The following is a 45,279-nucleotide window of genomic DNA, read 5'->3' as shown; positions in this document are numbered from 1 at the left end:
AGGCGAAGACATAAATGAAAAGGTAAACGCCTGTGTCAGGGTGGGGGTCGGTTGGAGGGTAAAACGCGCCCCGAAAAAACGAGGTGCATACGAAAGCTGAAACCCCTGATTTTACCGCCAAACAGCCCCTGACCGCAGCAGTTATCCACAGGCCGGGAGAGTTTCAGAGCGTTGAGTTTTCAGGCTTTCTTGCTGACCAGAGTGATCCAGGCGCCAGCCATTGAAATGAGGATTCCAGCCCAAGTGAGTGCTTGCGGACGCAGCCCTTCCCACAGTACGGAAACAATCACCGCACCGACCGGCGACAGCACGGATATGTACATCGCGCGGGCCGTGCCCTCATGCTTGAGTAAAGTGAGGTAACAGAGAAAGGCAATGATGGTTCCGGCGACCGAAAGGTAGAGGAAGGCAAGCCAGAAACTCAAGCGCCCATCCAGCTGCAATGATTGCCCCGATAAGGCTCCGTAGAGGGCCGTTGCTATCGCGCCATACATCATTGCCCACGCGGTGTAGGTCACCACCGGCACTTGCATCCGGTTCAACTTGATGGAGCAGACAGCGCCAACGCTCGACGTCAACGCAGCTACCACCATTGCAACCATGCCCCAGACGAATGCGCTGGGCGGTTTCGCTGCACCCAGCAAATCCGGCAGGAAGCAGAGCGCCACCCCGGCCACACCCAGGCTACCGCCAAGCCAGGTACGACGCGTAACAGCCGTGCGATAAGCGAAAAATGCGATGGCGGGTGTCAAAAAAACCATCAGGGTGTAGGCGATAGCAACCAGCCCCGACGGAATCGATTCCTCGGCCACATAGGTGAGCACGTAGCTGATGCCGTACGACGTCAATCCCGAAGCGAGAACCCAGGGATGAATGCCTGATGCCAGTTGCATGGGTTCGCGCTGGAGTGCGAGCCAGCCGAACAGCAATATCGCCGCGAAGCCGAAGCGCAACGCGACGGCATAGGTTGGCGTGGTTACGCTGCCGAGCTGCAGGGTAATGGCATAGAAGGTGGTGGACCAGATAAGAACCGGGACCAGAAACAGAAGCCAGCTTCGCGATGACATGACACGGCCTGGCACTTGTCAAAAGCGCCAACTCCTTGATTGATATTTGAGGGAGAGACGCGCTATTCGGCCGGAACGCGGCGCGGGAAGCGGATATTGAGCTGCTTGAGCTTGCGGTAAAGATGGGTGCGTTCGAGGCCGGCTTTGTCGGCCACGCGGCTCATGTTGCTTGACTCGCGGCCGAGCAGATTTTCAAAGTAGATGCGTTCGAAGGCTTCGCGCGCTTCCCGCAGCGGTAACTCGAAAAACTCCGGCGGCAGGGCTGGCCGATCGGGCGCTGAGGTATCACGCAGATCACCCAGAATCGCCTGCAGGTGATCAACGGTGATGTCATCGTTGTTCGACAGCAGCAGGCTCGACAGCACGCTTTGCAACTGGATCAGATTGCCGGGCCACGGCGCTGATTCCAGCAACTGCCGCACTTCTGGCGACAACCTCGCCGGGGCATCGGGAGAAAAGGCCAGCGCGCAGCGTTCAATCAACCCGGCAAGATCGCTGCGGCGCGACCGCAACGGCGGAATGACGACGGTGCACGATGACAGCAGGGCGAATAGTGTCGGATCAAAGCGGCCCTCACCGGAAAGCTGCCCCAGTGGCTCGCTGCTGGCGCAGACAATGCGTACGCCATAGGTGCCAGTCTTGCCGAGCATGAAGGCCAGTGACCGCTGCTCGCTGCGCGACAGATGAGCGACTTCCGGACAGTACAGCGTGCCGCCGCGGGCGCTTTCGAGAATTTCCAGCGGGCTGCTGATCAGGCGCTGACCACTTTCCAGCACCAGCCAGGGTGTATTGGGTTCGTGCAATGCCCGCGCACACTCAATAAAGCCGACGCCCACTTCGCCGGTCAGCAACGCCGTGCGCCGCTCGTTGACCAGTGTTTCGAGGCGAGCGCGCAATTCGTTGATGACCTGGCTTTCGCCAAGGTCAGCAAGATTGATGGCGCTGGCGCGTTTGGCCTGGCCCACCTTGAGCGCGCGCTGTACGGTGGACAGCAGCTTTTGCAGGCCGATCGGTTTTTCCAGAAAATCGAAGGCACCGATGCGGGTTGCCTCCACCGCCGTTTCGATCGTGGCATGACCGGACAGCATGACCACCGGCATCGTCAGCAGCCCGGCTGCTTTCCATTCCTTCAGCAGGGTTACGCCGTCGGCGTCGGGCATCCAGATGTCGAGCAACACCAGCGAAGGATTGTGTTTGCGACGCAGCTCCCGCGCAGTGCCAGCGTTTTCGGCAAGGCGAACGACGAAACCCTCGTCTTCGAGGATTTCATGCAGCAGTTCGCGAATGCCAACCTCGTCATCAACGACGAGAATCTCAGTGGGAGCGATCAAGTGTCTGTTTTCTCTTCAGCCAGTAGGGGGAAGACCACCGTCACTACAGCGCCACCCTGCCCAAGATTGTCGAGGGTGATTCGGCCTTTGTGTTCATCGATGATTTTCTTCACGATGGCAAGACCGAGACCCGTACCCTTGGGTTTGGTGGTGACGTAAGGCTCAAAGGCCCGCTGCTTCACGGTATCGGAGAATCCCCCGCCATTGTCGCAGAATCTAAGCACCAGCTCATGCTCACCGGGGTGACCGGCGGTTTCGCGCTCGGCAACATCGACCGTGACCTGTCCATCAGCACGGTCAACGCAGGCGTCCACCGCGTTTTGCATCAGGTTGTGCACCACTTGCCGCAGGCGCGTCGCCTCGCCGCGAATCATCCGCGCGCTGGCATGCCAGTTCAGGGAGAGTTTCACCGGATAGGATGCGTACAGTTCCAGTGTTTCCTTGAGCAGCGCCTCGACGTCGATTGCCTGCAGGCTGCCCGGACGCGGCTTGCGAGCGTAGATGGCGAAATCGTTCACCATGTTCTTCATCGCGGTGACCTGATTGACAATCGTCTGCGTGCTGCGCCGCAGCGCTTCGGCATCGCCATCGGCAAGTCGAGGTACCAGTTTCATCTCCAGCCGCTCGGCCGACAACTGGATCGGCGTCAGTGGATTTTTAATCTCGTGTGCAAGCCGTCGCGCCACCTCGGCCCACGCGGTGTCACGCTGCGCTTGCAGCACCTCGGTGATATCGTCGAAAACGACGATGCGGGCCGCGACGTCGGCCACTACCCGGCGGGCACCACGCAGGATGAAGGTGCGCGCATTGCCGCCAATCATCAGTTCCTGCTCGCGTTGCCAGTCGTCTGCCCCGGCCTGCGCAAAGTTGCGCGACACGATATCGGCAAAATTGGCCAAACTCGGTTCAGCCTGTGACCAGTGCGTCAGAGGCTCACCGACGCGCTCATCAATGCGCGCCTGCAGGATCACCGCAGCGGCGGCGTTGGCAACCCGCAGCACAAAATCGTCGGTCAGCACCAGTACGCCAGTGTTGAGATTCTTGAGAATGTTCTCGAGATAAAGATTGCTGGTTTCGATCTCACGGCGATTGGCGAGGTCGCGCTCGCGAGCGTCGGCAAGCTGTTCGGTCATGGTGTTGAACGACTGCGTCAACACCGAGAGCTCGTCACGACCTTCCACTGGTTGCCGCCGCGAAAAGTCGCCGTCGGCGACCGCCCGGGTACCGTCCGCCAGACGCGCCAGCGGTTGTGCCAGACGCTCGGAAAACACTGCTGCCAGCGCCAGTGCGGTAAGCAAGGCCAGCATCAGGGCCAGCGTCAGCGTGAATGCAAACAGCCGCTTCAGCGCAGTGCGCTGGTACGACAGCTCCTGATAGTCGCGGAAACCGGCCTCCACCCGCTCGGTCTGCTCGCGCAACGCAGCAGGTACCGGCTGCGTGATGACCAGCACCCGGAGTGGTGCAGCGTCGCCGGAGGTGACCGGCGCAATGACCTTGAGTTGCAGACCGGTATCGCCCGATGGTTCCACCGCAGTGACCGTCTGCATGGCGCGGAGCTGACGCAGCTCCGGCGCCGTGGGCGCGACTGGTGGCAAAGCCAGCACACTTTCGGTGGCCTGCGCGATCGTTGCGCCACTGGTCGTCAACAACGCTGCGTTGGCCACGCCGGTCTGCTCGCGCAACAGGAGCAAGGCCGCGCGAGCGTCGGCCGGCCCGCGCGCGGACAAGCCGTCGGCGATGGTCTCCGCCTTGCGCACCAGATCCTTTAACGGCTGATTGAGTGCGGTGCGCCCCAGTTGCAGGCCAGTTTCCAGTGCCTTGTCGATGCGGGTATCGAAATAGCTCTCGATCGACGACGCGAGAAACTGCACCGAAATGCCGTAGACCAGCGCGCCCGGCAGCACGGCCACCACCGCGAAAAACATCATCATCCGGGTGGTCAGCTTGGCGCCAAACACCGCATCACGGCGGGCGCGGAGCAGCAACACGACCTGATAGATCACCAGCGCTGCGAGCCCGGCCACGATCAGCGCGTTGGCGACCAGCAGCTCGGTGTAATAGCGGGTGAACAGCGCCGAGTTGGCGGATGCGGTGGCCAGCACGGTGATGAACACGCCGCCGGCGATACCCAGGATGAGCCACGCCAGTCGCATCCAGCGTGGCGGCGACAGCGCCATCACGGTGCCGGGCGCTTCTGCCGCGCGCAGTGTCAGGCCAGCGTCGTCGCTCACGGCGTCAGCACCACGCGGTACCAGTCCGAAGCCAGCGACCATTCGCGAGACACCAGCGTGTTGACCTGCAGTGGCTTCGGCAGTTGCGTCGTATCAAGGCGCAGGCGCAGTGACACCTCGTAGCGCTCACCGCTGCGCAATTCGCGCTTGTCGAGCAGACTGCGGCCACGTACCAGCCGGATCTGGCGCAGGGCTTCATCGAGCGTGGCGTAGCTGTTGGTGCCGGCCACCGAACGGCCGGTATCGACGCGGTAGGAATTGGTCAGCGCGGCAAACGTGAGTCGCCGAACCGACTGTGGTGAATTGACGCGCTCGTCGAACCAGTACGGGCGGGTGCGCGTGACCTCGGTCTCGAGCACAAAGTAAAGCGGTGTGCCGCGCAACAGAGCCTCTTCCAGTGGCGCGGTCAATGCGAAATCGAATTCGGCGTCGATCACGTAAAAATCGTCCTGCGCGCGCACCACGGCGCTGCGCACGGCAATCGTTTCGGCGGCGACCTGTAACGCAAACGCGAGCGTGGTCAGGCCGAGCAACAAGCTTTTCCAAAAGCGGGACCCGGAGCGTCGAGTTACGTACAAGGCGTGAATCACGAAGCGGCTTTTTCCAGCAGGGCGTAAAAGTACCCATCGTGATTGTGGGTCTTGCGGTTGCCGCCTGGCAACAACTGGCCGCCGCTACTCGCCGGATCGCCGGGCAATGTGATGCGGATACGACGCATGTCGGCGTGGCGGGACAGCGCCGCTTCGATCTGTTCGCTGTTTTCTGCCTTGAATACCGAGCAGGTGACGTAAAGCATGCGTCCACCCGGTTTGACCAGCGGCCACAGGGCATCAATCAGTCGCGCCTGCTGTGCCGCCAGTTGCGCGATGTCGCTTTCGCGCTTAAGCCATTTGCCGTCCGGATGCCGACGCACCACGCCGGAACCCGTGCAGGGCGCATCGAGCAGGATGCGGTCAAAGGGCTTGCCGTCCCACCATTGTCCGCGCGCCGCCGGCTCGCCGGCATCGGCCGCACGCACGTCCGCCGCGAGGCCCAGCCGCGCAAGGTTTTCGGCAATCCGGTGGCAGCGCTGGGCGTCGATATCGAGCGCGGTGAGCTGGCAATCGGCCAGCTCCATGACATGCGCCGTCTTGCCACCGGGGGCAGCGCAGGCGTCCAGCACCCGCATGCCATCCTTTACACCAAGCAGCGGCGCGGCCAGTTGCGCGCCGGCATCTTGCACCGAGAACCAGCCATCGCGAAAGCCCGGTAGACGCTCCACCGGCCGTGGCCGCTTGAGCACCAGCATGCTTTCCGACAGCGCTTCGGCGTCAATCTTGCGTGCGGCAAACGCTTCCAGCAGTTGTGCGACCGTCGCGCGCCGGCGGTTGACGCGCAGAGTAAGCGGACCGTGGCCGTTGCCGCCGCGGAGAATCGCTTCCCACCACTCGGGCTGCTCACTGCGGATGCGCTCGACCCACCAGGTCGGGTGATTCCATTGCGCTTCGTCACGCTCGATGGCTTTGGCCAACGCCGCTTCGGGCGCGCGAAGGTAGTTGCGCAGCACGGCGTTGGCAAAACCCTTGGCGCCACGATTGACGGCTTCGACTGCGGCGACCGCCTGCGACACGATCACGTGTGAAGCGGTCTTGCCGTGCGACAGCTGATAAACGGCTACCCACAGGATGGCCTCAATCAGCGGCGCCGGCTTCTGGTGCACAAACTGGCGCACGATGCCGCGCAGTTCACCGAGGAAGCGCAACGTGCCATAGGTGAGATCGGTCAGTGCGGCGCGGGTTGCGCCGTCAAATCCGCTGGTATCGACGCTGGCGATCGCCGCATCGGCATTGCGTCCGTCGAGCACGGCCAGTACCGCTTCTGCGGCACGACGTTGCACCACGGCGAGACCAACCGCTGCGCCGCGGGCGGCGCCAGTGGCGCGGCCAGGATCAGCGGTGACGGGGGCGACAGCAGCGGTCATCGCGAAAAGGTATTGGCAACAGGGTGCCGAATCGGGATGCGCGGAGTGTAGCCGACGGCATCAGCTTTTGGCTGAAAACCAATCCTGATAAGGGCTTGATTTGAAAAAAAGCGAAATATCGACTTTTGCCAAAATAATAGCCAAGCCCTCGTCGAAAGGTCGTTCCAGACGAAAGGTGTTGCCCTACCCTGCGTGCCGCGGGTCTTGCCCCTGCACGATGTGGATCACGTACTCGCTGATGTTCTTGGCGTGGTCGGCGACGCGTTCGATCGCCTTGGCGAGGAAGGCGACCTCAAGTCCGGCGCTGATAGTGCGAGGGTCTTCCATCATGTAGGAGACCAGCAGACGCATGATGCGCTCAAATTCCTCGTCGACGGCAGCATCGCGCCCAATCACCTCTCCCGCCGCGATCACGTCGAGCCTTGCAAAGGCGTTGAGTGCTTCTTTCAGCATCTCCTGCGCCAGGGCGCCGATGTGCCGTGCTTCGTTGAGGCGCAGATGCTGAAAGCGTTCCGAGGCCTGGAACTGCTGCGCACGAAGCGCAATCTTCTTCACCTCGTCGCCGATCCGCTCAAGATCGTTCACCGCCTGCATGGTGCAGACGATCTGGCGCAGATCGACCGCCGCCGGTTGCCGTTTGGCGATCACTTCCATGCTCTTGCGGTCGAGCTCGATCTGGGCATCGTTGACGCGCTTCTCCTCGCGCACGACCGCCTCGACCAGCTCGTGCTCGCCGGAGGCGATCGCCGCCAGCGCCCGCTCGAGTTGCGCCTCGACCAGGCCACCCATCGCCAGCAGGCCGCTGCGCAGGTCTTCCAGTTCCAGTTCAAATTGTTTGGAGGTATGTTCCATGAAATTTCCTAGCCGAAACGACCGGTGATGTAGTCCTCGGTGCGCTTGTCTTTCGGTTTCACGAAGATTTGCGCCGTCGGCGTGAACTCGACCAGCTCGCCCAGATACATATAGGCTGTGTGCTGCGACACGCGCGCCGCCTGCTGCATGTTGTGGGTCACGATCACGATGGTGTAGTCGCTGCGCAGCTCGCTGACCAGCTCCTCGATGCGCGCGGTGGAGATCGGGTCCAGCGCAGAGGTCGGCTCATCCAGCAAGAGCACCTCCGGTTTCACCGCGATGCCGCGCGCGATGCACAGACGTTGCTGCTGGCCACCGGAGAGCGACAGCCCGCTCTGGCTCAACTTGTCCTTTGCCTCATTCCACAGTGCCGCCTTCTTCAGCGCCCACTCGACGCGGTCGTCCATGTCGCTCTTGCTGAGCTTTTCGTAGAGCTTCACTCCGAAGGCGATGTTGTCGTAGATCGACATCGGGAACGGCGTCGGCTTCTGGAACACCATGCCCACCTGGCCACGCAGCGCGTTCAGGTCCTGCTTTGGCCCCAGCACATTGACGCCGTTGATATTGATCTCGCCCTCGGCCCGCTGGCCGGGGTAGAGCGAATACATGCGGTTCAGCGTGCGCAGCAGCGTTGATTTGCCACAGCCAGACGGGCCGATGAAGGCGGTCACCTGCTTTTCCGGGATGTTGAGCGAGATGTCGCGCAGCCCCTGAAAATTGCCGTAGAAAAAATTCAGATTGCGGATACCGATTTTTGTGGGCGCCATCGCGGCCACCTGGGTATCGCCAAGACTTACCTGAAACGACATGCGTTCCGTCCTCGTTGCTAAGTTGCTTAGTGTTTGGTCTGGCGGAACAGTGTGCGCGCCACGATATTGAGCAGCAGCACGGCCAGCGTGATCAGCAGCGCGCCGGCCCAGGCCAGACGCTGCCACTCTTCATAAGGGCTCATCGCAAACTGGAAGATCACCACCGGCAGATTGGCCATCGGCGCGTTGAGATCGGTGCTCCAGAACTGGTTGTTCAGCGCGGTGAACAGAAGCGGCGCCGTCTCACCCGAGATGCGCGCCAGCGCCAGCAACACGCCGGTCACCACACCGCCCTTCACCGCGCGCAGCGTCACGATCAGCACCACCCGCCACTGCGGTGCGCCCAGCGCCACCGCCGCCTCACGCAGGCTGTTCGGCACCAGTTGCAGCATGTTCTCGGTCTGCCGCACGATCACCGGCACTGCGATGATGGCGAGCGCCACCGCACCGGCCCAGGCCGAGTAGTGCTTGGCATTGGCGACGATCAGCGTGTAGACGAACAGCCCAATCACGATCGACGGTGCCGACAACAGGATGTCGTTGATGAAACGGGTGACTTTGGCGACGGTACTGTTGCGCCCGATCTCCGCCAGATAAATGCCGGCCAGAATGCCGACCGGCGTAGCGATGAAGATGGCTGCCGAGACAATGATCAGGCTGCCGACGATCGCGTTGGCGAGCCCGCCGTCCGATCCCGGTGGTGGCGTCATCTGGGTAAACAGCGCCGGCCCCAGCGCCGCCATCCCTTTGCTGAACAGGATAGCCAGAATCCACAGCAGAAAGACCATGCCGAACGCCATCGTCGCCAGCGACATCGTCAGGTTGAAGCGATTGACCCAGCGTCGCCGACGATAGACCGGATTGTCGGGCGATGCACCGGCTACGCGCTCCGTTTGTAGTGACCCTTCGGCAGGCTCAGGCGCAGTTGAGTGCTTCGACGCTGCACTCACCACTCTCTCCGTTCGTGGTGAGCTTGTCGAACCATGAGCGTTGCTGGCGTTGTTGCGTGAAGTGATATTGCTCATGTGCGCTTGCCCTCCCGCGCAGCCAGCTTGGCGAGCATCAGGCGCGACAGCGCGAGCACGATGAACGACAGCACGAACAGCGTGAGGCCCAGCGTGATCAGGGCCGACAGATGTGTCGGGTCGGACGCTTCGTTGAACTCATTGGCCAGCGCGGATGCAATCGAATTGCCCGGTTCGAAGAGCTGCGCCGAGATGTTGTAGGCGTTGCCGATCACGAAGGTCACGGCCATCGTCTCGCCCAGCGCGCGACCCAGGCCGAGCATGATGCCGCCGATCACGCCCGCCTTGGTGTAAGGCAGCACCACGTTCCAGACCACCTCCCAGGTCGTGGCGCCGAGACCGTAGGCCGATTCCTTCAGGATCGGCGGCGTCGTCTCGAATACGTCACGCATTACCGAGGCGATGAACGGAATCACCATCACCGCAAGAATCAGCCCGGCAGTGAACACGCCAAAGCCCATGGGCGTGCCCTGAAACAGCACACCCACCAAGGGCAGTTTGCCGAGCGTGTTGATCATCAGCGGCTGCAGTGTTTCGGCAAACAGCGGTGCGAAAACGAACAGACCCCACATGCCGTAGATGATCGACGGGATCGCGGCCAGCAGCTCCACCGCCGTGCCCAGCGGCCGCTTCAGCACCGGCGGGCACATTTCAGTGAGGAAGATGGCAATGCCAAAGCTCACCGGTACACCGACCAGCAGCGCAATGGTGGCCGTCGCGATGGTTCCCCAGAGCGGCGCCACGCCACCGAACAGTTTGCGCACCGGGTCCCACGTACTCGAGACAAAGAACGACGGACCGGTTTGTGACAGTGTCTGCCAGGCGCCGGCAAGCAGCGAGGCGAGAATGGCCAGCAGGGTAATCAGCACGAGCAACGCGAAGCACTGCGTGATCCCCGCGAACAGCCGGTCTTGCAGCGCGAACGAATTGGTTCGTGTGCTGGGGGTGTCGTCGGTCGACATCTTTTCGAATCCTTTGTCTTTTCACGGCGCGCTGTTGTCAGTGCGCTGTGAAAAGACTGCGGCACATGGGTGATACCGCAGTCGGACGGGGCTCCACGGTCGGAGCCCGTTTCAGCGGGTGGCTAGAACACAGCCTTGCCGCCGGCGTCGGTGATCTTCTTCCATTCAGCGCCGATCAGCGTGACGGTGGCGGCTGGCAGCGGCACGTAGTCAAGCTCGATGGCCGATTTCTGGCCGTTCTTGAACGCCCAGTCGAAGAACTTGAGCACTTCTTTCGAGGCCTCCGGCTTGGCCGCCTTGGCGTGCATCAGGATGAACGAGGCACTGGTCATCGGCCAGCTCCTGGCACCCGGCTGATCGGTCAGGATCACACCCATGCCCGGTGTGCCCTTCCAGTCGGCACCTGCCGATGCTGCGGCGAAGCTCGCCTCTTCCGGCTGCACAAACTGGCCGTCGCGGTTTTTCAGTTGAATGTGGTCGAGCTTGTTCTTCTTGGCGTAGGCGTATTCCACGTAGCCGATGGCGCCCTTGATGCGCTGCACGTACTGCGCCACGCCCTCGTTGCCCTTGCCGCCCACGCCTTCCGGCCACGCGACGGCGGTACCGACGCCCACCTTGCTCTTCCACTCCGGCGACACCTTCGAGAGGTAGTCAACAAACACAAACGTCGTGCCCGAGCCGTCGGAGCGGCGCACCACAGTGATCGGTCCATCCAGCTTGATGCCGGGGTTCAGGTCGGCGATCGCCTTGTCGTTCCAGGTCTTGATCTTGCCGAGGAAGATGTCGGCCAGCACCGGGCCGGTCAGCTTCAGTTCACCCGGCTTCACGGCGTCCAGATTGGTCACCGGGACCACACCGCCAATGATCGCCGGGAACTGCACCAGACCGTCCTTGGCCAGATCTTCTGCCTTGAGCGGCATGTCGGACGCACCGAAATCCACCGTCTTCGACTGGATCTGCTTGATGCCACCGCCAGAGCCGATGGACTGATAGTTCATCGCCACATTGGTGGACTTTTTGTATTCATCGGCCCACTTGGCGTAGATCGGGAACGGGAACGTCGCGCCGGCTCCCGTAATGGTCGTCTGGGCAGAGGCCGCGAACGGCAGCGAGGCAGCCACCACAGCGGCAGCAGCAACAATCTTTTGCGAGAAACGCATGTTCGAAATCCTTGTTTGGTCTTCTCGGAGGAGAGGAAGGTGAACCCTTCCCTTTTCTAGTCCGGGGAGTTTGACTTCGATTTGTGACAGCAATATTGCAGGACTGCTGGCCGTCGCAAATTGCATGAAGATGTCATATAGTCGCCATGCCGGGGGGCAACCGACTGCGCAACGCAAGCGCAATCTGACAAGGATTTGGCAGTGAAAAATCTGCGCGGATGGCTGTGCCTGTTGTTGGGCGCGGTTTGTATGACCTCGGGCTGGACGCAGCGGCTGCTCACCCAGCCTGATTTTTCCGGCTTCAGCGAACGTAATGGCGGCGGGCAGCCCCTGTTCCGGCAGCAGTTACCTACGCCAGCCGGTGGCCTGCTCGTGGTGGGCCGATTTGAGGTTTACTACGAGGGCAAGACGTTCCGTGACGCGATGCTGTTTGATGGCGCGGGATTTCCGGACCTCAGCTGGGCGCCTGAGCTCACCTCGACGCGGTTTCCCGATCAGGTGGGTGTGACAACCGCAGCGGTGACGCCGACGGGCGTGTTTCTGGCGGGCAGTTTCGATGGTGTAAATGGCCAGCCGGTTTCGGGCGTCGCCTACTTGTCGTGGTCGCACGCGTCCCTGCTGGGCTCGCCCGTCGATGTGCCGAATCAGTCCTCGCCGACGAGCTTCGAGCGTACCGGCGGAATCCTCAGCAACCACGAAGCAACGGCGAATGTCGTGTTCTTCTATTCAAACAAGACGCTCTATCGACTGTCGGCACGCACCGCCGAGGTGGAGGCCGTCTGGCGCTACTCGCCCTTTCGTGAACCTGGCACCGCGACGAAGATGCTTGCCGAGCCCACCGGAGGAATCTGGCTTGAGTACTTGCCCTCTGACCCCATGCCCCTGTTCGGTAGCCATCCGAAGATGGCGCAGTACCGGAACCGTGGCAACAGTGTTTGGGAGATTGCGGCGGAAAGCGGAACCTCGCCCACGAGTCAGGGGATGCGGCTTGCTGGCGAGTGGCTTTATTTCGGCGCCAGACGCTTTGCGTTCGCGACAGGCTTGCGCGACTCGACATGGCGACTCGACTTCGACTCGAGTGATCCGCAAACGGTAAACGACAAGTATGTGTATATGTGGAGCATGCCACTCGGCGTCAGCACACCGGGTTGGCAGCCACGAGGCGTCGCGCGTGCGCCCATCGCTGACGGAGTGATGACAAGCTACCGCTTGCCCCTGCCGGTGGGTTATTCACGAACGACAACGTTCTACGAGAAGTCGGACGGGATGCTTACCTGGCCCATCAACAATGCAGACGCAGACATAGCGATCGTCATGCAAAGTACGGACACAGTGCGGCCAATCTCCGAGCAGCGCCCCGTCTTCATCGTCAAAGACGACGGCAAGGTGGAGCCTGAGGTGCAGGTGGTGGAGTACTACGCCCCGGCACTGAAGCGCTACTTTATCACGGGCAGGGCAGGCGAGCAGACGGCACTGGATGGATTGCCGCAGAGCTTCCAGAGAACGGGGATGAAGTTCACGGCGAAGTCGAGCAAATACCGTGATATTGCCGAGCAGCCGGTATGCCGGATGTACGCCTCGCCGGAGAAAGGGATGAGCAACTCACACTTCTACGGAATAGGCAGCGACTGCGCCACCCTGAACAAGCTGAGCGGGCTGAAATACGAAGGCTACGACTTCTCGATACTCAAGCCCACAGCGGAGCAAGCGTGTCCGGCAGAGGCCTCAAAGCCCGTCACCCGGCTATTCAACAACAAGGTAGCCAGCAACGAGAGCAACCACCGCTACGTGGTGAGCGCGGCGACGAAGGCGAAGATGCTGTCGCAGGGTTGGGTGGATGAGGGCGTGGTGTTTTGCTCCTCCGCTGTGACCGATGCGGTGAACTGAGGCACCAAACGATGAACATGTCCACCCTGGCTAACGCCAAAGGCTTTGCAGCAAGTTTGCTCTTGCTGGCTGCGGTACTCTGCTCTTCTGTCGCGAGCGCGCAGCGGGTGCTCACGACTCCCGACTTCTCTGCGTTTTCTGAAAGGCGGGGCACGGGGCAACCGGCGTTCTACGGCACGACACCCACGCCGGATGGCGGCTTGCTTGTCACCGGGCGCTTCGAGGTCTGGTACGAGGGGCAGGCGTATCGCGACATTCTGTTGCTGCGACCAGATGGTTTACCCGACACGACATTTCGACCCCAACTTGGCTATGTTGATCCGTGGGTTGGCGGGTCGTTGGCGGTGCTGCTTGCCACCCCGCATGGCGTATTCATTGGCGGTGGGGGGCAGGCCGGCCCCGCGTATGGTGCATTCATGTGCAGCGCGAGTCTGACGTCGGTAAATGGTGCCGCAACGAGTGGCGCGTTCTACATCCGCTGGGGACAGGGAGGCACGGCAGACGTCTTGATTCCGCCGCAATGGTCGCGGGTCATGGCGTATGAGGCAGCGACCGACATGGTCTACACGTTTGACCACAGTACGTGTACCGGCAGCGCGGGTAGCAACTACGCGCGGTACGGGCGCTTTGCCGCGCGCACGCTGGTACGTGACGGGAGCTGGAGCGCCAATATTTACGAACCGGGAGGCCCCGATAACGTCGTTACCATGCTGGCGGATTCCAGCAATCGTTTGTGGCTGTCGGGGCCAGGAGTGCAGCGGTGCGATGTCGGTACTACCGGCTTGGGTAGCTGTACGCCGCTTAATGTCAGTTCTGCCAACCTCGAACAGCCGTTGCTGTTTGCTCGGGAGGGCGGCTATGTCTACGTCTGGAACCGCAGATACCGGGTGCAGGACGGTGCCGAAGACGCCACTTGGCGCCCTGCCTTTATACCGAGCGGGCTCGATTCCGGATACGTCTACGGCCTCGCGTACATTTCAGTTCGAGGCCCATTCGGGGTGCGTCGATCCAGCACCGCAAGTTTGGGCGAGGCTGACCCGACTTGGGGTTTCGACTACCAGTCGAGCACGGCTGCGTCGGTTGCTGGATCGATATGGACTCAATTTACCCCATTGCCAACGACAAGCGGTGAACGCGATGTTGCCGCACTCCTTTTTGCCAGGCAAGGCTCCGCTGATCCGATCGTCCGGCAGCTGGCTTTGGTGGTGCCCGGATCGGCGGCCGTGCCATCACCCGCGCTGGAGGTGGTGGAGTACTACGCCCCGGCGCTGAAGCGCTACTTCATCACCGGAAGGGCGGGCGAGCAGACGGCACTGGATGGATTGCCGCAGAGCTTCCAGAGAACGGGGATGAAGTTCACGGCGAAGTCGAGCAAATACCGCGATATTGCAGAGCAACCGGTATGCCGGATGTACGCCTCGCCGGAGAAAGGGATGAGCAACTCACACTTCTACGGAATAGGCAGCGACTGCGCCACCCTGAACAAGCTGAGCGGGCTGAAATACGAAGGCTACGACTTCTCGATACTCAAGCCCACAGCGGAGCAAGCGTGTCCGGCAGAGGCCTCAAAGCCCGTCACCCGGCTATTCAACAACAAGGTAGCCAGCAACGAGAGCAACCACCGCTACGTGGTGAGTGCGGCGACGAAGGCGAAGATGCTGTCGCAGGGATGGGTGGATGAAGGGGTGGTGTTCTGCGCTTCCGCCGTTACCGATGCGGGGAGTTAGCCGATGCCGCCAAGCGCCGTTGCCAGCAAGGGGCATATGTTGTTCAAACATTTGCTGCTTTTGCCGCTGCTGTTGTTGCCCTTCGCACGTTCATTGGCGCAGACACTGATTAGCAATCCCAACTTGTCTGCGTTCACCCGAGCCGCGACCTACTCCTATACCGTGGACCCGACAAACGGCTGGGTGTACGTGTCCGGGTTCGGTACGCGTGCGATGGGTTTGCCTCGTACGGGAATGGTGCGAGTTGCGCCGGATGGAGCAGTGGATGCCAACTGGCAGCTTGCTCCGCTGCACAGTGTGTTTCGACATGTTGCCGCCGCCAACGGTGATCTGTACGTACATGGGCGGGAGACTGCTTCCGGGCCCCGGATTGTCGCGCGCTTCTCGCCGGCCGGCAGCCGCAGTCCGGCTGCAATCTACAAGCTGGGGGCGAGCGATAACGATCCGAACACTGGCATCGGTACGATTTTCGCGGGCCGCGGTCGCCACATCTATGTCACCGACAACATCTCGCCCGGAGTTACGTTGCGCCGGATCGACACTGTGACAGGTCTGCTGGATGCGAACTGGTCGTACTTCACGTCGAACGCCTTGTTTGGCATAGCTCAGGGCGCGGGGGCTGACGGTGCGCTGTTTGTTCTGGAGCAACAGTATCCAGGGTTGTTGCGGGACATGTATGTCCGCCGATTGGACACCGGTTCAACGGCCAGCGTGCTCTGGACCAAGGCGTTCTCCGCAGCGGAAAGTGCGCAAATTGTGGCCGCTGACCAGCTCAATCAGGTTTACGTCATTACTTACAAGTCTTATCCCTCCAGCGAAGCGACGGTGTTGCGCCTCGATGCGCAAGGAAACGTTGACCCGGGCTGGAACGGCGCCAGTGCTTCAGCCGCAGTTTCGCAAAGTCGCTGGAACCGCTCTTTCGCCCTGATTGACGGCCGCCTTGTGGTCGCCGCCAGTGCCGGTGTATCGGAAGTCGAGCTTGGGCAACCGGGCTTGCGCGTGTATGACCAGCAGGGAACGGAGGTGGCAAGCTGGTCACCAAACGTCGCGGGCAGTGTTTCCTCGCTGGTCGCCGGTCGCAACGGTCGCCTGTATGTCTCCGTCAACGGCTCGCTGCATGTCCTGAGCGCCGAAAGATTGCAAAGCGAGCGGACGTTGCCGCTGAGTTTCGGTTCTCTCGGGTCGATTCGGTCAATCACCAAATTGCCCGACGGCGGTAGGCTGCTGTTGGGCAGTTTTGATGTCTGGTATGGTGGTTTGCGATATCGCGATGTGCTGCGCCTGCGACCGGACGGAACACCGAACGCTGACTGGCGTGTCGAGCTGGACTACGGCTACGACGTCACAGCTACTGTTACAAGGCAGGGACTGTTGCTTGTCGGGCGGTTCCGGCAGGTAAACGGTGTCCGGCGATCGGGCGCGGCGCTGGTGTCGCTAAACGGTGGTGCGATACCGCTGGACTGGACGCCGGGCGTTGAACTTTCCGGTCGTTCGTACGTGTATGACGGTCGCGACACCCTGTACGTTGCGGCCGACGACGCCAATGGGTATCGTATCCGGCGCCTATCAATGCTGAACGGTCAGGTTGATGCCGACTGGCACATTTCCGCTGGTTCGTGGCTCGAACAGCAAAGCAGCATGCTCGGGCTGGATGCAGCCGACGGCATCTGGCTGCAGCGTGACGCTCAAACCTATTTCATGGAACCCTCGACGACCTCTCTTCTGCAACGCTTTGCGCTTGCCAGCGGTCGCGAAACGATGCGAACGACCATCGGCACGCAGCTGATTTTCCCCAATCAGTTCATGGCCACTTCGACGCACGTCTACATCGGTGGCCGCCGTTATCGAATCGCTGCTGGTGGCGAACGAGACGTCGACTGGACCTCCGAAATCGACGGTTCCGTCGCCGCGCTGCGAACTCTGGCGGGTGGCTATCTCTACTACACGCAATTTGCGGTCGGGTCCAGCGATGTTGTGATGCGTCGGGCGTCGTTGGCTGGAAACGGGCAGGCAGACCCTGGCTGGACACTCTCTGCCAGCGCGCTGCTCGCGTGTGCTCCGGCAGAGATTCCACTTTTTGTCAGCGCGCCCGATGCCACTACCGACGATGCCGAGTTTGTGATCCGCTGTCGTGATGATCTGAGCCTGCCGCTGATGGCGCCGACAACAATGGGCGACATGGCTCTCGCTACGACGCGAGCTAACCCGGTCAACCAGAAGACTGTGGTCGAGTATTTCAGCCGCGACGCGTCGCGATATTTCGTCACAGGTCGCGCCGATGAGCAAGCTGCTCTTGATGCCAGATCATCATCATTTATGCGGACGGGCATGAGCTTCAGAAGTCTCGAAGGAACCCTTTACGCGAAGCCAGCTAATCCGGTCTGCCGTTTCTACAGTTCACCGGAACGGAGCGGCAGCAATACGCATTTTTACGGCCACAACGATGACTGCCTGGCGCTCAACACCGTTAGCCAGTTGCGGTTTGAGGGTTACGACTTTGCGGCAATGGTTCCAGGGGTGACAGGTTGTCCCGTCAGCGCGCCACGAGCAGTGACACGCCTCTACAACAACAAGGCACCGAGCAACGAGAGCAACCACCGCTACGTGGTGAGTGCGGCGACGAAGGCGAAGATGCTGTCGCAGGGTTGGGTGGATGAGGGGGTGGTGTTCTGCTCCTCCGCCGTTACCGATGTGGTGAACTGAGGATTGGAATGAGCTGGCCCGGTATCGTGAGTAGCTTCGGCGCCCGTTGTGTGGTCCTGACAGCACTTTCGTGTGCGAGTGTCGCCTACGGGCAGCGTATCCTGACGGTACCGGACATGTCGGCCCTACAGCCACGCGGCAACACCTTGCAGGTGACACAGGTGGTGCAAACCCCTGATGGTGGCCACATCATTGCCGGCCGCTTCAGCTATTGGTACGAGGGCAGGCAGCGCTCGGACCTGCTTAAACTGAAGGCAGATGGCAGTCCGGATCTGGCGTGGGCTCCGAGTCTCGCTCACGTCAACCTGTACGCCAATGCGGCTATTGCTGGCGTGACCGCGGCACCCCTGGGCGCGTTTGTACTTGGTGACTTCGAGTCGGTCAACGGACTGCCCATCGCGAAGGCAACCATCCTTGACTGGGCAACTGGAGCGCCCTCGCCGTGGCCGGTCAGCACCAACTTGTCGCAACCCTATGCGATCAGCAACTATGACCGCACCGGAGATTGGGTTTACGTCAGTCATGGGCCGAATGGCTACTACCGAATCGCTGGTAACACCGGGCGCGTCGATACCAGCTGGAACAGTCCGCACCGAGGCGGCTGTACCTATGTTGCCCAGGACCCGACGCAACCGGATGCCCGCCTGCTGCTCGCGGACGGGCAGAGTCATCTGTGGTCATGGGCACCCGGTGGCCTGAGCCCGACCGATGCGCCGGCCAGGGCGTATTTGTGGCGTTGCGATGTTCAGGCAACCACCGCTGTCCAGGCAACGACTGGCGTCAGCGAGCTTGCGAATTCAGTGCAGCTATTTGCAATTTCCGGTGAGTATCTCTATTTCCAGCAGCGTCGCTTTCGCCTCAACGACCAGCAGGAGGACTTGACGTGGTCGCGACCGAACGCGATCCGGGTGACTGGTCAATACGTGTACAGTGCGGCCCTGCCTTTGGGGACCAGTCTGCCGACAACTGTGTCCCGATATGGCGTAGTCAATGGTGGCGAAGATCCCGGGTGGAGGTTCTCTTTGCCGGACGATTTGACGATCTATTTTTGGCGAGGGCAACCGCACTGGTGGTTCGCGGGAAGCCAAAGCGAGGATTCCGCTGGTGTGCTGCTCACCGATCGCTTTCCCGCTAGCGGAGCGGGCACGGTGCTCCGCGGCTTCATGGTGAAAGACGATGGCAAGGTGGAGCCTGAAGTGCAGGTGGTGGAGTACTACGCCCCGGCGCTGAAGCGCTACTTCATCACTGGCAGGGCTGGGGAGCAGACGGCACTGGATGGATTGCCCCAGAGCTTCCAGAGAACGGGGATGAAGTTCACGGCGAAGTCGAGCAAATACCGGGATATCGCCGAGCAGCCGGTATGCCGGATGTACGCCTCGCCGGAGAAAGGGATGAGCAACTCACACTTCTACGGAATCGGCAGCGACTGCGCCACCCTGAACAAGCTGAGCGGGCTGAAATACGAAGGCTACGACTTCTCGATACTCAAGCCCACAGCGGAGCAAGCGTGTCCGGCAGAGGCCTCAAAGCCGGTCACCCGGCTATTCAACAACAAGGTAGCCGGCAACGAGAGCAACCACCGCTACGTGGTGAGTGCGGCGACGAAGGCGAAGATGCTGTCGCAGGGCTGGGTGGATGAGGGCGTGGTGTTTTGCTCGACGACCGTTGCCGATGCGGCGAATTGATCAGTCAGTGGCACAGCTATTTGCTGGAAGCCCCATTGTATAAGGGCTCAGGTGGCAAAAACGGTAAAAGCCGACTTTTCGATGTTTTGCCGGCCAAGCCCTTATACGGTGGGCTTCACACGTAAAAGTTGATGCACCAGAGACGGTGCTACGGTGCGGCTTTTGGATGCCGCAGCGCGTGCTCCATTGCCAGCCGCATGTTGGCCGCCTGCAGATCACTCTGCGGCAACAGGGTGTCGCCACGCTGGAAGGCGAAGGCTAGCTCCTGGATCGCAGCCGGGTGATCCAGTGCGGCAGCGCGCAGATACCAGCGCATGGCTTCGCGAGGGTCCTGATCGATACCTTCGCCCGCCGCGCTGGCGTTGCCGAGCAGATACATTGCCTCGGCGACGCCCTGCTCCGCCGCTTCGCGGAAGTACGCGGCCGCCTGCGGTGGATCGTTCGTGCGGGCAAGCAAGCCCAGGTAGTACGCAGCTTGCGCCCGCGTGACGTCCTGTGCATAGGCCTTGAGCAGCCACTCGCGCGCCCGCGCTTCGCTGCGCGGCGCCGCTGGCGAATCGCGCAGGCAGGCGCGGCCAAGATGCAAGGCTGCCGGTGCGTCGCCCTGCGCGGCCGCGAGCGTCAGCCAGCGGCGGCCCTCAGCGTCTGATCGTGCGTCGCCACGGGCGAGCAGCGTGGTTCCAACTGCCCGCTGCGCCGCCACGTTGCCAGCGCCCGCAAACGCTGTCAATGTTTGCAATGCCGCATCGTCGCGCCCTGCGTCGGCGGCCATGCGCAGCCGATCAATGTGCGCCGGATCATCCGCTTTGTAGCCTCGATGGAGCGCAGCGGAATCGAGGGGCCTTACCCGTGGAGCAGTCACAGAGTCCTCGACGGCGCTGCGTTCCATCGAGGCTACGGGCGAGCAGGCGCAGAGCGCGAGCAGCGCGATCACGACCGGACGGCATTGGTTAGCGTTCATGGTTCGACAAGCTCACCACGAACGGAGAGAGTGGTGAGCGCGGCGTTTACTCCTGAGCGGAGTCGAAGGGTCACCACGAACGGAGAGAGTGGCGAGCGCGGCGTTTACTCCTGAGCGGAGTCGAAGGGTCACCACAAACGGAGAGAGCGGTGAGGGCATGAAACCGTTGCCGCAATCACTTCGACAAATCAATCGCATACACCGCGAGGCCCTTGCCGGAACCATCATCGGCGCGAAGCTCGCGGATGTTGTTGATGCCGGCGGCCTGTGCGACCGCGACTTTGCCTGGTGCCGACTTGAACACCACCGGGCCTGCCGTGGCGAACTTGACGAAACGCCAGCTGCGCGCGCTGCCGTGGGCGGCTCGGCTGAGAGTCTTCACGGCTTTCACGTAATTGATCAGCACTTCGCGATTGGTGTCGGGCGAGGCGAAGATGGTCTTGCTGCCGTCGAGTCCCGGGAAGTTGCCGCCGCCGCTGGCGCGGTAGTTGTTGGTGGCAACGATGAACTCGGCCGACGGCGATACCGCGGTGCCTTTGTAGGACAGGTTCACGATGCGGGAACCGAAGGGTTTGCTGACGTCAATCTCGTAGCTCATGTCGGGATGGGTCAGCATGTCGAAGGTGTAGCCGGGGGCCGTGCCGGTCAGCGATTGCTCGGTGGTGCGCGCGGGATCAATCTGGTTGAAGCGGCGGGCAGCAGCTTCGAGCCAGGCCTTGAGGCCGGCGCCATCAACCTTCACCGCATACAGCGTGTTCGGGAACAGGTACAGATCGGCGGCGTTGTTGATCGCGATCGGACCGGCGGCGACATCGGTGAAGTCGGCACCCCCGGCAAAACCGGTCTTGAACGGCGAGGCGGTGGAGAGCACCGGCAGGCTGGCGAATTGCGGCATGGTCTGCTTCACGTAGTTCGCCACGTAATCGGTTTGCGCCATGTTCACGATCTGCATCGCGGATACATCGCCAACGTCGGCGAAGTAGGAGGTCATCGCGAAGTCACTGCTGCCGATCGGCGTTTTCACGTAGTCGATGGTGGCCTGATGTTCGGCTCGCACTGTCTCGGCGACCGCGGGCAGCGGTGTGACGAAGCTGCGGTCCGCGTTCTGGATGTTGCGCGCCTCAACTACGGTCTTCGTCCTGTCGACCGACCAGCGGCCATTCTTAGCCACCAGTTGCAACTGGATCACCCCCAGCGTCTTGCCCCAGAAGTTCGCCATCACGGTTGGCACTCCATGCACGAAGCCTTTCGCCTTGTCGACGTTGGGCAGGTTGAACTGGTTCATGGTGCTCGCTGCATTCGGGAAGGTCTGGTGCGAGTGCCCGATCAGCATGGCATCCACGTCCTTCACCTGGGCCAGATGCCAGTTGGCGTTCTCCATCGACGGCGTGTAGGGGTTGGCGTCGAGCCCGCCGTGCGAGATGGCAACGATGAGGTCGGCGCCCTGCGCCTTCATTTCGGGAATGTATTGCTCAGCCAGTTCCTTGATGCCATCGGTGTAGACGACGCCATTGAGCCAGCGCTTGTCCCAGTCGAGGATCTTCGGCGGCGTGAACGCGATAACGCCCACCTTGATCGGTGCGTCGGCCGTCTTGCCATCAACAGTGGTTACTTTGAGTGAACGATCCAGCACGACGTAGGGTTTGAACAGCGGCTTGCGATCTTTCACCGAAAGCACGTTCGCCAGCACCAGCGGAAAGTTCGGCCCGGCGCAAGGTTGCGCCGGGATTGCCTGCTCGCCGGGGCGCAGGTCTACGTTGAAGCGGTTGCCGGTGACTTGCGACAGGAATGACAGGCCGTAGTTGAACTCGTGATTGCCGATGCCACCGGCGTCGTAGCCAAGCGCGTTCATCACCTTGTACATCGCCAGCACTTCATCGCAGCCCAGGCGCTTCACCTGCGCCTGATAGTCCGAAAGCGCGGTGCCCTGAATGGTGTCGCCGTTGTCGAACAGCAGCGTGTTGGTGAACTCCTTGCGCGCCGCCGCGATCAGTGCCGCGGTGCGCTCGAAGCCGATGCTGCGGTCCTCGCCGAGCTTGTAGTAGTCGTAGGACAGGACATTGGTGTGCAGGTCGGTGGTTTCCAGCAGCGCCAGTTGCGCCTTCGTGCCATCGGCGATGCGGGCGACCGGCGTCGTCGTGCCGGTTCCTGCGGGTGTCGCACAACCTGCGAGCAGCGCAAGAGTGGTTGCAGCGGCGAGTGCCGTCAGCGCGGCGGCGCGGGCGGTGCGTGACAGTGACGGGCGGGAGCGAAAGAGCAGTTGCATGATGATCGACCTGTGTACAGACCTGCAAAAAACAAAGCCGCGCTTGTGGCGCGGCTTGAGGGAGTTTCAGTGGTGCCGCAAGGTGGTGCGGCACCCGTCAACCGGGCGTGACTAGAAGTCGGCGCTCAGGCTGACCGAGAAGAACCGCGGTGCGCCCAGATAGTAGAACACGGTGCCCGCGGCCTGAGTGCCAACTGCCGTGGCATTGAGCACCGTGCCCGAGCTCGGGTTGCGGTACTTGGTGTTGCCCAGGTTGCTGACGTTGAGACGGATCATCGGGTTCTTCATGAACGCCATGTCGCTGAACTTGTAGCCAGCGTCGAAGTCAGCTGTCATGTAGCTCGGCACTTCCTCGTCGTTCATCAGCGTGGCGTACTGGTTGCCCGTGTGCTTCGCCTTCAGGCGAGCGTAAAGCGGGCCATCCGAGTACTGCAGCGCCAGGCCGGCCATGGTGCGCGGCGTCAGGGCGAAGTGCTTGCCGGTAGTCGGCAGCACTGCCGTCGCGCTGGTGCGGATGTCGTTCAGCACCTTGCTTTGCTGCACTGTCAGCGAGCCATAGAGCGACCAGCCGTTAATCGGCGTGGTGCCTGCCTCAAGCTCGATGCCGCGGGTCCGCGCCTTGCCCGCGTTGGTGTAGATCGATTTCAACGTATTCGGGTCAAACGCCGTGGCCTGACGGTCCTTGAAGTCGACCTGGAAGGCCGTCGCCGAGAACGTGATGGCCTTGGTCTGCAGGCGATAGCCGATATCGGTGTTGATTGACGTTTCCGCCTTGATGTCACCGGTCAGCACGGCAACGCCGTTGGTGATGGTCACGTTGCCGTTGGTCGGTGCAAAGGCGAAGTTCGGCGGTGCGCGGAAGTTTTTGCCAACGTTGGCAAACACCTGCTGCTCGCGGTCGATGTTGAAGCGGGCGCCGATCTGTGGCAGCACGTCGTGGAACTTCTTCTCGATGGTGTAGGTCGAGTTGAAGTTGACGGTGGTACCGCCCTCGTTTGCGAAGTTGGTGAACTTGCGGGTGATTTCTGGTGCGCGCAGGCCAAAGGTCAGGATGCCACGGTCGTTCATGAAGCTCCATGAATCAGACGCATAGACCTGCCATGCCGGGCTGATGGTCAGCCAGTTGCGCGAGTTGAAGTCGCTGCCATCCGGACGGGTAATGTGACCATCGCGCAGCCAGAGGTCGGCCGGATTACCGTTGGCGTCCACCGCAACGGCCGGTCCGGTTTGCTTGTGCTGGGCACGTTCGTACCAGACACCGAGCTTGATCGAATGACTGCCGATCAGGTGGCTGACTTCGGCGGTTACGCCGGGGCGGTTGGTTTTGGTGACGCTGCTGTTGGCAACGATGATGCTGTCCAGCGTATCGCCGTCGCCGTTGAGGTCGCGACCTGCGCCGGTGCGGCCGGTGGCGGTGTTGAGGAACGCGGTCTCCGACAGGGCGCGCTGCTGCACGCCGCCAGTGCCGTAGCCGTACCAAAGGTAGGGTTGCACCTTGAGGTAGGTGTTCTCGGCGAGACGGAACGACCCGGACAGCGACGCCACCGCGTTCTCGAACGGGTTCAGTGCCAGCTTGTAGAACTGTTGCGGCGACAGCGGCCCGGTTTCGGCCTGGCGCACACCACCCACCGGTGTCAGATGGCCTGGCGTGAAGGTTGGCGAGTAGTCGGCGTAGTAGCCCAGATTGTTCAGCTGCGTGAGACTGAGCGTCTGATAGTTGTTATTGACGGCCTTGTTGTAGTTGACCACGCCAACAATCTTGTTGTCCGCGTTGATGTCGAGCGCAAACGCGGCGTCAACGTGATCACGCTTGGCGCCGCCCGGGCCCTTCCACTTGTCGGCCTGAGAGTGCGAATAGCTGATGAAGGTCTTCGCCATGTTGTTGGCGAAGCGGCCAGTGTCGAAACGCACGAAGGTGCGGGAGAGATTGAGCTGGCCGACGGTCTGCGTAACGCGAACGCGGCGGGTGTCAATCGGGTCGCAGGTGTTGACGCTGATGCTGCCGCCAGTGGCGCCGATATGCGGCGATTCCACATCCGGGGTGCCCTGGGCGACCGATTGCAGGCAGGTGTTCTCCATGTCGGAGTACTCTTGCGGAAACACCGAGTAGCTGCCGGAGTCGTTGACCGGCACACCGTTGATGGTGAAGCCGATCTGGTCTGCACCAAAGCCACGAATGGTCAGGCCGCCGCCGAACAAGCCGGTGGCGTCATGGTTGTAGGTGTTGATGCCGGGCAGGATTGACAGCGCCTGATAGGTGTTGCCGGTGGTGCGGTCCTTCTCGGAGGCTTCCTTGGTCACCGTGCTGCGGCCCTTGACCGCGTCTTCGTTCAGGATCTGGCCGGCGCCGAGTTTGTCGCCCTGACCGACGATGGTGATGGTGCCGAGACGGACGGTGTCCTCTTTGGCGCGCGGCGCCTGGTCATCTTTTTTGTCGGTGGCGGTTTGCGCGACCGCGGTGCCGATGGCGGCGGTGGCGAGCGTGAGGGCAACTGCGCGCGCGATGGCGGACAGTTTGGGCTGGGACGTGTTGGTGAGAGACATGGATGCACCCGGTTTTTTGGACTGACAGCGTTCAAATATTCCACAGCTTTTGTGCAATGCAATGACAGCCGGGTTACAAACCGGAAAAGCAGACTCCGGGTGTCGCAAACTTGCCGCATCAGGGCGTTTGAAGCGCCTGCTGGCGGCGCATGAGGACGGTTGTTGGTGCATATCGCCCTGACTGAGGGCGTTAGCAGCTTTCTTCCAAAACGCCCATTTATCAATGGCTCAAATGGCATTTTGATCAATAGTCGACTTGCACCGATTTCTCACATGAGCCCATATTGAATGGGCGTTTCCGTAAAAAGCCATCGATCCTGACCATCCATCATCACTCGTTGGGAACTTTTCCGTGACCACAACGGAATATGCAGCGTGAGATCCCCTGAACTAGTCGACACCACGACCGACGAAGCATTGCTCGCGCGCATCCGCGCGGGCGACGCCGTGGCGCTGGCAACGGTTTATCGGCGGCACGGCGCGGCAGTACATCGCTTTGCCTGCCTGCATGCGCCATCGCGGGAAGCGGCAGCGGACGCGACCCAGGAGACGTTTCTGTGGCTGGCAACGCAGGGCGCCACTGGTTTTGATACGACACGAAGCACGCTGGCGGCATTCCTGTGCGGTGTGGCGCGCAATCACGCCCTGCGCATCCGTGCCGCAGCCGCCCGCTTCGACGAACTCCCCGACGATTCCGCTGCGACCGGAGCGGCGCAGGACACCGATGTTGACGCGGTGAGTGACGCTCTCGCCCATCTGCTCGCGCGCGAGCGCAGCGAGGCGCTGCTGGCCGCGCTGGCCACATTGGCTGCAGAGCACCGCGAAGTGGTGGCGCTGATCGAATTTGAAGAGTTCTCCTACGCCGACGCGGCCGCCATCATCGGCTGCCCGGTCGGCACCGTCCGTTCCCGGCTGAATCGCGCCAAGGAGGCGCTGCGGCAGCGCATCGTGGAACTTTTCCCCGCCGACACCCGAATATCTGCATGAACCGCCCGATTGACCCTGTTGCTGACCGCGCAGCCGCTGCCACCCCGGATGTAGTGTGGGCCGAAGCTGCGCAGCGTTACCGCAATGTCGAACCGCCTGAAGGACTGGAAGCCACCCTGCTGGCACGCTTCGGCGAATTGCGGGCGAGCGGTGCGCTGGCCAGCAAGCCGGTCCTGTCGGTGACACCGACGCCGCTGCCGGCGCGGCGTGGCTGGCGCCATCTGGCCGGTCACGTGGGTGGCTGGCTGGGCACCCGGGTGCTGCGTCCGCATCCGGTGACGGCTGGCGCCTTCTCGCTGTGCGTCGTGCTCGCGTTTGCCGCACCGTGGTGGCTACCGCTGTTCGGCGCTGCTACCGAGCAGACCACGCCTTTCATGCTGGTTGCCGAGCCTGCCGGTGGCCGCCTCGACGTGGCGCAGATGGTGCGGGTCAGTGTGTCGCGCGAAGCGATGCTTGATTTCGGCATTCCGGTGCCGCCGCAAAAGCTGCAGGAGCCGGTGGGCGCCGAAATGCTGCTCGGCCAGCGCGGCGAACTGCTCGCCGTGCGCTTCATCGAGAAGCCCGAGCGTAAACGCCTGTTTTTCTATTGATACCGAATACCGACCAGACCTGGAGACAACGTCATGAAAACGACTGCCCTGTTCACGCTGGGTGCGCTGTGCACACTGGCTGCTGCGATGGCTGTGCCTGCGCACGCCGAGGAAAGGAAGGAAGAGCGACGCATCGTCATCAAAGTCGATGGCAAGGACATGAGCATTCCGGAAGCCGCCAGTCACGCTATCGACAAAGCGATGGCCGCGCTCGATTCGGCGCTGGCATCGAAAGAGCTGGCCACGGTCAATGCCGAAGAAATCCGCGAGTCGATCCGCAAGGCTATCGACGAGGCCAATGCGCACGGCGTAGTCATCAACCGGCGCTCGGCGTCCGACGCTGTTGAAAAGAACAATCCTTACTCCGCGCGCGAAGTGCGCGAATTCAAGCAGACGCTCGCCGACGGCACGCTGATCCAGCGCCAGAGCACCCGCCTGCTGGCACGCGACCGTGAAGGCCGTCTGCGCCAGGAGCTCAGGCAGGCGGATGGCAGCGCCCGGGTGTTCATCAATGATCCGGTCGACAAGGCCGCCTACATCATTGATCCGCAGAAAAAGACCGCCTGCCGCGCCGACTTCAACGAGCGCGCGATCAACGACTGCTACTCGCAGATCAAGGGCGACTGGAAGCCGCTCGGCTTCATGCTCAATGCCAACAGCCGCAATGGACTCGGCATGATGAGTGCCCGCGATGACATCGCCGTCGAGGTCAGCCCGCGGGCCCAGATCATCGATCTCACCCGCAAGGCCTACGTCCATCGCGATGGCAAGACCGTGGAAGCGCCGGTGCCGCCGACACCCCCGTTGCCACCGCTGCCGCCACTGGCCGGCATGCGCAGCGACAGCGGCGGCAATGCACAGGTCAGCCGTGAAAAGAAAACCGGCCAATCGTACGAAGGCTTGCAGGTTGACGCCGACCGCACAGTGGAAACCATCGCTGCCGGTGCCATCGGCAACAGCAGGCCGATCGAGAGCGTGGTCGAGCGCTACTACTCGCCGGAGCTGAAAATGACCGTGTTCTCGCGGCGCAGTGACCCGCGCAACGGCGAGTCGATCTACCGCATGGTGGACATCAAGCGCAGCGAACCGGATGCGGCGTTGTTTCGGGTGCCGGCCGGCTACAACCTCAGCGAAGGCAAGAAGTAGTGCCGTCGGGGCGGCGATTCTGGCCGTCACCCGTCATGTCATCAGGCTGTCACGAATGGCAACGACACTCGGAGACTCGTTGACGGCCTGGTATCAGCTTCCATGATCGGCATGCAGGACGTCACGAGAACGGGCGCCCTGCATGATTCCACTGATCAATCGCGAGCTGTCGATGCTCGCCTTCAACGAACGCGTGCTCGCACAATGCGAGCTGCCGTCGGTTCCGGCCCTCGAGCGCCTGCGTTACCTGACCATCGTCAGCAGCAACCTTGACGAATTTTTTGAAGTCCGAATCGCCGAGCAGAAGGAACGCCTGAAGGCGCTCACCGCACAGCGCTCGGCCGAGGCGCGCAGCCTGCGGCAAACGCTGCTCGACGTGGCCGAGCGGGTTCGCCTGCTGGTGGCGCGGCAATATCGTCTGCTCGACCAGCAGATCCTGCCCACGCTGCGCGATGCCGGGATCGATCTGGTCGGTGGACGTGAGCTGACTCCCGCGCAGCGGCGCTGGGTCAAGGCTACCTTCGCCCGCGAGATTGCACCGGTGTTGACACCGATTGGTCTCGACCCGGCGCATCCCTTCCCGGCGGTGGCCAACAAGGGGCTGCATTTCATTGTCGAGTTACGCACCCGTCGCGGCGCTGGCAAGACCAGCGTGGCGATTGTCAAGGTGCCGCGCACGCTGCCGCGGCTGTTCGAGATCGGCGGCGCCAGTGACCGTGGCGGCAAACCCGGTCGACGCAGCTTCATCCTGCTGTCCACGCTGATTGAGACCGAGCTGGCCAGCCTGTTCCCCGGTCGCGACGTGGTCAGTGATTCGCAGTTCCGGGTGACCCGCGACAGCGACCTCTGGGTCGATGAGCAGGAAATGACCAATCTGCGTCACGCGCTTGCCGGCGAATTGCGGCGCCGCCCGTACGGCCGCGCGGTACGGCTGGAGATCAACGCTGACTGCAGTCCCTCAATATCCGCCTTGCTCACCCAGCACTTCCGGCTTGAAGCGCACGAGGTGTATCCGGTTGATGGTCCGGTCAATCTGGTGCGCCTGCAGGCGCTCGCCGAGGCGGTGGAGAATCCGGAGCTGCGCTTCCCGCCCTTCACGCCGGGGCCCCCACAGCCGGAGCTGGCCGACGAGCGGGTGTTCGCCGAGCTGCGCCAGCGCGATGTGCTGCTGCATCATCCCTACCAATCGTTCGCGCCGGTGGTGCAATTCATCCGTTGTGCCGTCGAAGACCCGAACGTCATCGCCATCCGGCAGACGATTTACCGCACCGGCTCGAAGTCGGTGCTGATGGACCTGTTGCTCGAAGCTGTGCGGCGAGGCAAGGAGGTCACGGTGGTCCTCGAACTCAAAGCCCGCTTCGACGAAGAAACCAACATCAACTGGGCCGACAAGCTGGAACAGGCTGGCGCCCATGTTGTGTATGGATTGGTCGGCCTCAAGACGCACGCCAAAATGGCACTGGTGCTTCGCCGCGAAGGCAACGCCATTCGCCACTATGCGCACATCGGCACCGGCAACTACAACCCGAACACGGCCCGCTTCTATACCGATTTCGGGCTACTCACGGCGCATCGGGAGATGGTAGGCGACGTGGCCGCGATTTTTCATCACCTCACCAGCCTGTCGCAACCGCCGCGCCTGAAGCACCTGTGGTGGGCGCCGCACACGATGAAGAACAACCTGCTCGCCGCAATCGCCGCCGAAGCGCGCGCGGCCAAAGCAGGCAAACCTGCACGCATCATGGCCCGCGTCAACGCGCTGACCGATGAAGCAGTCATGACCGCATTGTGTGCAGCGTCCGAAGCGGGCGTGGCTATCGACCTCGTCGTACGCGGCGCCTGTTGCCTGCGACCGAATGTTGAGGGGCAGACAACGCGCCTGCGCGTACGCTCGATCATCGGCCGCTTCCTGGAGCACAGCCGTGTTTACTACTTCGAGAACGGTGGTGACCCAAAGGTCTACATTTCCAGCGCCGACTGGATGAGCCGCAATCTTGATCGTCGTGTCGAGGTGGCAGCGCCGGTGCTTGATCCGGCGCTGAAGGCGCGGGTCATCGACGAAGGTCTGGCCATCGGACTCAGCGACAATTGTCAGGCGTGGCAACTGGAGCAATCCGGCGCCTACCGTCTGCTGCGCCCTGCGCGCCAGAAGCCAGCCAGCGCGCAGCAAACGCTCGCCAGCCGACTCGGCCACCCGACACTACCGGTCGAACCACAAAAGGCCGATCAGCAATGAGTGAAATCATCTTCTGGCGTCACGCTGAAGCCCACGACGCCGAGCCCGGGCAGGATGATCTTGATCGCAAACTGACGGTCAAGGGTCAGCGCCAGGCGGAACGGGTCGCGTTCTGGCTTGACCGCAATCTGCCGCAGCAGTGCAAGGTCTTCGTCAGCCCGGCGAAGCGTGCACAGCAAACGGCCCGCTGCCTTGCCCGCAAGCACAAGACACTGAAAGAGTTGAACCCGGACGCAACTCCCGAGGCCGTGCTGGCGGCCGTGGGATGGGGCATACAGAACGAGCCCATCGTCATCATCGGGCACCAGCCATGGATCGGCAATTGCGTGCACTGGCTCATGTTCGATGCGGTGGCAACCATGAACATCAAGAAGGGGGCCGTCTGGTGGCTGCAATCGCGCGACCGTGACGGCAAACCGGAGATGGCGCTTCGTGCAGTGACAACGCCGGAGCTGCTGTAGGGGTGGTCTTGCAGCGCGGCAACGCGGTGGACCTTCCCTCTGCGCTCGAAGACTGGCGCTCGGCCGGGCTGGGCGTAATTGCGTGCTTTGCTTTCGATGCCGATGACGGTACGCAAGGCGCCGGTCTAACCATCGCACCAGAAGCGCTCGACGCATCGCTTCAGGCACTTGGTCACGGCGGAGGCTTTGTCTGGGTCCATCTCAACTCCCGCAAAGATCACGGGCGTTCGTGGCTCGCGGCCTGTCCCCACCTTCCCCAGGCAGGGCGCGACTTTTTACTTGATGTGCATGCCGTTCCGGGTCGGACTGAAGCGCTTCCCGGTGGTGTGCTGGGATGTCTTTCGGATCTCGCGTATGACTTCAATGGCGATCCGGGCGAAGTGCGCAGCTTTCGTTTCTATCTGAGCCAGACCCTCTGCTGACGGTGCGCGAAGATCCGATTTCGGCCGCCGACAGTCTGCGTCTGGCCATTCGCGACGGTCGCCGGTTTGCCGGGACGCTTGCTCTGCTCAACGCACTGCTCCAATATCAGGGCGATGCGCTAAGCAAAATTGCAGATGCCGCCGAAGACCGGCTGGAGCGCATTGAGGACCGTGTGTTTGGGGGGGCGCAAGAAGTGGAAGAAGGCGCCATTTCGCGCATACGCTGGCTGTGCGGTCGATTGCAGCGACGGTTTGCACCGGAGCAAAAGATACTCGCGCTATTGCATCGTTCAATGCCAGCGGCTGGTACGCGTGACGAACATGAGCATCTCGGTGACCGCATCCAGCAGTTTGATGAAACACTTGCTACTCTGGGGGATATCCAGAGTCGTGCCCGCCTGCTGCAGGAAGAGGTGAACAGCCGCCAGGCGTCCGCCACCAGCCGCAACCTCTACTTCCTGTCGATCTTCACCGCCATCATGCTGCCGGTCACGCTGGTGACGGGTGTCTTCGGCATGAACGTCGCGGGCCTGCCCGGCACCAAATCAGATGACGCCTTCCTGTGGGTGATCGGTGGCATGGCACTGCTCGCCATACTCACGTTGCTGGGCATGCGCCTGAAACGCCTGATCTAGCGCTACTAAGCGGCGCTGGCGGTACGCTCTTTACAGCTTCTTTACGCACCATCCGCCGACATTGACGGACTTTTTGCGCGTCACTGCCTATGCTTCGATGCGTGTTCATTGCACGGAGAGAGGCGGTGCAGACTCACGGTGTCGATTCAAGCAGCCCAGTGACTCACAGTCACTGGCGCCGTGGTGTGCTGCGCGCTTTACTGCTGCCGTCGGCCATCGCTCTTGCAATCTGGCCGTTGTCGGCGTGGCTGGCGCCAGCCAACATCGTGATGCTTTTCCTGCTGGGCGTACTGGTCATTGCCTACTATTGCAACCGTAGCGCAGGCGTCATTGCAGCAGTACTTAGTGTCGCGCTGTTCGACTTTCTCTATGTGCCGCCGCTGTTTTCGTTCGCGGTCAACGATATCCAGTATCTGCTCACCTTTGCCGTGATGCTCACGGTGGCACTCACCATTGGACACCTCACCAGCGCTTTGCGGCGGCGGGCCGACGATGCTGAACAGCGCGTCGCCGAGCGGGCCGCGCTGTTCGAACTGGCTGCCCGTCTCACCGGATCCATGACGCGCGACATGTGCGCTGACGCCGTCGGGAATTTCCTGCGCGATCAATTACAGGGCCGTTGCACGGTGCTCACCCCGGACGACAATGGCCACCTTCACCCACTGCGCGGTACGACCGGATATCTGTTGACTCAGGCTGAGCAGGCCGTCGCCCAGGCGACCTATGATCAGGCCACAGGATTCGATGCGCGTGAACTCGGCCATGATGATGGCGAGCGCGTGCTGCTGGCGTTGCGTGGAGCAACGCGTCGCCGCGGCGTGCTGGTCGTTGCGGCCGAGGAATCGGCGGCTCCGCTCGCCGGCCGCATCGAATTGCTGCGCGCCGTCGCGGATTTGCTGGCCACGGCGCTGGAACGGATTCACTATGTTGAAGTGGCAGCGCAGAGCGATTTGACGGTGCGCGACGAGCGTCTGCGCGGTCGTATTCTGGCTGCGCTCTCGCATGACGTACGAACCCCGTTGACCAGCATCTTCGGCCTTGCCGAGGCGATTGCCCGTAGCCCGCAACTCACCGATCCCGGCTTGCGGCAGACGGCGCAGGCGCTGCAGGATCAGGCGATGCGCCTCAACACCATGGTCAGCAACGTGCTCGATATGGCACGTCTGCAATCCGGTACGGTACGTTTGCGCCGCGAGTGGCAGCCGCTGGAAGAGGTGGTTGGGGCCAGCCTGCGTCACAGCGAGGCAGCCATTGGTGGCCATCAGGTGGAGTTGCAATTGCCAGCCGACTTGCCGCTGCTTCACATCGACGCGGTATTGATGGAACGGGTACTAAGCAATTTGCTGGAGAACGCTGCCAAGTATTCACCGACCGGGAGCCGCATTCAGCTCGTCGCGCGCGATGATGGCGACGTCATTGAGATCACGGTGGATGACGACGGTCCGGGCTTCGCTGACGGTCGCGAGAGCGAGCTGTTTGAATTGTTCGAGCGCGGTGTGTCGGAAGGCTCCGTGTCAGGCATGGGCATTGGGCTCGCCATCTGCAAAACGATCGTCGAGGCACACGGCGGCAGCATCAGCGCTGAGCGAGTACCACCGGCTGCGCGCGACGACGTCGCGTTGCATGGTGCAAGGCTGACGATCCGTCTGCCGCGCGGCACTCCACCCCAGGTGGACGCAGAGCCCGGGGAGCAGCCATGAAGAGCACAAGCCTTACTTTTACCCAGACGCTGCTGCTGGTCGAGGATGACACCCAGATTCGCCGCTTTCTGCGGCAATCGATGGAAAGCGAGGGCTTCAACGTCCGCGAAGTGGCGACGCTGGCCGACGGGCTGGTCGATGCCGGGACCGCGCGGCCGGATCTGGTCGTCCTTGATCTCTCGCTGCCGGACGGTGATGGCAAACAGTTTGTGCAGGAGCTGCGTTCATGGTCGCAGGTGCCGGTGCTGGTGCTCTCCGCCCGCAGCGCCGAGGCCGAAAAGATTGCGGCGCTGGAAGCCGGCGCCGATGACTATTTGACCAAGCCGTTTTCTACCGGCGAACTGCTTGCCCGCGTGCGTGCCCTGCTGCGCCGCGCCGCGACCATGCGCGATGGCGAACCGGCGACTGTCCATTTTGGCGATGTCGAGGTCGACCGTTCCCGCCGCCTGGTGACGCGCGCGGGCCAACCGGTACACCTGACCGATATCGAGTACCGCATCCTGCTCTGCCTGCTTGCCAACGCGGATCGTGTTGTCACGCAACGGCATCTGTTGACCGAGGTGTGGGGGCAGGCCTACCTCGAGCGCGGCCACTATCTGCGCATCCACATCTCGCATTTGCGCCAGAAGCTTGAGCAGGATTCGGCGCGCCCCCGTTTCATCCTCACCGAAACCGGTGTCGGTTACCGCTTCATGCCACCCGCCAACGCACCTGACTGAGCGTCAGCGCAGCCACTGCCGTCGCATCCAGTATGCGTCGCGGCTTCAATCCCAGGAGATCATTCATGAATCAGCAATCGCCTGTTCGTTCAGGCACGGCCGCGCTCACGCTCGCGGCACTCGGGGTCGTCTACGGCGACATCGGTACCAGCCCGCTGTATGCCTTCAAGGAAGCGTTCAGCGGGCCGCATGCGATGGCGCTCAATCAGCAAAACGTCCTGGCGGCGCTCTCCGCCGTGTTCTGGGCAGTCACCTGCATCATTTCGGTCAAGTACGTCTGGCTGGTGCTGCGTTTTGACAATGATGGCGAGGGCGGTGTGCTGGCGTTGACGGCACTCACCCACCGACTGGCAGAACGGCAGCGCGCCAGTACGCGCATGCTGGCAATCATCGCTACGCTGGGTGTGTTCGCTGCTGCGCTTTTTTACGGTGACGCGCTGATCACGCCCGCAATATCGGTGCTGTCGGCAGTCGAAGGGCTGGGCGTCGCCACCCCGCACGTCGAGAAGTTTGTCGTGCCTATCACTATCGGCGTGCTGATTGCGCTGTTCAGTATCCAGCGCTTTGGTACCGGTCGCGTTGGCGCCCTGTTCGGTCCGATCACCTGCCTCTGGTTCCTTGTCATCGGCGTGCTGGGTTTGCAGAGCATCATCGAAACACCTGTGGTGTTGCAAGCGCTGAACCCGCTGTATGCAATTGACTTCGCGATTGGGCAGCCGGGCAAGATGTTCGTGTTGCTGGCAGCGGTGTTCCTGGCGTTGACCGGCGGTGAGGCTTTGTACGCCGACATGGGCCACTTCGGCGCCCGAGCTGTACGCATCGCCTGGTTCGGGCTGGTGTGTCCGGCGCTGATGCTCAACTACTTTGGGCAAGGTGCTCTGGTGTTGCGCGATCCGGCCGCCATCAAGAACCCGTTTTACCTGCTCGCTCCGGATTCACTATTGCTTGCTCTGGTGGTGCTGGCAACTGCGGCGACTGTCATCGCATCGCAGGCAACCATCTCGGGGGCGTTTTCCATCACCCAGCAGGCCTCGCGTCTCGGCTATCTGCCGCGTATTGGTGTGCGGCATACATCAGACCGGGAGCGCGGGCAGATCTACGTCGGCAGCGTCAACTGGATCATGCTGCTCGGCGTGTTGCTGCTGGTGCTTGAATTCCGTTCGTCGAGCGCTCTCGCTGCCGCCTACGGCATTGCCGTCTCCGGCACCATGATCATCACCTCGATACTGGTGGCGATCGTGTTGCTTCTAACGGCTGGTCGTTCCCGCCTGCCCCTGCTGGCGCTGCTTGCATTGTTCGTCGTGCTGGAAAGCGGCTTCCTCGCTTCCAACCTGTCCAAAGTGGCCGATGGCGGCTGGTTTCCGCTGCTGTTCGGCAGTGCGGTTTTCCTGCTGCTGATGACCTGGAAGAAAGGCTCATCACTGGTGGCGCGACAACGCAGTGCGATAGACCTGCCGGTTCAGGGTATTGCCGCGAGCGTACTGCAGGGCATTCCACGGGTCCCCGGCACAGCGATTTACCTGGCGTCTGATCGCAATCTCGTGCCCAGCGCCCTGTTCCACAACCTCAAGCACTATCACGTGTTGCACGAGCACTTGATCCTGGTCCACGTGCGCACTGAGGAAGTGCCCTACGTGGAAGCTGGCGGCCGGTTGCAGCTTGACCGAAGCGAGCCGGGCCTGTTGCGGATTGATGTGCGCTTTGGCTTTCGCGAGGAACCGGACCTGCTGGCTGCACTCGCATCGGCGGCCAGTCAGGGTGTCGGGATCGACCCGATGACCACCACCTACTTCATTGCCCGTTCCGTAGTACAGGACGGCCCCGGTGAACTGTCGGCGTGGCGCTGCGCGCTATATGCCTGGATGACGCGTCAGGCCGAGGGTGCAGCAGCGTACTTCCGGCTGCCGCCTAACCGCGTTGTCGAACTGGGTACGCAAGTATTGCTCTAAACGCGTACTCGAGCCGCGTCATCAGCTTGTAGCCAATCGCTGTGAATATCGCCGCAACCGTATCGCCTCCCGATGCGGGCGTTTACAGCGACAAGGAACAACAAGCATGGCCAAAGACTTTTCGACGATGGATGACTGCAACCCATCGCACAATCAGAGCATCCACGACCTCTCCAACCCCCTGCGGCGAACCATCCTGCGGGGTGGTCTTGCGACAACCATCAGTAGTCTGCTGGCACCATTAGGCGCGGTGTCACTCAGCGGTTGCAGCACCACGCCCACGGGCATCGGCCCGATGCTTGGCTTCAAATCAGTCACCATGAACGATCTCGACACCGTCACCGTGCCCGATGGCTATCGCGTGCAGGTGCTGTACCGCTGGGGTGACGCGGTGGGCATTGCCGGCAACATGCCGGCATACAAGTCCGACGCCAGCAACACTGCGACTGAGCAAGAGGCACAGGCGGGCATGCATCACGACGGCATTCACTACTTTCCGCTCGATGGCAGCCAGCGCGGCCTGCTGGTGATGAATCATGAGTACACCGATGACGGCCTGCTGCACGTCGGCGGAATGCGGGACTGGAGTGCCGAAAAGGTTGCCAAGGCGCAGGCCGCGATGGGCGTTTCGGTGATCGAAATCGTCAACCGAGGCAATAGCTGGGAGGTGGTACGCCCGTCCCGCTTTGCCCGTCGAGTTACCGCGACCACGCCAATGCTGATCACCGGTCCGGCTCGCGGTCACGCCAGGCTGCGCACCCGCGATGACGCCTCGGGCGCGGTGGTGCTCGGCACCGTCAACAACTGCGCACATGGCTTCACCCCGTGGGGCACTTACCTGACCTGCGAAGAAAATTTCAATGGCTATTTCAACGGCCCCGACAAGCCCGACGCCGATCAGGCGCGCTGGGGGCTGAAGAAGGGCGGCGCTGGCTACCGTTGGCACGAGTTCGATGAGCGCTTTGACGTGGCCAGACACCCGAACGAATACAACCGTTTTGGCTGGGTGGTTGAAATCGACCCGATGGACCCGACCTCGACGCCCGTCAAGCGCACTGCGCTGGGCCGCGCCGCGCACGAAGGTGCGCACGTGACGCAGACTCGCGACGGTCGTGTGGTGGTCTACATGGGCGAGGATTCACGCTTCGAATACATCTACAAGTTCGTCAGCCGCGATGCCGTGCGCCCGGGCGGTGCCAAAGCCAACGCCGATCTGCTTGACCACGGCACGCTGTACGTCGCGCGCTTCAACGCGGGTGGCCGTGGGGAGTGGATTGAACTGACGCAAGGCAAGAACGGTTTGACCGCCGAGCGCGGCTTCGCGTCACAGGGCGACGTGGTGATCAGCACGCGGCAGGCGTCCGACTTGGTCGGTGCTACCAAGATGGATCGGCCGGAGTGGATTGCCAGCGACGCGAAGACCGGCTGGGTGTACTGCACATTGACCAACAACGTCAGCCGCGGCAAGCCCGGCTTCCCCGGCGTCGATGCCGCCAACCCGCGCGTTGAAAACACCATGGGCAACATCATCCGCTGGAAGGAAGACGGCGATTTCGCGGCCACGACGTTTGTCTGGAACCACTTCGTGATGGCCGGCAACCCGGTACTTGATCGTGCCGACGCCAAGGGCAACGCTAAGGGCGATCAGCTCGGCAGCCCGGATGGTTTGTGGGTGGACGGCCGTGGCGTGCTGTGGATTGAGACTGACATCTCGACCAGCACGCTTGGCAAGGGCGATTACGCTGCCACGCCAAACAACGGCATGTACGCGGCAGACACGACGACGGGTGAAATCCGTCGATTTCTGGTGGGTCCGCGTGGCTGCGAACTCACTGGCGTCATCATGACCCCGGACATGAAGAGCCTGTTTGTCAACATCCAGCACCCGGGCGAACCAGCCAGCGAACGTAGCAACCCTGACGAAGTGATGAAGGTGTCAACCTGGCCCGACAAGGCGCGTCCACGCTCGGCGACCATCGTCATCACGCGCGCTGATGGGGGTGTGATCGGGGCCTGACCTTCTGCGCACAATCGATGCAAACAACAAAGGGGCCTCGCGGCCCCTTTTGCTGACGTCAAACTTGTTTGACGTGGCGCTTACTGTGCAGTGCGTGCACCAAGGAAGTGCTGTGCATAGCGGGGCGCCATGCGCTCGATGGGCAGCAGAACGAAGAAGTCAGCACTGTCAAAATCCGGGTCCCAGGCCGGTTCGCCGCAGACCCAGGCACCCAGCCGCAGATAGCCCTTGAGCAGTGGTGGCACGGCGGGGCGCGCGCCCATCGGATCGCCGAGCGACTGCAAGCCGCGAATCGGCTCGACGCGGAAGTCTTCCGGTGCGAGATGCCTGGCCAGCAATTCGCTGCGCAGTGCGCCGACGTTGAGGGCACCGCTGTCCAGCGGCACGCTGGCGCAGCCGGCGAGGTACTTCACACCGTGGTTGCGTACATACATGCCAAGACCGGACCACAGTCGCGCCAGCGCGCCGCTGCTACGGTAGGCGGGGTGGATGCAGGCGCGCCCGACCTCGAAAATTTCATGCGCGATCGGTCGCAGGCTGTCGATGCGGAACTCGCCTTCCGAATACATGCGCTTGACCGCGCGCGCGGCCCACGGCGCCATGATGCGATACGTACCTACGACCTTGCCGAGGCTCTCGTCGATGACGATCAGGTGATCGCAAACGGCGTCGAAGTCATCGACGTCGCGGCCGTCGTGCCGGTGCAGATCAGCGCCCATCTCTTCACAAAACACCTTGTAGCGCAGCCGCTGGGCCGCGATGATTTCCGGGGCACTGGTGGCAAGCCGCACGCTCAGCGGTGACTCGCTGGGGGCTTCGACGCTGGACGGGACAGAGATACTCGGCTGCTGAAGCGACATGCGGATGACTCCGTTGATTCGACGCCCGCAATGTAGGAACGCTGCGTGACATTCGCGTGACGCACTCACGACAAACGCATGACGCCGCTACGTGAAGCGGTCTGTCATGTCATCGCCATGTCACATGCCCAGCACAAAATTTCGTTGTGGCCCGGTTGCCAATGAGTGAACGGGTTGCGCAATATCGTCGCAACCCGTTCTCGCTCAATATTGGCGCACCGGCATCGTTCCCCGATGTGATCGGCGTTGCGCACATGCAGCGTGCCGGTCACCACTTCTCGATACCTCCCTTCGGGCTCCTCACGGAGCCCATTTTTCTTGTCACACATCGCAACGGTGTTCGAGCAATGCGTGTTGCCGGAGGCGCGGCGCTACTTCGTACGCACCGCAAACGACACGCCGTATTTCGTCCACCGAGTCGCTTCAACATCCAGCAGATAGGCAGTCAAGGGGCGTTCGGCGAGCCAGCGGGCGTCTACGGCCAGCACGAACGCCTCGCCGTTTACGGCCAGTGCAACGGCAGGGACTTCGTCAATGCGGCCGTGGCAGAACAAGGCTGCCAGACGCAGGCAGACCAGGCGGGTCAGCAGTTTGGGCGGCAGCGACGCGCGGTCAATTTTCTTGATCGAACCGGTGTGACCGAGCACCAGCAGTGCGAGCGCGGCCCGCTCCTGCTCGGCAAAGCCGTAAATGTCGGAGTGCTCAATGATGTAGGCTGAATGCTGGTGATAGTCCTCATGCGCGATGGCCATGCCGATTTCGTGCACTGCTGCAGCCCACGACAACAGCGCGTCAGGTCCAGCCGGATCAATGCGTTGCCAGAACGACTGCGCCAGCGCTGCCACGCGTCGCGCCTGCTCCGTGTCGACGCCGTAGCGATGCTGCATGCGTGATACGGTGACCATGCGCGGGTCGTCGTCAGCCGGTGCGTCACTTCGGTGCAGCATGTCGTACACCACACCCAGACGCAGCGCGCCTTCTGCGGGTTCCATCCGCACGACATTCAGCTCCTGCATCAGGCCAATCAGGATGGCGAGTCCGCCTGGCAACACCGGGGCGCGGCTCGGTTTGAGGGCTGCCAGTTCGATCCGGTTCATCTGCCCGACATCAATCAGTGCACCTTTCAGCCGCGTCATCGCTTCGACGGTGATGGCGTCTCCGAAGCCGTTTTCAGTGATGATTTCGTAAATCGCACGGATGGTGCCGGACGACCCATAGGCGATGTCCCAGCCCTGCTTGTAGCGCTTCTGCAGCACCTCGAGCCGCGAGCGGACGTAGACGTCGGCCTTGCGGAATGCCGCCGGGGTGACGGTAGCGCCGGGGAAGAAATGTTGCGACAGCGTGACGGCACCAAGCGGAAAGGATTCGGTCAGCTCCGGGTCATAGCGGCGACCAACGATGAACTCGGTCGAGCCGCCGCCGATGTCAACAATCAGCCGCTCCTGTTCACTCCACGGCAGCGTGTGGGCACAACCGAGGTAAATCAGGCGCGCTTCTTCCGGGCCGGAAATGATGTCGATCGGCAGGCCGAGCGCGTGCTCGGACTGACGCAGCAAGTCTTCGCCGTTGCGGGCCACCCGATAGGTGCTGGTCGCTACCGCGCGCACACGATCGGCCGGAATCGCGCCCAGTCGCTCACGGAAGCGCGCCAACGCCTCACAGGCCTCGCGGATCTTGTCGTTCGAGAGATGACTGTCCTGGTCAAGACCACCCGCGAGCCGCACGCCTTCGCGGTGGGTGCTGATCGGCACGATCTGTCCGCCCTCTTCCTTTGCAATCAGCAGGCGGAAACTGTTGGAGCCGAGGTCCACCGCGGCCAGCGGCGCCCCCGACTGTCTTCGTAATGTCACAGCGCGATCCTATTGTCCAGTTGGCAAAGCATATTGCAGGAGTGTGACATGGGGGTGACGCTGACCTGGATGGCGCTCGGTGCGCTGGTGGCCGCAGCGGCAGGCGCGGCCGTGCGGGGATATCGTCGCAGCGATGCTGCCCTGACGGCACTGGCCGAAGCCTCGCGACTGGACTGAGCCGGCAGAAAGGTCCCGCCCACGCTCCAGGTTGCTTCGTCGCGTGCACGGCGGGCGCATCTGCGTTAACTTCGCGGCATTCCATTGGCCACGGAGACCCCGCAGTGACACTCAGTGACGCCGATCTTGCCGATCTGAAAACGGCAAAACAATTGCTTGAGCATCCCGGCCTCGCCGCCAAGATCAGCAGCTTTGTTGGCACGCCCGTCGAGAAGGGCTTTGCGCTGTTGCCGAAGCAGTGGCACTCGGTGGTGAACGATGCCACGCAAAAGGCCATCGAATCCGCGCTGAATGTAGCGTTGTGGACGATGGACCAGGGTGAAGCGAGCCTGACGAAATCGACGCCTGCCAACTGGTGGCACAAACTGGCTGCGGGCGCCTCGGGCGCCGCTGGCGGTGCTTTTGGCCTCGCTGCGCTCGCGGTCGAGCTGCCGGTATCGACCACCATCATGCTGCGCTCAATCGCCGACATTGCTCGCAGCGAGGGCGAGAATCTCAAGCTTGCCGACGCCCGGCTGGAATGCGTGCAGGTGCTCGCGCTCGGTGGCAAGGCGAGCAGCGACGACGCGGCGGAAGTCGGCTACTTTGCAGCACGCGCGGCGATGGCAAGTGCCGTGTCGGAGGCGGCGAAGCATCTGGCTACCCAGGGCCTGACACAGCATGGGGCGCCGGCCATCGTGCGACTGATTACGCAGGTCGCGTCGAGGTTTTCCATTGTCGTCTCCGAGAAAGCTGCTGCCCAGGCGGTGCCGGTGGTGGGGGCGATTGGTGGCGCGGTGATCAACACGCTGTTCATTGATCACTTTCAGGACATGGCGCGCGGCCACTTCATTGTGCGTCGCCTGGAGCGGGCCTATGGCGCGAGCGAGGTGAAGCGGCTCTACGCCGAATCCTGAACATGCAGCAGCGATCGGGCCGCTGCCTTATTCCACCAGTCCGCCGCGCGCCGAAATGGCCGTGATGTCCACATAGCGGCTGCTGCCGCCCACCCGCATCGGGCCAAAGTCGAGCACCGGTGAGGCGCGTAGTGCCGCGCTCACCTTCGGCGCTGTGGGCTCGCCATCGACCCGCTCCAGCGCTGCTACCAGCAGCTTCGCCACCACGTAGCCTTCGAGAGTGTGTTGCGACGGCGGTTCGTCGCGATACTGCTTCATCAGATTGCGATGCTCGCGCTGGAACGGGTGAATGGTCTTGCCCGGCGGCGGCACCGTCTGCGTAATCATCATCCCTTTGGCGGCGCTGCCGGCCAGCTCGGCCAGCGTGCGGTGATCGACCGTGGAGAAGCCAAGCAGTGGCGCCAGCGGCAGGATTCGGCGGGCATGCTGCACGACCGGCGCGACGCCCAGCGCGTCACCCGCCACGATGACGGCGCCGAACGACGGTACCGCTGTTTTGCCGGCACCCGAAGCCGCCTTGCCGAGTGCCGCGAATTGCGCCGGCTTCAATTGTTGCCACTGCTGGGCGGTGCCATCAAAAGCGAACGTGAGGTTGCGGGCGCGCGCTTCCTCGCGCAAGGCAAGCGCACAGGCGTTGGCGTCCGGCCCATCGCCACGCACCAGCGCGACGGCGCCTTCGCTGAAGGTCTTTAGCATGTCGAGCAGTACCCGAGCCTCGTCGCGGTAAGTGGCGCGCACCGGCAGCACGCGATTGGCGATGCGGGCGCGATCAAGGTCGGCACCGGTCGGGGCGCCTACGATGGTGATCGCCGAGGCGCGCACGCGCGGCGCGGTGGCCGCCGCGATCAGCGTTTCTTCGCTGGTTGGCGCGATCAGCACATCGACATCATTTTCGGTGAGCAGCTTCTCCACGTTGGTTACGGCATCGGCGGCGCGACCCGAATCGTCGAGCTGCACAAGCTGAATGCGGCGGCCACGCACGCCGCCGCGGGCATTGATGGCATCAAAGTAGGTGCGAACGCCGTTGGAAAAGTCTTTGCCCAGATTCGATAGGCCAGACAGGTCGAGCGTTTGTGCGACGACGATGTCGCGGGCGTGAGCGGCCGTTGCCGTGAACGCGACGAAGGTTGCCAGCAGCGCGGCGATGAGATGTTGCGTCAGTCGGACTGGCGTCGAAGGTGGGGTCATTCCTTGCCTCAAAGTTGATGCCGCGCCAGCGTCAAGCAGCGACGCCGCGCGAGGATGGGAATGGTCCTGAAAGTTTGTTACGCGGTGGCGACGCTTATCATCTTTTGCACGAAATCCCCAGTGGGTATGGGCTCGGGCATAAATCGGCCAAAAGTCGACTTTGACACTAAATGCACTTCTAGCCCTCAATAAATAAGGGATTACCTAAAAAGCTGTCTGCGTTTGCTATCTGCCTGCGCGCCGTCGCAACGGCACTTGACTGCGATCAATGACCGCAGCGCTCGGCGCGCCACAATCCGCGTCACCGTGACGCCTGCCGACTGGATGGCGGGCGTTGTGGTGGTTACAACCATGGCCAAGAAATTCCCTATCCACCCGGCTCACCCCGAGCGCAACTGCTGGGGCTGCGACAAATATTGCGCAGCCGATCAGATGGCCTGCGGCAACGGCACCTCGCGTACCCAGCATCCGGTGGAATTCTTCGGCGACGACTGGCTCGAGTGGCAGGCACCAGCCACCGCTGTCGCGCCGGAAGTGAAAGAGACGGGCTGACCTCACACCGCCCTCGTCTGCCTCGTCAAAGACATGACAGCGGACCTCGTCGCGCCGCTCGCACCGGCTTTCATCCAAAATGCGGCAGAACGCGCTGGCCCGATTCATCCGCAATCGCGGCAATTGCCGGCGTGACCAATCACAAGGAGGAGCCATGAATCGATTCACTCGCGCTGCCGTTGCAGCCGCTGTCGTCTGCGCGCTGTACGGCGCGGCACAGGCGCAAACCATTCTGCGCTGGGGCGACGTGGTGGGCGGCAGCCACCCGCAGGTACAGATGATTGACCGCGTGGCCGCCGAGGTGAAGGCGAAGACCGGCGGTCGCGTCGAGATCCAGGCATTTGCCGGCGGCCAGATCGGCGGCTCGCGCGACATGATCGAGGCGGTGGCCAATGGGTCGCAGCAACTGGTCACCGAGGGCGCGGCCAATTTCGGCGCCTGGATTCCGTCGATCTCGGTCGTGGAGGCACCGTACATCTGGCGCGATCCACAGCATCTGATCAAGGCGCTCAATGGTCCGCTGCTGGCGCAGTACAACGAGCAACTGGTCAAGGCGCGGGGCATGCGCATTCTCGGCGCGGTGTACTACGGCACCCGTCACGTCACCACGTCCACCAAGGCGGTGAACACGCTGGCTGACATGAAGGGGCTCAAGCTTCGAGTGCCGGAGAATGACGTGTTCAAGGCGATGGCCGAGAGCTGGGGCGCGCGCCCGACGCCGATGAATTTCAATGAACTTTATCTGGCGCTCAAGCAGGGCGTCGTCGATGGTCAGGAAAATCCGCTACCCACCATCAAGAGCGGCAAGTTTTACGAAGTGCAGAAATACCTGGTGCTCTCCGGCCACATCATGACGCCGCGCCTGGTGGTGGTGAACGATGCGGCGTGGCAGAAGATCGCGGCGGCGGATCGCAAAGCCGTGGAAGATGTGCTGAAGGCGCAAATGGCGTGGGCCGACAGCCAGATCATCGCGCAGGAGAAAACCCTGGTCGACGAGTTCAAGGCGGCGGGTGTCACCGTGTTGCAGCCGGATGTGGCCGAGTGGCGCAAGGCAACGCTGGCCGCCGTGCCGCCGAAGTTTGAAGCGAAGTGGGGCAAGGGCACCTACGAGTCCATCGCCAACATGAAATGACCGCCCTGCGCTGGGCACGCGGCGCGCTGCACGCCACCGCCATCACACTCTTCGTGCTGATGGTGGGGCTGGTGTTGGCGCAGGTCGTTGCGCGCAAGTTTTTCGAGCCGCTGGTGTGGAGCGAGGAGCTGGCGCGCTACCTGTTCATCTGGGTGGCGTTCCTCGGGTGGGTCGTTGCCACGGAGCGCCGCTCGCACATTGCCATCACCCAGTTCAGCGAGCGGGCGAGCCCGCGCCTGCAGCGGGTGCTGGGCTGGTCGGGTGACATCGGTATCGTGGTGCTGATGGTCTGGTTGCTCTGGTTCGGCATGAAGCTGGTCGACAACAATCGTGACGTCGAGACCGTGACGCTGTTCTTCAACTATGCAGTGGTCTATGCCGTGCTGCCGGTGGCGGCCATTGCCATTGGCGGGCTCACGATCGCGAGAATGCGGGAGCGGCTCGGCCAATGACCACGCTGATGCTCGTCATTCTGGCGCTCTGGTTTGTGCTGCTGTTCACCGGCGCGCCGATCTATGCGCTCATGGCACTGGCAGGCGCGGCTTTCATCGCGGCGGCCGGCATCAACCCGATTGCAGTGCCGCAGAAATTG

The 45,279-nt window shown here is 62.3% G+C and carries 37 protein-coding genes (1 of these 37 cut by a window edge); 21 read left to right on the top strand and 16 right to left on the bottom strand.

The window, feature by feature from the left end; genetic code table 11:
* Positions 1 to 179: 179 nt before the first annotated feature.
* The 10 genes from FKL89_RS20135 to pstS all read right to left on the bottom strand — a co-directional run bounded on the left by FKL89_RS20135 (position 180) and on the right by pstS (position 11,397).
* Complete coding sequence (locus tag FKL89_RS20135) at positions 180 to 1,067, bottom strand: DMT family transporter (protein ID WP_156864487.1); 888 nt, start codon at positions 1,065 to 1,067, stop codon at positions 180 to 182.
* Positions 1,068 to 1,129: 62 nt separating this feature from the next.
* Positions 1,130 to 2,398: a sigma-54-dependent transcriptional regulator gene (locus FKL89_RS20130; protein ID WP_337786219.1), complete on the bottom strand. Its 1,269-nt coding sequence runs from the start codon at positions 2,396 to 2,398 to the stop codon at positions 1,130 to 1,132.
* Positions 2,395 to 4,629, bottom strand: a complete 2,235-nt coding sequence (locus FKL89_RS20125) for a sensor histidine kinase (RefSeq protein WP_162527611.1) — start codon at positions 4,627 to 4,629, stop codon at positions 2,395 to 2,397. The genes FKL89_RS20130 and FKL89_RS20125 overlap by 4 nt, the downstream gene beginning before the upstream one ends.
* The gene (locus tag FKL89_RS20120; protein ID WP_162527610.1) at positions 4,626 to 5,162 is read right to left on the bottom strand and encodes a DUF4390 domain-containing protein; all 537 of its coding nucleotides are present in this window, start codon (positions 5,160 to 5,162) and stop codon (positions 4,626 to 4,628) included. The genes FKL89_RS20125 and FKL89_RS20120 overlap by 4 nt, the downstream gene beginning before the upstream one ends.
* Before the next feature lie 53 nt (positions 5,163 to 5,215).
* A complete protein-coding gene (rsmB, locus tag FKL89_RS20115) occupies positions 5,216 to 6,589 on the bottom strand; it encodes a 16S rRNA (cytosine(967)-C(5))-methyltransferase RsmB (RefSeq protein ID WP_156864484.1) in 1,374 nt (457 codons plus the stop codon).
* A 183-nt stretch (positions 6,590 to 6,772) separates the two neighbouring features.
* Positions 6,773 to 7,441 (bottom strand): phosphate signaling complex protein PhoU, encoded by a 669-nt coding sequence (phoU, locus tag FKL89_RS20110; RefSeq protein WP_156864483.1) that lies wholly within the window; start codon positions 7,439 to 7,441, stop codon positions 6,773 to 6,775.
* An 8-nt stretch (positions 7,442 to 7,449) separates the two neighbouring features.
* A complete protein-coding gene (gene pstB, locus FKL89_RS20105; RefSeq protein WP_238363633.1) occupies positions 7,450 to 8,208 on the bottom strand; it encodes a phosphate ABC transporter ATP-binding protein PstB in 759 nt (252 codons plus the stop codon).
* 68 nt (positions 8,209 to 8,276) lie between these two features.
* The gene (pstA, locus tag FKL89_RS20100; protein WP_156864481.1) at positions 8,277 to 9,275 is read right to left on the bottom strand and encodes a phosphate ABC transporter permease PstA; all 999 of its coding nucleotides are present in this window, start codon (positions 9,273 to 9,275) and stop codon (positions 8,277 to 8,279) included.
* The gene (gene pstC, locus FKL89_RS20095) at positions 9,272 to 10,237 is read right to left on the bottom strand and encodes a phosphate ABC transporter permease subunit PstC (protein ID WP_156864480.1); all 966 of its coding nucleotides are present in this window, start codon (positions 10,235 to 10,237) and stop codon (positions 9,272 to 9,274) included. Before pstC ends, pstA begins: the two co-directional genes overlap by 4 nt.
* Positions 10,238 to 10,359: 122 nt before the next feature.
* Positions 10,360 to 11,397, bottom strand: coding sequence for a phosphate ABC transporter substrate-binding protein PstS (gene pstS / locus FKL89_RS20090; protein ID WP_156864479.1), 1,038 nt, complete (start codon positions 11,395 to 11,397; stop codon positions 10,360 to 10,362).
* 201 nt (positions 11,398 to 11,598) lie between these two features.
* Here pstS and FKL89_RS20085 point away from each other — a divergent pair, with 201 nt between their 5' ends.
* The 4 genes from FKL89_RS20085 to FKL89_RS20070 all read left to right on the top strand — a co-directional run bounded on the left by FKL89_RS20085 (position 11,599) and on the right by FKL89_RS20070 (position 19,399).
* A complete protein-coding gene (locus FKL89_RS20085; protein ID WP_156864478.1) occupies positions 11,599 to 13,284 on the top strand; it encodes a hypothetical protein in 1,686 nt (561 codons plus the stop codon).
* A gap of 11 nt (positions 13,285 to 13,295) precedes the next feature.
* Positions 13,296 to 15,011 carry a hypothetical protein gene (locus tag FKL89_RS20080; RefSeq protein WP_162527609.1) on the top strand — a complete coding sequence of 572 codons (1,716 nt, stop codon included), beginning with the start codon at positions 13,296 to 13,298 and terminating at the stop codon, positions 15,009 to 15,011.
* Between the two features lie 123 nt (positions 15,012 to 15,134).
* Entirely contained in the window at positions 15,135 to 17,714 is a 2,580-nt protein-coding gene (locus tag FKL89_RS20075; protein ID WP_156864476.1) for an NHL repeat-containing protein, read from the top strand.
* Between the two features lie 116 nt (positions 17,715 to 17,830).
* Entirely contained in the window at positions 17,831 to 19,399 is a 1,569-nt protein-coding gene (locus tag FKL89_RS20070; protein WP_156864475.1) for a hypothetical protein, read from the top strand.
* A gap of 148 nt (positions 19,400 to 19,547) precedes the next feature.
* Here the strand turns inward: FKL89_RS20070 and FKL89_RS20065 are convergent, their stop codons facing one another.
* The 3 genes from FKL89_RS20065 to FKL89_RS20055 all read right to left on the bottom strand — a co-directional run bounded on the left by FKL89_RS20065 (position 19,548) and on the right by FKL89_RS20055 (position 25,170).
* Positions 19,548 to 20,360, bottom strand: a complete 813-nt coding sequence (locus FKL89_RS20065) for a tetratricopeptide repeat protein (RefSeq protein WP_156864474.1) — start codon at positions 20,358 to 20,360, stop codon at positions 19,548 to 19,550.
* 175 nt (positions 20,361 to 20,535) lie between these two features.
* Positions 20,536 to 22,626 (bottom strand): bifunctional 2',3'-cyclic-nucleotide 2'-phosphodiesterase/3'-nucleotidase, encoded by a 2,091-nt coding sequence (locus tag FKL89_RS20060; RefSeq protein WP_156864473.1) that lies wholly within the window; start codon positions 22,624 to 22,626, stop codon positions 20,536 to 20,538.
* A 111-nt stretch (positions 22,627 to 22,737) separates the two neighbouring features.
* Positions 22,738 to 25,170 (bottom strand): TonB-dependent receptor, encoded by a 2,433-nt coding sequence (locus FKL89_RS20055; RefSeq protein WP_156864472.1) that lies wholly within the window; start codon positions 25,168 to 25,170, stop codon positions 22,738 to 22,740.
* A gap of 375 nt (positions 25,171 to 25,545) precedes the next feature.
* On the opposite strand from FKL89_RS20055, the gene FKL89_RS20050 reads away from it, so the two are divergent.
* From FKL89_RS20050 to FKL89_RS20000, 11 genes are all read left to right on the top strand, one after another.
* The gene (locus FKL89_RS20050; RefSeq protein ID WP_162527608.1) at positions 25,546 to 26,157 is read left to right on the top strand and encodes an RNA polymerase sigma factor; all 612 of its coding nucleotides are present in this window, start codon (positions 25,546 to 25,548) and stop codon (positions 26,155 to 26,157) included.
* Positions 26,154 to 26,747, top strand: coding sequence for a hypothetical protein (locus FKL89_RS20045; protein ID WP_156864470.1), 594 nt, complete (start codon positions 26,154 to 26,156; stop codon positions 26,745 to 26,747). The genes FKL89_RS20050 and FKL89_RS20045 overlap by 4 nt, the downstream gene beginning before the upstream one ends.
* Before the next feature lie 33 nt (positions 26,748 to 26,780).
* On the top strand, positions 26,781 to 27,893 hold the full coding sequence (locus tag FKL89_RS20040; RefSeq protein WP_156864469.1) for a hypothetical protein: 1,113 nt from the start codon (positions 26,781 to 26,783) through the stop codon (positions 27,891 to 27,893).
* 142 nt (positions 27,894 to 28,035) lie between these two features.
* Positions 28,036 to 30,129, top strand: a complete 2,094-nt coding sequence (ppk1, locus tag FKL89_RS20035; RefSeq protein WP_156864468.1) for a polyphosphate kinase 1 — start codon at positions 28,036 to 28,038, stop codon at positions 30,127 to 30,129.
* Complete coding sequence (locus tag FKL89_RS20030; RefSeq protein ID WP_156864467.1) at positions 30,126 to 30,590, top strand: SixA phosphatase family protein; 465 nt, start codon at positions 30,126 to 30,128, stop codon at positions 30,588 to 30,590. The genes ppk1 and FKL89_RS20030 overlap by 4 nt, the downstream gene beginning before the upstream one ends.
* Positions 30,591 to 30,598: 8 nt before the next feature.
* On the top strand, positions 30,599 to 31,012 hold the full coding sequence (locus FKL89_RS20025) for a magnesium transporter CorA family protein (protein WP_156864466.1): 414 nt from the start codon (positions 30,599 to 30,601) through the stop codon (positions 31,010 to 31,012).
* Positions 31,013 to 31,014: 2 nt separating this feature from the next.
* Positions 31,015 to 31,647, top strand: coding sequence for a CorA family divalent cation transporter (locus FKL89_RS20020; RefSeq protein ID WP_238363445.1), 633 nt, complete (start codon positions 31,015 to 31,017; stop codon positions 31,645 to 31,647).
* Between the two features lie 158 nt (positions 31,648 to 31,805).
* Positions 31,806 to 33,347: a DUF4118 domain-containing protein gene (locus tag FKL89_RS20015; protein ID WP_162527607.1), complete on the top strand. Its 1,542-nt coding sequence runs from the start codon at positions 31,806 to 31,808 to the stop codon at positions 33,345 to 33,347.
* Positions 33,344 to 34,066, top strand: coding sequence for a response regulator (locus FKL89_RS20010; protein ID WP_156864463.1), 723 nt, complete (start codon positions 33,344 to 33,346; stop codon positions 34,064 to 34,066). Before FKL89_RS20015 ends, FKL89_RS20010 begins: the two co-directional genes overlap by 4 nt.
* A 65-nt stretch (positions 34,067 to 34,131) precedes the next feature.
* Positions 34,132 to 36,015: a potassium transporter Kup gene (locus FKL89_RS20005; protein ID WP_156864462.1), complete on the top strand. Its 1,884-nt coding sequence runs from the start codon at positions 34,132 to 34,134 to the stop codon at positions 36,013 to 36,015.
* Between the two features lie 106 nt (positions 36,016 to 36,121).
* The gene (locus FKL89_RS20000; RefSeq protein WP_156864461.1) at positions 36,122 to 38,032 is read left to right on the top strand and encodes a PhoX family protein; all 1,911 of its coding nucleotides are present in this window, start codon (positions 36,122 to 36,124) and stop codon (positions 38,030 to 38,032) included.
* Positions 38,033 to 38,112: 80 nt separating this feature from the next.
* On the opposite strand, the gene FKL89_RS19995 is transcribed toward FKL89_RS20000, so the two are convergent.
* Complete coding sequence (locus FKL89_RS19995; protein ID WP_156864460.1) at positions 38,113 to 38,892, bottom strand: GNAT family N-acetyltransferase; 780 nt, start codon at positions 38,890 to 38,892, stop codon at positions 38,113 to 38,115.
* 371 nt (positions 38,893 to 39,263) lie between these two features.
* Positions 39,264 to 40,742, bottom strand: a complete 1,479-nt coding sequence (locus FKL89_RS19990) for a Ppx/GppA phosphatase family protein (RefSeq protein WP_238363444.1) — start codon at positions 40,740 to 40,742, stop codon at positions 39,264 to 39,266.
* A 48-nt stretch (positions 40,743 to 40,790) separates the two neighbouring features.
* Between FKL89_RS19990 and FKL89_RS20490 the strand changes: the two genes are divergently transcribed.
* The gene (locus FKL89_RS20490) at positions 40,791 to 40,919 is read left to right on the top strand and encodes a hypothetical protein (RefSeq protein ID WP_272953714.1); all 129 of its coding nucleotides are present in this window, start codon (positions 40,791 to 40,793) and stop codon (positions 40,917 to 40,919) included.
* Positions 40,920 to 41,023: 104 nt separating this feature from the next.
* Positions 41,024 to 41,815: an EcsC family protein gene (locus tag FKL89_RS19985; RefSeq protein WP_156864459.1), complete on the top strand. Its 792-nt coding sequence runs from the start codon at positions 41,024 to 41,026 to the stop codon at positions 41,813 to 41,815.
* 27 nt (positions 41,816 to 41,842) lie between these two features.
* Here FKL89_RS19985 and FKL89_RS19980 read toward each other — a convergent pair whose 3' ends face one another.
* Entirely contained in the window at positions 41,843 to 43,003 is a 1,161-nt protein-coding gene (locus FKL89_RS19980; protein WP_156864458.1) for an ABC transporter substrate-binding protein, read from the bottom strand.
* Positions 43,004 to 43,354: 351 nt separating this feature from the next.
* On the opposite strand from FKL89_RS19980, the gene FKL89_RS19975 reads away from it, so the two are divergent.
* The 4 genes from FKL89_RS19975 to FKL89_RS19960 form a co-directional block, all read left to right on the top strand.
* Positions 43,355 to 43,555 (top strand): DUF3079 domain-containing protein, encoded by a 201-nt coding sequence (locus FKL89_RS19975; protein WP_156864813.1) that lies wholly within the window; start codon positions 43,355 to 43,357, stop codon positions 43,553 to 43,555.
* 154 nt (positions 43,556 to 43,709) lie between these two features.
* Positions 43,710 to 44,687 carry a sialic acid TRAP transporter substrate-binding protein SiaP gene (locus tag FKL89_RS19970; RefSeq protein ID WP_156864457.1) on the top strand — a complete coding sequence of 326 codons (978 nt, stop codon included), beginning with the start codon at positions 43,710 to 43,712 and terminating at the stop codon, positions 44,685 to 44,687.
* Positions 44,684 to 45,139, top strand: coding sequence for a TRAP transporter small permease (locus FKL89_RS19965; RefSeq protein ID WP_156864456.1), 456 nt, complete (start codon positions 44,684 to 44,686; stop codon positions 45,137 to 45,139). Before FKL89_RS19970 ends, FKL89_RS19965 begins: the two co-directional genes overlap by 4 nt.
* Positions 45,136 to 45,279: the start of a TRAP transporter large permease gene (locus FKL89_RS19960; RefSeq protein WP_156864455.1), read on the top strand. 1,134 nt of this gene lie beyond the right edge of the window; the window shows 144 of its 1,278 coding nt (coding positions 1-144); its start codon is at positions 45,136 to 45,138; its stop codon lies beyond the right edge, outside the window. The genes FKL89_RS19965 and FKL89_RS19960 overlap by 4 nt, the downstream gene beginning before the upstream one ends.

Source organism: Casimicrobium huifangae (assembly GCF_009746125.1).
GTDB classification, from domain to species: Bacteria; Pseudomonadota; Gammaproteobacteria; order Burkholderiales; family Casimicrobiaceae; genus Casimicrobium; species Casimicrobium huifangae.
This window is presented reverse-complemented; position numbering and strand designations above follow the sequence as displayed.

Bases quoted from the DNA above. Each gene is read 5' to 3' on its own strand.
- rsmB (WP_156864484.1), bottom strand. From the start codon at position 6,589: ATGACCGCTGCTGTCGCCCCCGTCACCGCTGATCCTGGCCGCGCCACT.
- FKL89_RS20000 (WP_156864461.1), top strand. From the start codon at position 36,122: ATGGCCAAAGACTTTTCGACGATGGATGACTGCAACCCATCGCACAAT.
- pstS (WP_156864479.1), bottom strand. From the start codon at position 11,397: ATGCGTTTCTCGCAAAAGATTGTTGCTGCTGCCGCTGTGGTGGCTGCC.
- FKL89_RS20135 (WP_156864487.1), bottom strand. From the start codon at position 1,067: ATGTCATCGCGAAGCTGGCTTCTGTTTCTGGTCCCGGTTCTTATCTGG.
- FKL89_RS20005 (WP_156864462.1), top strand. From the start codon at position 34,132: ATGAATCAGCAATCGCCTGTTCGTTCAGGCACGGCCGCGCTCACGCTC.
- FKL89_RS19975 (WP_156864813.1), top strand. From the start codon at position 43,355: ATGGCCAAGAAATTCCCTATCCACCCGGCTCACCCCGAGCGCAACTGC.
- FKL89_RS19995 (WP_156864460.1), bottom strand. From the start codon at position 38,892: ATGTCGCTTCAGCAGCCGAGTATCTCTGTCCCGTCCAGCGTCGAAGCC.
- FKL89_RS20040 (WP_156864469.1), top strand. From the start codon at position 26,781: ATGAAAACGACTGCCCTGTTCACGCTGGGTGCGCTGTGCACACTGGCT.
- FKL89_RS20060 (WP_156864473.1), bottom strand. From the start codon at position 22,626: ATGCAACTGCTCTTTCGCTCCCGCCCGTCACTGTCACGCACCGCCCGC.
- FKL89_RS20030 (WP_156864467.1), top strand. From the start codon at position 30,126: ATGAGTGAAATCATCTTCTGGCGTCACGCTGAAGCCCACGACGCCGAG.
- FKL89_RS19970 (WP_156864457.1), top strand. From the start codon at position 43,710: ATGAATCGATTCACTCGCGCTGCCGTTGCAGCCGCTGTCGTCTGCGCG.
- pstB (WP_238363633.1), bottom strand. From the start codon at position 8,208: ATGGCGCCCACAAAAATCGGTATCCGCAATCTGAATTTTTTCTACGGC.
- FKL89_RS20010 (WP_156864463.1), top strand. From the start codon at position 33,344: ATGAAGAGCACAAGCCTTACTTTTACCCAGACGCTGCTGCTGGTCGAG.
- FKL89_RS20055 (WP_156864472.1), bottom strand. From the start codon at position 25,170: ATGTCTCTCACCAACACGTCCCAGCCCAAACTGTCCGCCATCGCGCGC.
- FKL89_RS19965 (WP_156864456.1), top strand. From the start codon at position 44,684: ATGACCGCCCTGCGCTGGGCACGCGGCGCGCTGCACGCCACCGCCATC.
- FKL89_RS19980 (WP_156864458.1), bottom strand. From the start codon at position 43,003: ATGACCCCACCTTCGACGCCAGTCCGACTGACGCAACATCTCATCGCC.
- FKL89_RS20490 (WP_272953714.1), top strand. From the start codon at position 40,791: ATGGGGGTGACGCTGACCTGGATGGCGCTCGGTGCGCTGGTGGCCGCA.
- pstA (WP_156864481.1), bottom strand. From the start codon at position 9,275: ATGAGCAATATCACTTCACGCAACAACGCCAGCAACGCTCATGGTTCG.
- FKL89_RS20070 (WP_156864475.1), top strand. From the start codon at position 17,831: ATGTCGGCCCTACAGCCACGCGGCAACACCTTGCAGGTGACACAGGTG.
- FKL89_RS20065 (WP_156864474.1), bottom strand. From the start codon at position 20,360: ATGAACGCTAACCAATGCCGTCCGGTCGTGATCGCGCTGCTCGCGCTC.
- ppk1 (WP_156864468.1), top strand. From the start codon at position 28,036: ATGATTCCACTGATCAATCGCGAGCTGTCGATGCTCGCCTTCAACGAA.
- FKL89_RS20080 (WP_162527609.1), top strand. From the start codon at position 13,296: ATGAACATGTCCACCCTGGCTAACGCCAAAGGCTTTGCAGCAAGTTTG.
- phoU (WP_156864483.1), bottom strand. From the start codon at position 7,441: ATGGAACATACCTCCAAACAATTTGAACTGGAACTGGAAGACCTGCGC.
- pstC (WP_156864480.1), bottom strand. From the start codon at position 10,237: ATGTCGACCGACGACACCCCCAGCACACGAACCAATTCGTTCGCGCTG.
- FKL89_RS20045 (WP_156864470.1), top strand. From the start codon at position 26,154: ATGAACCGCCCGATTGACCCTGTTGCTGACCGCGCAGCCGCTGCCACC.